Raw genomic sequence first — 57,671 nt, 5'->3', positions numbered from 1 at the left:
GCGGAAGATCACGCCTGCGGCGCCCTCGGCGCCCATCACGGCGATCTCGTTGGAGGGCCAGGCCAGCGCGATGTCGGCGCCGATCGAGCGGGAGTCCATCACGATGTACGCGCCGCCGTAGGCCTTGCGCAGGACGAGGGAGATGCGGGGCACGGTGGCGTTGCAGTAGGCGTAGAGGAGTTTGGCGCCGTGGCGGATGACTCCGCCGTGTTCCTGGTCGACGCCCGGGAGGAAGCCGGGCACGTCGACGAGGGTCACCAGCGGCACGCTGAAGGCGTCGCAGAACTGGACGAAGCGTGCGGCTTTCTCGGAGGCGTGGATGTCGAGGACGCCGGCGAGGGCGGCGGGCTGGTTGGCGACGATGCCGACGACCTGCCCGTCGAGGCGGGAGAACGCGCAGACGACGTTCTGCGCCCAGCCGGCGTGGACTTCGAAGTACTCGCCGTGGTCGACGACTTCGGCGATCACCTCGCGCATGTCGTACGACTGGTTGGGCTGGGCGGGGACGAGGTCGAGGAGGCGGTCGCAGCGGCGGTCCGCGGGGTCGTCGGCGTCGGCCGGCGGGGGCAGTTCGCGGTTGTTGGACGGCAGGTACGACAGCAGGTAGCGGACGTCCTCGAGGCAGCTCTCCTCGGTGTCGTAGGCGAAGCCGGCGACGCCGGAGACGGCGGCGTGGCTGTCGGCGCCGCCGAGTCGTTCCTGGGTGACGTGTTCGCCGGTCACGGCCTGCACCACGTCCGGTCCGGTGATGAACATCTGTGAGGTGCCGCGGACCATGAACACGAAGTCGGTGAGGGCGGGCGAGTAGGCGGCGCCTCCGGCGCAGGGGCCGAGCACGACGGAGATCTGGGGGATGACTCCGGAGTTGCGGACGTTGCGGGTGAAGATGCCGCCGTATCCGGCGAGTGCGGTGACGCCTTCCTGGATGCGGGCGCCGGCGCCGTCGCACAGGCCGACGACGGGGGCGCCGGCGGCCTCGGCGAGGTCCATCACCTTGTGGATCTTCGCTGCGTGGGCTTCGCCGAGTGCGCCGCCGAAGATGCGGAAGTCGTGGGCGTAGGCGAAGACGGTGCGCTCGTGCACCCGGCCCCAGCCGATGACCACGCCGTCGCTGTGCGGTTTTTTGAACTCCAGGCCGAATCCGGTGGCCCGGTGCCGGCGCAGTCCTTCGATCTCGACGAACGTCCCTTCGTCGAAGAGGAGCCGCAGGCGTTCGTGGGCGGTCAGTTTGCCTTTGTCGTGCTGGGCCCGGGTGGCCTGCTCGCTGGGTCCGCGGGCCACCTGCTCGCGCAGGGCGACGAGTTCGGCGGTGCGCTCGCGCAGCGAGGTGGGGCGGGTCGTCGCGGGTTTCGGCGGCGCCTGCGCACCCCTCACCGGCCTTTCGTCGGTCATGCTCAATGGAAGGCCCCTCTTCGACACGGGTGCGCCGGCTCGGGTGGGTGGCGCGGCACCGAGCGTCGATCCGCCGCCTAAAGCCGGGGTTGTGCGAGCTCGCCGGTCGTCTGCGCGATGGTCGGGGCGGGTGTGCCGGGGCGCCGGTCGCGCAGGAGGAGCAGTGCGGCGGCGGTGAGCAGGGCCGGGAGCAGTGACATCGCGGCCAGGACGCCCCATTGGGCGGTGGCGCTCTGGTGGGCCGCCTGCCCGGTGGTGGAGGGGGTGTAGCCGAAGGGCTGGAGCGCTACGAGGGCGACCAGGAAGGGTCCGGCGGCGATGCCGAGGGCCTCGGCTGCGCTGAACAGTCCGGACAGCGCGCCGACGCGGTTGCGGCCGGTGTGCGCGCTGTCGTGGGCCGTGGTCTCGGCCAGCATCGCGTAGAGGAAGAGGAGTTGGCCGGCGTGTGCCGTGCCGATGATGAGCAGCACGGCGGGTGCGTACGGTGCGGGCAGGGCGGGCGCGGCGGCCAGCAGCAGGCAGCCGCCGGCGAAGAGGGCGCAGGCCGTGCGGAGTCCCGCGCGGTGTCCGTGGCGGGCGGCGAAGCGGGTCCACAGGGGGACGACGAGCAGGTTGGGCAGGACGAACGCGGCGACGAGCAGGGGTGTCAGGTCGGGGTCGTGCAGGATGTGTTCGGCGAAGTACGGTCCCGCGGCGAGCAGGCAGCCGGTGGCGGCCATCTGGAGGGCCGTGGTGCGCAGCAGGGCGGCGAAGGCGGGGATCTCGCGCAGCAGGGCGAGCCGGCGTGCGGGGTGGGCGCCGTCCGCCGTGCGGGGTGGGGCGGGGGGTGCGGGCGGGGCCGCGGGGCGTGTGTGGGCGGGGCGGGTGTGGGCGGGGCGGGTGTGGGCGGGGCCGAAGGCGACGGCCAGGGCTCCGGCGGCCATGACGGCGGCGCCGAACAGGCCGGCCCAGCGGTGTCCGGCGAGGCTGCCGCCGTCCGCGTCGGCGATGGCGGGTCCGGCCGAGCCGATGGTCAGGGCGGCCACGGCGATGCCCGCCACCCGGCCGCCGACCAGCCGGGTCCGTTCGCGCGGGCTGTCCGCGAGGTCGGCGGGGAGCGCGGCGTAGGCGGCCTGGAAGAAGGCGAAGGCTGTCGCGGTGAGGAGGAATCCGAGGCCTGTCCAGGCCGCGCCCGCGGCGCCGTCGGTGACGCCCGCGAGCATCGCGGCGAATCCGGCGGCGGCGCCGAGGCCGCCGGTCAGGATGTGGCGTCGTCTGCTGCCTCGTCTGGCGTGGGTGCGGTCGCCGGCGCGGCCGGCGAGGGGGGTGAGCAGCACCGCCCACGCTTTGGGGATCAGGACGACGCATCCGGCGAGGGCCGCGCCCACGCCGAGGGTGTCGGTGAGGTAGGGGAGCAGCAGGAGCCCTGGGAGCGTCGTGAACGCGCCAGTCACCAGGGCCCCGCAGGCATAGCCGATTCGCAGCCGGACGCTGCTGGGGGTGGGCACTTTCACTCTCCGCGGGATAAGGAATCGGGCACGCAAGAACGCGACCGAGGGTGTGCGCGGGGCGGCCGGTGCGCCAGTCGGGGTTTCCCCTGAGAGGAACTCCAGGAGCGCGGGTGGGGCGGAGAGCGTGAAAGGTTCAGGTAAAGCATGCCCGCATCTGTTCGCATCTGTTCTCCCTTCAGATGTCAAAGCATTCGGGAGACCTTCGCTGTCCGTGTCGTGGGGCCGTTCAGGGTTCTCCCCGACATTTCGGCAGGGCTCCGCGCCCGGGGCGGACTTTCTGCCAGGCAAGGTGTGGACAGCGGCCGCGACTTGGCCGGCTCCTCGGGGCGGGGCACTCTTTCCTGGCGGATATTCGCGCAAGGAGGTTGTCGTGCCGGAAGCGGCGCCAGTGCCTGGAGCAGCGGCCCGGCTCGGGGGTCCGGTGTTCCTGCGGGATGCCGAACTGGGCCTGTTGCGTGGGTGGTTGACCCTGTCGGGGCAGAGCCCGCAGGTGGTGCGGGTCAGCGGTGAGCCGGGGGTCGGCAAGTCCCATCTGCTGCGTCGCCTGGTCCGCTCGGCCCGGCGGGACGGCTGGACGGTCGCGGCGGGCCGGATCCCGCGCGGCGGCGGAACGCGTCCGCTGGAGGTGGTCGTGGACGCGCTGGACGACGTCCTGGCCCGGGCCGACGGCTCGCTGTTCGAGCAGCTCGGCGCGGCGGCCACCGGGCGGCTGGCGGCGGTCTTCCCCTCGCTGCACGGCCCGCAGGCGGCCGACGGGACGGCCCACGCGATGACCGGCGGGATGGCCGACGGGGCGGCCGGCCACTACGGCCTGTTGCGGGCGCTGCGCGCCGCCGTCGCCCAACTGGCCTCGGGCCGGGGCCTGTTGCTGGTCCTGGACGACGCGCACCGGGCCTGCGCGCTCACCACGGACTTCATCGAGTACCTGGTGCGCTGTCCGCCGAGGGCTCCGGTGCTGACCGTCTTCGCGCACCGTGCGGTCCCCGCGGACCGGCATCTGACGGCCCTGGCCTACGAGGCCCCGAACCTGCACCATCTGCGTCTCGCGCCGCTGTCCGACGACCGGATGCGGGCGCTGCTGCCCGCGGGGCCGGGCCCGGTGGCGGTGGCCGTGGCGCTGCGTGACGCGGGCGGGGTGCCGGGGCTGCTCGGCGGGGCGGGCGCGGGCGGGCCGTCGTGCGGAACGGGCGGCGGCGCGGGTGCCGGCGGGGCGGGCGGCGGCGTGTACGGCGTGCTCGAAGTGGCCACCGGTGTACCGCCGTCGGCCGCCGCGGCGCGGGGGCTCGATCTGCACTGCCTGTCGTCGCTGGGCTGGCGCACCGCGTGTGCGGCCGCCGTGGTCGGCGACTCGTTCCTGCCGTCGGTGGTCGCCGCGACGGCCCAGCTTCCCGAGTCCGACGTGCTGTGCGCTCTGGACGCGCTGCACGCCGAGAGTCTGGTGGTGCCGGACGCGCACGGGCGGCGTTTCCGCTTCGTCCGGCCGGCCGTCCGGGCCCGGATCCACCATGCGTCGGGGGCGGGCTGGCGGCACGCGGCCCGCCTGCGGGCGGTCGCGGCGCTGCGCGCGGCCGGGGAGACGCTCGCGCTGGCGGCGCATCTCGTCGACTGCGACGCGCTGACGGCGGACGACGCGGGGGTGCTGGCCCAGGCGGCGCGCGAGACGCTGTGGCGCCAGCCGGCCCGGGCGGCCCGGGCGCTGGCCCGGGCCGGTGCGGTGCTGGGCGATCCGGTGGAGCCGGCGCTGTGGCGGGCCGAGGCGCTGGTGCTGGCCGGGCAGCCGGGTGCGGCCGAGCGGCTGTACGCCGCGACGTGGCACCGGCTGCCGGCCGCCGCGGACGCGACCGCCGCGGACGCGGTGCTGTGGCGGGTGCGCGGGCTGCGCGGGCTCGGCAGGTACGCGCAGGCGGGGGCGCTGCTCGACGCGCCCCCGCGCGGCATGGAGGCGGGCGACGGAGGGCGGGGGGTGCGGGCCGAACGGCTGGCGCTGGCCGTGGAGATGGCTCAGCTCGGCGTGAGCGCCGGGGCGGGAACGGTGGAGCGCGCCGTGCGGGCGGTGTCCGAGGACGTCGAGGCGGGGCCGGGGCTCGCGGTGGCCGCCCTGCTCGGCGCCGCGCACGTGCTGGGCGGCGCGACCGCCGCGGCGCGCGATGCGGCCGATCGCGTGGACCGGGCGCTGGGCGCGGGCGCGGCGGGAGCGGACGCGGGCGCAGGGCCCGCCGGGGGGACGCCGGGCGGCGCGGCGGAGGGCGCGCACTGGGTCGACCGTCTGGAGGCCTGCCGGTGGCTGGGCGAGACGGAACTGCGTCTGGGCATGCCCGGGCGGGCCGCTCCTCGATTCGAGCGGGGACTGCGCGCGGCTCTTTTCCTCGGCCACGGGCATGCCATTGCCCCGTTGGCTCTCGGGCTCGCGCGCACCCGCAGGGAATGCGGAGACCAGGACGCCGCACAATTCCCGGGCGAACTCGCGGCCGCCGTCTCGGCCGGCCACGGGAATTCATGGATGCTTTCCTTCGCGAACGGGATCGCCGAGGAAAAGAAAGGCCGCTCTTCCGGTCGGCCCGCCAATTCTCCGCTCGCGGCGGCGAGTGCCCGGGAGACGGAGATCGCCCATCTGGTTTCCGCCGGATACACGAACCAGCGCATTGCCGCTCACCTCGGCATCAGCACGAAAACCGTCGAAACGCACATGAGCCGCATATTCAAGAAACTCGGAGTAAATTCTCGGGCAGAAGTCGCTCATGCGGTCGGCCGCAGCGGGACCGGGCCGGGCGCCCCGTAGGCGGCCGGGAACGGCCGGATACCGCCGCCGCCGCGGGCCGGCGGCGGCAGAGGCAGCGCCCCGCCGCACGGCACACAGGTGCCGCACAGCGGGGCGTCATGAGCGGCGTCGCGCGGAGGGGGGTCCGGGAGCCGGCCTCGGACTCCACCGTCTCCCCCATGCCCGGCGGCCGCCTGGAGCCACGCCGTTCAGGGTGTCGTGCACCGGACCGCGCCGGTCACGGGCAAGCGGAACCCCACTGGTCGTCTTCCGGGCACATCGAGGTGTCCCCCGTCAGCACCACGATGAGAGGCGAGAGACCGACCGACACATCCGGAGTTGACGCCTCCGCCAAACCTGAACCAAGACTTCCCAAAATCACAAACGACGCGCACACGGCCGCTGCCGTTTTGGCGAACATGCCCTTGTTCATCGTTGCCCCCTATTTATGCTTGGCTTCTCCACGCAGAAGACTGCCCTGCCGCTCCAGCCGCTTCCAAGCGATTCTCGATGACGTAAAGTTGCATGACAGCTTTTCTCTTTGCGTACGGGGGTGCGACAACGTAATGCAAGAAGGTTCTCTTTCCGGGCCGAACTCCAACGAACTCGACGGCATATGCGCGACCGCTTACCAGAAGGCGGTCACACTCGGGCGGTTCGACCGCGAGCAGATCGCCCGTGCGCTGGGCACGTCGCTCGAGGTGGCCGTGCGGGTCGAGCAGACCCTGACGGAGTTCAGCCTGCTGCATCCGATGCCGGGCGAGCCCGAGACCCTCATGCCGGTCAGCCCCGAGGCCGCCGCGGCCGATCTGGTGGGGCCGACCGAGCAGCAGATCCACGAGCTGCAGCAGGCGGTCACCGACGTGCGCACCCGGATGCGCTCGCTGCAGCCCGCCTACTTCGAGAGCCGCAGACGCCGCAACCAGGCCGAGGCGTTCGACGTGATCAGCGACATCCGGGTCCTGCAGGCCATGCTCGACGACTGGGGGGCGCGCTGCCGCACGGAGATCCTCACCGCGCAGCCGGGCGGCCCCCGCCCGCCCCGGTATCTGGAGAACGCGCGCCCGCTCACCCTGGCCCGGCTGGCGCGCGGCGTGCGGGTGCGGCATCTCTACCAGCACACCGTGCGCAGCGACCTGACCACGACGTCGTACATCCGCGCGGTGGCCGCGGCGGGCGCCGAGGTGCGCACCACGGACGAGCTGATCGACCGCATCATCATCTACGACCGCGAGGCGGTGTTCCTGCCCGAGCACGTCGAGGACCGGCCGCCGGGCGCCGTCGTCGTGCGGGAGCCGACCCTCGTGGCGTTCCTGTGCAAGGTGTACGAGCATCTGTGGGACACCGGCACGGCGTTCACCCCGGGCTCCACGGCGCAGACCCCCGTCGCCGACGACCTGAAGCGGTCGATCATCAAGCTGATGGCCCAGGGCCACAAGGACGAGCTGGTCGCGCGCCGGCTGGGCATGTCGGTGCGCACCTGCCGGCGGTACATCTCGGAGATCATGGAGCAGGTGGAGTCCTCCAGCCGGTTCCAGGCGGGCGTCAACGTGGCGCTGGCCGGGCTCCTCGACGAGGGCGGGCCCGGCCTGCCGGCGGAGTAGGTGCCGCGCAGCAAGCTGTCAGCGGGCGGGGCTGGCCGGGCGTGGCCGAATCCGTGCACCCTCGACGCATCGTGTTGCGAGCACGGTCCGTACAGAAGGGGGAAGTATGGAGCGCGCGCCCGGCGCAGGCCGGCGGCGGACGGCGGGGACCGTCCGGCACCTCGTCCACCGCCCGCGGTCCTGGCTGCATCCCGTCGCCGCGGCGCCGGACGTCGAGGAGGAGTTCGTCCTGGCCGGCGAGCTGGCCGACGGGCTGGGGCCGTTCGGCGAGCGGGCCGGCCGTCACCACGATCTGCGGGCGGCCGCCGAGATGGTCCGCGAGGCGGGCGAGTTCATCGGGCACACGCACTTCGGTGTGCCCGCGGCCCGCGTCGGCGTCTTCTACCGCTTCGACCTGCGCGCCGACGACGTCACGCCCTGGCGGGTGCGGTCCTCCCCCGCCCCCCTGGACCTGCATCTGCGCGTGCGCCCCGACAAGGTGGTCGACGGCGTGCCCCGGGTCCTGGAGTTCGCCATCGCCCCGCGCATCGACGACGTGCCGTGCGGCAGCGGGAGCGCGAGCGTGGTGTTCCTGGCGCCGACGGTGCACCGCGGCCACCGGGAGCGCTCCCGGGCGGCCCTGGCCGCCGCGGCGGACGCCGCCTCGGCCACGCCGGCCGCGCCCGGGCCGGGCGCCCGCGTCGCCCCGGCCGACGTGGGGCGCCACCTCGTCGGCGACGTCCTGCTGCGCCGGCCGGTGACGCCGTGCCCGGGACAGCTGGCCGTGGACGTGGCGCTGCCGCCCAGCACAGTCCCCGCGCACGCGCTGCTCCTGGAGGCGGTCCGCCAGACGGCGCTGCTGACCGCCTGGCGGGCGTACGCCCTCAAGCCGGCGCACAGCACTCTGGGCGCCCTGCGCGTGCACTTCCGCGGCTACGCGGACCCGGAGCTGCCGATGCGCTGCACGGCCGTGTGGGACCGGCTCGGCAAGGACGCCGACGGGCGGCGTCTGACGCCGGTCACGCTGAGCCTCGTCCAGGCCGGCAGCGCCGTCCTGGAGGCCACGGCGTCGGTGGTGGAGGACCTGTGACCGGGAGTCAGCCGTGCGGGCGCACCCCGCTGAGCGCCTCGTTGAGGGCGGCGACGGCGTCGGCGTCGAGCATGGTGGTGATCTCGGCGTCCAGGGTGCGGCCGAGCCCCGCGTCGTAGACGGCGGTGCTGACGCAGAACTCGAGGCCGTCGCTGCCGAGCACATAGGTGCAGAACGTCCACTCGTCGCCGGTGCCCGGGGTGCCGTCGGGGCGGTGCACCTGGGTCGGCCGGCCGTCGGCGCCGAACCCGAACTCCGTGAACCGGAACTGCAGCCCCTGGCCGATCGCCTTGCTGTACGCCTCCTTCAGGGTCCACAGCCGCACCAGGCTCGGGTCGCGCTCGGCCAGCGGCAGCCGCGACACGGTGAGGCGTTCGTGCGGGGTGCAGATCTGCCGGTCCAGGCCGCGGCTGTAGATACGACGGTCCGAGCGCTCCGCGTCGACGCCGATCAGGCCCCGTGTCGTCAGCCCGACCAGCAGCAGGTCGTCGGTGTGGCTGAGGCTGATGTCGATCTGGTCGCAGCCGCGCAGATAGGGCCGGCCGGTCGGCCCGTACATGAGTTCCAGGTCGCGGGCGTCGGCGCGCAGCGCGGCGGCGGCGGCGTACTTCAGCAGGCGGCGGGAGGCGGCGTACCGGCCGCGCATGTCCTCGTGCGTGATGTCGCGGTAGCGGGCCCAGTCCCGGCCGAGCACGGCGCGCAGTTCGGGGCCGTCGGGGTCCTTGGGCCGCCAGTCGGCGAGGCGCCCGTGGACCAGCGCGGTGCCGTGCGTGCGCAGGTCCGCGCGTACGTCGGACCAGTCGGTGTGCACCGTGGTCGACGCGATGGGCTCGCCCAGCGACCGCGTGGCGGGGCCTGTCGGGGCGGTCATGGCCGGTCCTCGCGGTCGGGGCGGGTGAGGGCGTGGACCTCGCGCAGTCCACGGGCCTGCAGCACGCGGGCGACGGGCACCCGCCGGCCGGTCTCGCGCTCGATGAGCGTGACGAGGCGCAGCAGGTGGACGGAGTCCCAGGAGGGCAGGGCGTCGAAGTCGGCCGCCGCCTGCTGTTCGCTCAGGTCGAGGCCGAGCTCGTCGCGGAGCAGGGAGACGAAGCCGGCGAACTCATCCCAGGGGCGTGTGGTGCTCATCGGCCGTTCCTCCCAGTCGGACCTCGAGGGTCAGGTGGCCCGGCCGGTCCGGGAGCCGGCCGAGGTCGTGCCGGAACCATCGCTCGCGGCCGGCGCCCGGCTCCTCGGTGAAGCCCAGCGAGGGGTAGAAGCCGCGGGCCGCGGCGTTGGCGGGCGTGGCCCGGTAGCGGGCCCTGACCCGGGGCAGGCCGCGGGAGCGGGCGTGTTCGAGGACGGCGGCCAGGCAGCCGTCCTCGACGCCGCGGGCCAGGGCCCGGCAGCTGAGCATCATGTTGTCGATGTACAGGCCGTCGTCCTCGTCGCGGGTGAGCAGCGCGCCGACCAGGCCGCTGTCGCCGAAGCGGTCGCGTACCCGTACGGCGAGGACCCGGCGGGCCGGGTCGGCGGCCATCTCGGCGAGTTCGGCGGCCCGGAGCCGCTCGCCGGTGAGGTTGAACCGGTTGGTGCGCAGGGAGAGCTGGCACACGCGGGCGGTGTCGGCCGGGCCCGGCGGCGCGACGTGCACGACGATGCCGAGGTCGTGCAGGTATTCCTCGTACGTGCCCGCGCCCTGGCGCAGTTCGTCGCGGGCGGCGGCCTGGCGGTAGCGGGCGGTGCGGCGCCGGTCGTCGTCGGTGACGTGCGGGGTGTCGAACCAGGCGTCGCGCAGCAGTGCCTCGGTGTGCAGTGCGGGTTCGCGGCCGAGGGCGACGACGGGGGTGGCGGGCAGGCTGCGGCGGATCAGGGCGCGTTCCTGGGGCGAGTCGTCGGCGAAGACGAGGGCGTCGGTGGCGATGCCGAGGTGGTGGGCGATGTCGCGGAGGTTGGCGTCCTTGGGTTCCCAGTTGGCGTTGATCCGTGCGAAGTCGTCGGGGCGCAGCGTCATGTCCGGGTGGTCGCGCAGTGCCTGTACGGCCGGTTCGGCGTCGTTCTTGCTGCTGACGGCGAGCAGGACGCCCTGGGCGGCGAGTTGCCGGGCGGTGCGCTGCATCTGGCGGTAGGGCTCGCCGAGCAGGTCGTCGCCGACGCCGAGGCCGTCGGCGCCGACTTCTTCCAGGACGCCGCCCCACAGGGTGTCGTCGAGGTCGAGGACGAGGCACTTCTTGGTCAGGCCGCTGCGGGCCCGCAGGATGTGGGCCGCCTCGCGGGCGTAGGCGCCTAGGAGCTGTTCGGTGAAGGGCGAGCGGGTGTAGAGGGCCAGTCGTGGGTCGCTGGCCGGGCCGAGGTCGGCGATCAGGGGGTCGAGGTCGACGACCGTGACGGCGGGGTGGTCGGCTGTCAGGCGCAGCAGGCGGGCGTTGAACTCGCGCCACAGGGCGCCGAGCAGGGCGCGCCGGCGCTGGTCGATGATCTGCTGGGTGTGGCGGCGCAGCAGCGGCAGGGTGTTGAGGACGAGGGTGCCGGTTCCGGTCGCGGTGTGGGCGGCGGCGATGGCGGCGACGCGTTCGCCGAGCCGGGCGCAGGCCGTTTCGGCGTCGTCGGTGGTCCAGGGTGTGCCGAGTCGGTCGAAGACGGCGTCCGCGTCCAGCAGGCACAGTGTCAGGTCCGGTTGTGGGGCGCGCAGTTCGCTGTCGGGGTCGGTGAGGTCGCGCAGGTAGGCGCCGTGTGTGCCGACGAGGAGGCGGGCGAGGAGTCCGTGCCGGGCGAGTTCGGCGGTGAGGGCGTCGGGGAGCTGGGCGAGGGTGGAGTGCCCGGTGACGGCGACGGTGACGAGGGGGGTGTCGGGGTGGTGGGCGAGGACGTCGGGGGCGGCGAGGCCGCGCAGCAGGTGGCCGCAGCGCGCCAGTTCGGCGAGGACGGCGGCGGGCTCGCGGTCGCCGGCGTCGGTGATCTCCGCGAGGAGCGGGGCCACCTGCGGGTGGGCGCGGGCCAGCTGTCCGGAGGCGGACAGTTCGCGCAGGCGCTGGAAGGGTGTCGTCATGGGCGGGGCTCCGCGGCGTGCGTGCGCTCCAGGACGAGGCCGGCCCTGATCCATTTGCTGGACTCCACGACGAGGGCGAGGGCCCGCCCGGTGTCCGGCAGCCGGTCCAGGAGCCTGTCGAGCTGGAGCAGGGGCAGTGCGTTGCCGGTGTTGCCGGTGTCCACGACGCAGGACACCTCGTGCGCGGTGGACGCCCCCAGGCTCTCGGTGATGCGCCGGGTCATCCGGGCGGACAGCTGCGGCGGCAGCAGGAAGTCGACGTCGGCGGGGGTCCAGCCGACGGAGTCGAGCAGTTCCCAGTAGATCTCGCCCGCGAGGACGGGCACGCCCTCCTCGACGGCCTTGTAGTCCTCGGACAGCATCTGCCGGCCGGCGTCGCGGCGCACCGGGCCGTCCCAGTCGATGATCTGGCCCGGTGTCCGGCCCCGGCCGCTGAAGCGGTGCAGCAGTGTGCGGACGGCGAGGGCCTCGCCGAGGGGTTCGGCGCTGACGACGGCGGCGCCCGCGCCGTCGCCGAACAGGACGTAGTTGACGAGTTCCTGGGTGGGCAGGTCGGTGGGGGTGCGGCTCGGGTCGAGGAAGCGGGCGGTGGTGTCGCCGCCGATGACGAGTCCGCTGCGGTGCCCGGCGGCGAGCAGGGCCCGGGCCAGGTCGAGGGCCTGGACGGCGCCCGAGCAGCCTGCCTGGATCTGGTAGGTGGGCAGGTGGTCCAGGCCCAGCCGGTCGGCGACCTCGTTGGCGGTGGTGGGCAGCAGCCGGTCCGGTGTGGTGGTGGCCAGGACGAGGAAGTCCAGGTCCTGCAGGCGGGCGCCGGCCGCGTCGGCGGCGCGGGCGGCCGCCTCGGCGCACAGGTCGGTGAGGCTGTGCCGGATCTCGCCGGTGGCGAGGTCCCAGCCGAAGTGGCGGGTGCGGGTGCCGACGAAGAGGTCGATCCACTCCTCGTCGATCCCGAAGGTCTTGCCCAGGCGCGCGTTGTCGACCGGGTCGCCGGGCAGGGCGGTGCCGGTGCCGGCGATGTGCAGGGGTGCGCCGGGCGCGTCGTGAGGGGTCATGTCCTGGCTCCTACGCTGTTCCAGTCGCTGAGGAAGTCGGCGAGGGAGCCCACCGAGCGCAGGGCGGGCAGCAGTTGCTGCACGGTGACTCCTTCCGTCTGCGGCAGCCGGGCTTCGAGGCGGTCCTTGAGCTGCATGATCATCACTGAGTCGAATCCGAGGTCCGCGTAGAGCCGGGTCTGGCGTCCGACGCGCTGCGGGTCGTACTCCCCCACCTCCACCACCGTCTCGATCACCGCGGCGAGCACGGGGTCCGTCTCCTCGTCGGTGTGCGGGCCGGTGTGCGCGCCGGCCGGTGGGGGGGCGGTGGCGGGCGGCGGGGCGGCGGGTGGTTCGGGCCGGTCGGTGCGGCGCGGCGCGGGCTGCCAGAAGGTGTGTTCGGTGGAGAAGGCGTAGGGGGCGAGCTGTTCGGTGGTGCGCTGGGCGGGCTCGTACAGTTCGCGCCACCTGGGTTCGAGTCCCGAGCGGTAGAGGGCGGCGACGGTCTCGGCGAGGTCCCTCACGCTCGCCTCGCGGCCGGGGACGGGGTGCAGCAGCCGGACCCCGCAGGGCAGTCCGGCGCGTCCTGCGAGCTGTACGAGGTGGGGGCTGGGCCCGATCTCGATGAGGCAGGCGGGCATGGTCTCCGTCATGAGGGCGTTCAGGGCGTCGGCGAAGAGCACGGGGCCCGCGGCCTGCTCGCGCCAGTACGCGGCGTCCAGGGGGCGGTCGTCGAGCATGGCGCCGTAGCGTGTGGAGGCCATGGGCAGGGCGGGCGGCGTCGTTCGCAGGCCGGCGGCGGCTTCGGCGAGGCCGTCCAGGGCCGGCGCCATCTGCGGGGAGTGGAAGGCGTGCGAGACGCGCAGGCGGTCGGTGCGCACCCCCTGTCCGTGCAGGGCGGCGGCGATCCGGTCGAGTGCGGTGCGCTGTCCCGAGAGCACGGTGCGGTCGGGGCCGTTGACGGCGCCGACGCACACGTCGGGTTCGTCGGCGAGGAGCGCGGCCAGGTCGGCGCGGGCCGCGCGGACGCCGAGCATGCCGCCGCCGTCCGGGAGGCGCTCCATGAGCGCGGCCCGCGCCGACACCAGCCGGGCCGCGTCGTCGAGGGTGAGCGCGCCCGCCGCGACGGCGGCGGCGAACTCGCCCACGCTGTGCCCGAGGACGGCGTCGGGCTCGATGCCGAGGTCCCCCAGGGTGCGGAAGAGGGCGTACTCGACGGCGAACAGGGCGGGCTGGGCCCAGCCGGTGCGGTGCACGGCCGGGTCCTCGTCCAGGATCATGTCCCGTACGGAGGCGCCGAGATGGGGCCGCAGCACGTCGTCGGCGGTGTCGAGGTGGCGGCGGTAGGAGGCGCTGTCGCGGTAGAGGGCGCCGGTCATGCCGGGTTCCTGGGCGCCCTGGCCGCTGAAGAGGAAGCCGATGGCCGGCGGGTGCAGGGCCCGGTCGGCGATGCCGGCGCGCAGTTGTTCGTCGTCGGCGGCGGCGCTCAGCGCGGCGGCGAGTTCGACGGTGTCGCGGGCGGTGAAGGCGGCCCGGTAGGACTGGCCGGTCTTGACCAGGTTGCTGCTCCAGCACAGGGGGGCCGCGGCGCCGCGCGGGCGGCGGGCGACGGCGTCGGCCTGCACGGCGAGGTTGCGGCGCAGCGCCTCGGGGGTGTTGGCGGAGACGGTGAACACGCCCACGGCGCGGGCGGCGGGGCGCGGGGCGCGTGCGGTCGGGGTGCGGCGGGGGCGCGGGGCGCCGGCGAGGACGGCGTGGGCGTTGGTGCCGCCCATGCCGAAGCTGCTGACGCCGGCCCAGACGTCGTCGGCGGGCAGTCGTATGGGCGCCTTGATGAGCCGCAGTCCGCGTTCGGCGAGCCGTAGTTGGGGGTTCTCGCGGTCGGCGAAGCGGCTGGCGGGCACGATGCGGTGGTGCAGCGCGAGCGCGACCTTGATGAGGCCCGCGATGCCGGCGGCGCCCTCGGTGTGGCCGAGGTTGCCTTTCACGGATCCGATGGCGCAGGGCTCGTCCCGTTGCACGGCGTGCAGTTCGCCGAGGGCGGCGCACTCGATGATGTCGCCGAGCGCGGTCCCGGTGCCGTGCGCCTCGATGAACCTCACCTGTGCGGGGGTGATGCGGGCGCGCCGGCAGGCGGCGGCGACGACTTCGCGCTGCGACCACCGGTTGGGGGCGGTGAGGCCGTTGCTGCGGCCGTCCTGGTTGACGGCGGTGCCGTGGACGACCGCGTAGATCCGCTGGCCGTCGGCCAGGGCGTCGGTCAGGCGCCGCAGTACCACGACGCCCACGCCGTCGCTGCGGCCGATGCCGTCGGCGTCGGTGCTGAAGGGCTTGCAGCGGCCGTCCCGGGCGGCCAGGCCCATCCGTTCGTAGACGAGTCCGGGTGCGGGGGTGAGGACGAGGTTGACGCCGCCCGCGACGGCGGTGGAGGACTCGCCGGCCAGCAGTGAGTTGACTGCGAGGTGCACGGCCACCAGGGAGGACGAGCAGGCGGTGTCGACGGCGAGGCTCGGGCCCTTGAGGTCGAGGTGGTAGGAGATGCGGTTGGCGGTCATCGCCGCGCTGCTGCCCGCCCCGAGCTGGGGGGTGACCCGTGTGGGGTCGGTGAGGTGGAGCTGGGCCCATTCGCTGCCCATGACGCCGACGAAGACGCCGGTGTCGCCGCCCGCCAGTGCGGCCGGCGACTGCCCGGCGTCCTCCAGGGCCCGCCAGGCGCACTGCAGGAGCAGTCGCTGCTGGGGGTCCATGGCGGCGGCCTCGCGCGGCGCGACGGTGAAGAAGTCGTTGTCGAAGGTGGCGATGTCGTCGATGAAGCCGCCGCGCACCGTGTCGTCGAAGCCGTGCCCGTCGCGGCGTTGCGCGGGCAGTTCGCCGATCGCGTCACCGGCGCGCATCAGCAGGTTCCAGTAGGCGTCGGCGTCGGGCGCGCCGGGCAGGACGCAGTCCAGGCCGACGATGGCGACGGCGTCCGCGCTCACCGCTGCGGCCCGCTGTCGGGGAGCCGGACGCCGCGGGCGGTGAGATGCCCGGCGAGCGCCGCGACCGTGGGGTGGTCCCAGGCCAGTGTGGGCTCCACGGCGATCCCGAGCTCGTCCTCGACGTCGCCGCACAGGCTCAGCGCGCACACGGAGTCCATGCCGTATGCGGCGAGCGGCACCGTGGGGTCGATGCTCTCCGGCGCCCGGTCCATATAGACCGCGAGGCGGTCGGTGAGCCAGCGGTACAGGGGGGCTGCCGCCTTCGGCGGCGCGGAGAGGGTCATGGCCGGGTCTCCTCGGGAGTAGGGGCCGTTGCGGGAGAAGGGGGGTGGTGGCTCGGTCGGCGGTCAGCCGGGGAGCGGCGTGTTGTACAGGTCGTAGCTGCGGCGGTCGCCGAAGCGGGCCAGCACCTCCTGGTGCACGCGGGCCATGCACTGGGGGGGCAGGTCCGCGGCGGGGGCGCCGAGGCGGCGGGCGATGCGGTGCAGGGCGGCCGTCGCCCAGGCCGGGTCGGCGAGGAAGGGGTCGCGGTCGTCGCGGCTGTGCCGCCACACGCCGAGGACGGCGGCGGCGGCCAGGACGAGGACGTAGCGGTCGGTCAGGGCGAACCAGGCGGGGCGCACCGGCGTGTGCTCGTTCACCGGGGGCAGCGCGAGGATTCTGGCGCGCAGGTCGTCGAGTTCGTCGACGAACTGTCCGGCCAGGGCGCGCAGGGCGCGTTCGACGGGGTTGCGGGCGGGGAGGGTGGCGGCCGTGTCGATCAGGGTGGCGCTGAGGCTGTCGCGTCCGCCGGCGAGGACCAGGGCGGTGTAGTCGAAGGGGGGCAGCGGTGCGGCCGGGCGGAACAGGCCGGGGCCTGCGCCTTCGCCGGAGAACCAGCTGCGGGCCAGGCTCGGGAGCTGGGGGATGATGGTGGCCTGGCAGGCGACGGTCCCGGCGTGGCCGAGGCTGATGACCGGCACGTCCCTGATGTGTTTCTGGAACACGCCGATCGTGCCGGCGCGGGTGTAGATCTGCGAGCCGAGGACGGTCGCCAGGTCGTACATCGTCTCGCTCAGGACGCGGGGCAGCAGTGCCTTGACGGCGGCCGAGTAGACGCTGGTCTCGGCCGGGTACAGGTGCAGGGCGCGGGTGGCGACGACGGCGAGGCAGTCGTAGAAGAGCAGGTTGACGAAGGAGTTGGCGAGGGTGGCGGCGGTGGCCTCGGGGTCCATGGGTGACAGGCCGCCGTCGCCCGGGCCCTGGATGCGGTCGACGAGGACCGCGGTGCGCAGGCTGGTGTCGACGGCCGCGGCCACCATGGCGGCGGTGAGGGTGCGGCTGACCTGGAAGGAGCGCAGTGCGGTGGGGACGCCGCTGCCGGCCGGCCCGAGCAGGGCGTCCTCGGGCAGCGGGCAGTCGTCGAACTCGATGCTGTCCAGGTGGGCGCCGCGCAGTCCGACGGAGGGGCGGCGCGAGCCGGCCCGGTAGCGGTCGGCGGGCAGGGTGCGGGGGTCGAGCAGGAGTGCCGAGTGGCTGGCGCTGCCGACGCGGTCGTCGGTGCGGCAGAACAGCACCAGGGCGTCGGCGCGGCGCGCGTTGTTGACGATGGTCTTGGCGCCGGTGACGTGGAGCCGGCCGTCCGCGTGCACGGCGCGGACCTGGCTGCGGACGAAGTCGTTGGTGTGGGCCGTCTCGTGCTGGGCGATGGCGGCCTTGGACCGCCCGATGAGCAGCCGGGCCAGCCAGTCCTGCTGGTGGCGGCTGCCGGCCAGCCACACGTCGGATGCGGCCATGAAGGTGCTCATGCCGTAGCCCATGCCGAGGCTGACGTCGCGGCGGAAGACCGGACGCATCACGCGCAGCAGCGTCTCCGCGCAGGTGAAGCGGCCGCCCAGGGCGCGGGGCACGTACTCCAGGTGCATGCCGAAGTCGTCGAGGAGGTCCTCGGCGTCGGCGGACAGCGCGGCCCGCCGGTCGGCGGACAGCAGTGCGGCGTAGCCGACGGGGTTGCCGGGGGCGGCGGGGTCCCCGAACCGTTTCTCCAGTTCGGCCGCCCGGTCCTCGGGCGCGGCGGGCCGGACGGGGGGCCGCGGCGCGGTGGTGAGCCCGTTCACCACGACAGGTCCCGCGGTCCGCCGGCGACGGCGGACAGGGCGTCCTCGTCCGCGGGCCGGGGCCGCACCAGGTTCTCGACCTGCGGGTCGAGGACCTCGAACAGGGGGGACAGCCGGTCCTCCAGGAACAGTCTGCGCATCAGGGTGCGTTGTGTCTTGCCGCTGGTGGTGCGGCGCAGGGTGCCGGGGCGCACCAGCACCACGTTGCCGACGGGCACGTCGAAGTCCCGGCCGATCAGGGCCTGCATCCGGCAGGCCAGGGCGTGCAGGCGGCTCTGGTCGGCGTGCGGGGCGCGCACCTCCTGGACGACGACGAGCTGTTCGCGGTCGGCGCCGACGGTGAACACGGCGCCGTGGCAGGCGCCGAGGGCGGGGCTGACCTCGCGCAGGGCCCATTCGACGTCCTGCGGGTAGATGTTGCGGCCGTTGAGGATGATGACTTCCTTCAGCCGTCCGGTGACGTAGAGTTCGCCGCCGTCGAGGGCGCCGAGGTCGCCGGTGCGCAGATAGCCGCCGTCGCCGCCGGCGCCGGCGAGGACGGCGTGGAAGGTCTCGGCCGTCTCCAGGGGTTTGCGCCAGTAGCCCTGGGCCACGCTGTCGCCGCGCAGCCAGATCTCGCCGACGCGGCCCGCGGGCAGTTCGCGGCCGTCGACGGGGTCGACGATGCGTACGTCGAAGCCGTCGGCGCGGCCGCTGCTGACGAGGATGCGGGCGGCGGCTCGGGGGGCGGGGGCGCGCAGCGCGTCGTGTTCGAGGCCCGGCTGGTCGACGGTGAGCCGGCCGTAGGGGCGGCCGGGGGCGCCGCCGGACACCATGAGGGTGGCTTCGGCGAGTCCGTAGGCGGGGTAGACGGCGGCGGCGTCGAGGCCGGCGGCGGCGAAGCGGCGGGTGAACGCCTCGAGGGTCTGGGCGCGTACCGGTTCGGCGCCGTTGAGGGCCAGCCGCCAGCGGGACAGGTCCAGGCCGGCGACCTGTTCGTCGGTGATCCGGCGCAGGCACAGGTCGTAGCAGAAGTTGGGGCCGCCGCCGATCGTCACCCCGTGTTCCTCGATCATCCGCAGCCAGCGGACGGGGCGTTTGATGAAGGCGCTCGGGGCCATCTGCACGGACGCGCTGCCCAGCCACAGGGGGTGCAGGAGATGGGCGATGAGGCCCATGTCGTGGTAGTGGGGCAGCCAGCCGCCGAACCGGTCGGCCGCTGTGGTGCCGAGGGCGCGGCGCATCACCTCCTGGTTGGCGAGGAGGTTGCGGTGGCTGACCATGACGCCGCGCGGCTGTGAGGTGGATCCGGAGGTGTACTGCAGGAACGCCAGGTCGTCGGGGCCGGTGGTGGGCGGGCGCCAGTCGTCGGGGCCGTCGTCCTCGTCGACGTCGGTGGCCAGGCACACGACGTCGCCGCGGCCCGCGGTGGCGAGCCACAGCGACACGTCGGGGGCGTGGGCGATGTCGGTGAGGACGAGCTGGGCGCCGGTGTCCTTGATGATGCCGGTCAGGCGGTGCAGCCGCTCGCCGCGGTCGCCGGGCAGCGGGGCCGGGACGGCGATGGCTCCGGCGTACAGGCAGCCGGCGAACGCCTTGAGGAAGTCGGGGCCGGGCGGGTGCAGCAGCAGGACGGGCCGGCCCTGGGCGCCGCGTTCGTGCAGCCGCAGCGCCAGGGTCCGGGCCGTCCGGTCGAGTTCGCCGTAGGTGAGGTGTTCCGCGGCGGTCGCGGCGCCGGTGTCGCGTACGAAGACGTGCGCGGTGGTGTCGCCAAGGGCCTGCGCCCGGTCGAGCAGCAGCCGGGTGAACGTGCCGTACTCGTCGTTTCGCGTGATGTCAGCGGCGGTCTCGCCAGTCACTTCGCCCCCTCGTGGTGCCCTCGGGACCGGAGCGGGACGCGCCGTGCCCCCTTGTGGCCAAGGCCTCCGCATGGTCATCGCCGGTGCTAAAGCAGGGCTTGCAGAGCTCTCATGCGCGGACCGGCTCGGGGTGGGAGGACCGTCGCGGATAGGGGGGTGCCTGTCCGAAAACAGGGGTGGGGCCCGGCCTATCGTGGCTCGTCTAGGACAGGGGGCGCCATGCGATTCAGGATTCTGGGTCCGCTGGAGGTACGGGGAGCGCCGGGCACGTCCGAGGCTCTGACGCCGCGCGCGGCGAAGATACGGGTCGTCCTCGCCACGCTGCTGGTGCGGGCGAACGAGATCGTGTCGGTGGACAGCCTGATCGACGAGCTGTGGGGCGAGGACCCGCCGCGCACCGCGACGACGACGCTCCAGGTGTACATCTCGCAGCTGCGCAAGCTGCTGCACGAGGTGGACGCCGAGCTGGGCCGCGACGCGCTGGTGACGCGGCCGCCGGGGTACGAACTGCGGCTGGACCCGGCGCAGTTGGACCTGGCGGTGCTGGAGGAGCTGCACGGCCGGGGCCGGGAGCTGATGGACCGGCAGGACTACCGGGGCGCGGCAGATCTGCAGCGCCGGGCCCTCGGTCTGTGGCGCGGGCCGCTCCTGTCGGACACCCCGCACGGACCGCTGCTGGACGCCACGGCGGTGCGGCTGTCGGAGATGCGCACGTCGGCGCTGGAACAGTGCATCAGGGCCGAGCTGCATCTGGGCCGTCATCGGGGGCTGATCGGCGAGCTGCAGGCGGTGACCGCGGAGCTGCCGCTGCGCGAGGAGTTCCACGCGCATCTGATGGTGGCGCTGTACCGGTCGGGGCGGCAGGCCGACGCGCTGCAGGTGTTCGCGCGGCTGCGCCGGGGGCTCGTGGAGGAGCTGGCCATAGAGCCCGGCCGGGCGTTGCAGGCGCTGCACCAGCGCATCCTGGTGGGCGATCCCCTGCTGCTTCGGCCTGCGGGGCGGGCCGAGCGGACCGAGCCGTCGCCGCCGGCCGCCGTGACGCGGCCCGCCGGCGGCGGGGCTGCGTGGGCGGTGAGCGGTGGACTTCCCTCCGGCGACCTGCTGTTCACCGGCCGCGAGGAGGAACTGGCGGTTCTGGGTGAGGCGTTGGGGCCGCCCGGCGGCGGGCTCGTCGTCCTTTCGGGCCCGGCGGGCGTCGGCAAGAGCGCGCTGGCCCTGGCCGCGGCGCACCGCGCGGGCGACGGCTTCGACGGTTCGGCGCTCGTGCGGCTGCGCACCGGGGGCGGGCGTCCGCTGGACGCGGCGCAGGTGCTGGCGCAGCTGCTGCGCCGGTTCGCGGCGCACGGTGCGGCGCCGGCGGGCGGCGGGGAACCGGCCGCCGTGCTGCGGCAGTCGACGGCCGGCCGGCGGTGTCTGCTGGTCCTGGACGACGCGGTCTCGGCCGACCAGGTCCGTCCGGTGCTCGCGGCCATGCCGGACAGCACGGTGCTGGTCACCTGCCGGGGCGTGCCCGAGGGGCTCGAGGGGCGGGTCGTCGCGCTCGGCGTGCCCTCGGCGCGGGACGCCCGGGCGCTGCTGCTGGCCGCGGCGGGCGGGACGGCGCCGGACGCGGGCGCGGGGACGGGGGCGGCGGACGTCGTGGCGCTGTGCGGTGCTCTGCCGCTGGCGCTGCGGGCGGCGGGAAGCCTGCTGGCGGGCCGGCCGCGGCAGACGTGCGCGGCGCTCGCCGCGCGGCTGCGTGAGGAGCGCACCCGGCTCGCGGAGCTGGGCGCGGCGGACCCCGCACTGCGCCCGCGGCTGCGGCAGGCCGCGGACGAGCTGAGCGATCCGCGGCGGCGGGCCTTCCTGCTGTGGGGGCTGCTGCCCGCCGGGCCGTTCGGGCTGCGTGCGGCGGCGGCCCTGCTGGAGACGGACCTGCAGGCGGCGCGGGAGACGGCGGACGCGCTGGTGCGGGCGCAGGTCCTGCAGACGGAGCCGGCCCGGGCCGGTGGCACGGTCGGGTACCGCATGCCGGAGCTGTTGCGGCTGCTGGCCGGGGAGCTGCTCGCCGCCGAGGTGGACGCCGACGTCCGGCGGGCCGCGCTGAACCGGCTGTGCGGCGCGGCGGCCGACGAGGTCGAGGCGGTGGGCGTGTTCGCCGGGGAGCCGGTCGAGGGGCGCCATCCGCTGGACTGGTTCCGGGGGCGGCGGCCGGTGCTGCTGGCGCTGGTGCGGCAGGCGCACGCGGCGGGGCTGTGGTCGGCGACGCTGCGCCTGGTGGACGGCATGGCGGGGTTCCTGGAGTCGCTGGCGGCGTGGGAGGAGCGTTCCGTCTGCCACGATCTGGCGCTGGACGCGGCGCAGCGCACGGGCGATCTGGCGGCGCAGGCGCGGCTGTTGCGGGCCATGGGCGATCTCGCCTGGCAGCGGCGGCGGGTCGCCGTGGCGGAGGACCTGTTCGAGCGTGCCCTGCTGACGGCCGACGCGGCGGGCGCCGACGAGGAGCGCGTGCGGGCGTTGACGGGCCTGGCCGATCTGCGGCTGGACAGCGGCGCGACGGACGCGGCGGCGGCGCTGGTGCCGGGCGCGCCGGACGCGCCGGCGCCCGACCGCCGCGGCCGCTTCGAGAGCCACCGTCTGCGGGGCCTGCTGGCGCTGGAGTCGCACGACCGGGACGCGGCCCGGGCCCACTTCGTGCGGTGCCTGACCCAGGCGACGGAGCTGGCGGACGCCCGTCTGGAGGCCTACGCCCGCCGCCGCCTCGCCGACCTCGTCGGCCCCCGGGTGCCGGCGTCGGGCTGGTCGGAGGTGCGGCCCGGGGTGTGGAGGAAGGAAGCGGTGGCCTGAGCGGGGCCTTCCCTGAACGGGGCTTTCGCGGGCGGGGCTTCGGCGGCGGCTCGAAGCGCGGGCTCGTCCCAGCAGGCGCGCAGCCCCCGCTTTAGCCGGGGGCGGATCGTGGCTGCGACCAGTCACGCGGGACCGGGGCTGCCGTCCGGGTCCCCCGCATCGTGCAGGAGGTTCCATGTCCGATTCGGCCAACGGGCCCGTCGACGGCGTCGAGACCGTCGAATACGTCAACGTCGACGGCGGAGGCGACGGCGGAGGCGGAGGCGGGGCTGCGGCTCTCGCCCCGCGTCTGCAGTCCGCGATCCCGACCGACCTGGAGCAGCTCGTCGCGGACATCAGCGACGGAACAGGGCCCGCCGACTGAGGGAGGCGGGCCGGGGACGCGCCCGCCCCCTCGGGCGCGTCCCCGGCCGTCCGCGTCGGTCGGGCCGTACGGCATCTCCCCGGAAGGACACAGCCATGTCCCTGCACACTCCCGACACGACGCTGGTGCGGCACATCAGGGTCGTGGCCGTCGACGCCGGCGCGCAGCAGGTCACGCGGGCCGCGCTGACGCAGCTGCGGGCGGCCGCGCTGGTGCTGCATCCGCTCCGTCCCGCCCTCGACGTAGGGCGGTTGACCGCCGGCCCGGCCGAGTCGCTGGCCTTGCCGGGCCCGGACGGCGCCGACGCCCAAGGCGCCTGCGCCCGGGTGCTGGAACAGATCCTGTACCGGGTCGGCGCGGTGGGCGACGTGGCGGTGCTGCTGCCCGGCGGCCCGCCGTGGGCCGGCCCGCTCGTGCGCGAGCTCCAGGAGCTCGCGGACCGCTGGGAGATCAGCCTCCACATCGAGCCCGGCGTGCCCGCCGCGCAGCCGGCGGCCCGGTGAGCGTGCATGCCGGACACCATCGACACCGCCCTGCTGCGCGGGTACGGGCCCGGCATCGCCGCCTACCGCGACCAGCTGCGGCGCCTGCAGCGCGAGGCGCTGCTGGGCGGCGGAGAGGTGCTGGAGCGGCTGCTGGCGGGCCGCGCGGCCGCCCTCGCCCGCCTGCGGTCGGCGCCCTGGCTGCGGGCCCTGTCCGACGCGACCCTGCGTCAGATGCGCACGGTGGTGCGGTCCGGCGCCTACGCCTGTGCCCTGCCGCTGCGCGCCGGCGACCTGGCGCGGCTGATGGAACTGGCGCTGCCGGGGCTCGCGGACGACACGGTGCTGCACCACCCCACCCACGCCCGCGCCGCCGAGATCATCCCGGAGCTCCCCCTGCTGCGCGGCCGCGCCGACGCCGTCCGCCAGGTGCTGGCCCAGTCCTCGCTCGACGAGCCGACCACGTTCCGCACGGTCGACGACGAGCACAGCCGCCCCGTCGTGCACGGGCAGGACGGGCCGACGCTCGGGGCGTTGGCCGGCGTGGCCCACGAGCTGGGCCACTGCCTGTACGAGCGGGCCCGGCCGGTGCGCACGGCGCGCGGCCAGCTCGCCTCGGAACGGCTCGCGCACCGCTGGGAGGAGCAGGTCGTCGCCGCGTATCTGGCGGCCCGCGGCGGCGCTGAGGAGCGGCGCCTGTGGTGGCTCAGACAGCGTCGCGTGGACGCCCTCAACCTTCACTTCTTCCTGGCCGAACGGGCCGAACTGTACGGCCCGCACGACGGGTTCGAGGCTCTGGTGTCCCCGCGGGCGGGCGTCTTCCGGGAGTCCCTGTTCACCGTGCCCGGCTACCAGGTGGTGTACGCGCGGGCGTCGCTGGCCCGGCTGCACACCGGTGACAACCCCTGACCCGACGCGAGAGGACACCCGATGAGCACCGTCGTCGCACGGGAGCGGACGCGCACGGAACCGCGCGGCCTCACCGTCGTCCGGCAGCGGTACGCCGCCCTGCTCACGAGCGCCGCCGCCGGCCCCGCCCCCTGGTCCGGCCCCGGGCCGGTGGATCCGCTGCCGCCGCATCTGTGCCGCCGGCTCAACCTCGGCCGGGCCCCGGAGTGCGGGCCGCGGTCGCGGACCGCGTACACCGGGCGCGAGGACTGCGAACTGGTGGAGTTCGGCAGCGGCGCGCTGCGGCTGCGGTACGCGACGGCGCTGGGGCCTGCGACCCTGGCGGACGTGGGCCTGTCCGGGTACCGCACGGTGCGGCCGGGGCCGCGTACGACGGCCTGGATGACGGAGGCGGTGGACACGCTGGCGGGCCTGTGTCCTGAGGCCGCGCGGGCCGTGGAGGCGTTCATCAGCGTGCTCGTCCTGCTCAAGCCGCGCCGCGAACAGGCGCCGCTGGGCGAGACCATGGCGTCCTGCTCGTTCCGGGAGCTGCCCTTCACCGCCTTCCTGACGGGGCTCGGTCTGCATCATCTGCCGCCCGGCTTCATGTTCACCGAGCCGTCCGTGTACAGCCTGCAGGAGTCGCTGTACCACGAGGCGCTGCACCTGTGGCTCAACGAGATACAGCGCACCGACGACCACTTCGCCCCCGCGCGCGGGGACGGGCCGCACGGACGCGACGTGAAGATCTTCGTGTGCTGGCAGGGCACGTGGTGGACCGCGGCCCGCTGTCTGCACACGCTGTTCGGCTATGTCCACCTCCTCAGGCTGCGCACCGCGGCCCTGGAACGGGCCAAGGGCGCGCAGGCGGCGCTCCTGGAGGAGGCGGTGCGCTCGGCGCGGGCCTGCTCGAGCGAGCTGCACCACTCGCTCCTGGACCGGCCGGGTCTGCTCAGCGCCGCCGGGCACGAACTCCTGGACTGGATCGGCGAGTCGGTGCCGGGCCGCCGGACCGCCGCCCGGCGGTAGCCAAGCCAGACCCGCACCCGGCGGCAGCCGGGGCCGGCACGCGGCGGGGCCGGGGGGCGGCACGCGGCCGGGCCGGGGCGTGGCAGGGGGCGGGGCCGTCCGGTCCCGCCCCCCTGCCACGGCCTTGGGGGGTCAGTGGCCCTGGTTCCTGAGGATCTTGCGCAGGCGTGCCGCGAAGGCCCTGGGGTGGGTCTTGAGGCCGACGTGCCCGCCGGGCAGCTCCTCGGTCTCCTTGCCGAGCCGCTGCGCGAGAGCGACGGTGCAGCGGTAGGACCAGTTGCCCTCGGAGGGGGCGCCGGTGGCGAGGACGAGCCGGCCGGCCTCGGCGCGCAGCACGTCGAAGCCGGCGTCGTCGAGGTGGACTTCGGTGTAGGCGGGCATCTCGTGCGTGATGAAGAAGTCGATGTTGGCCTTCTGCTCGTCCGTCATCGGCGACAGCCGGGCCCCGGGCTCGAACTGCAGGTTGCCGTAGTCGATGTCGTTGAACGCCGCCCAGCTGACCATGCCGGGGCCGAACCCCTGCTGCCGGTAGGTGTCGCACGCCGTGCGCACCACCTGTCCGGCGAGCTCGCGCTCGGCTCCGGTCAGGAAGTAGAACTCCGAGGGCTCGTGCGCCACGAGCGTGGCCACCAGCTGCGGGTGGCGGGCCAGCAGATGCAGGCCCACGTGCGCTCCGAGACTCGTGCCGAAGAGCAGCGCGGGCTCGTCGGTGAGCGACTTCAGCAGCAGGGCCAGGTCGTCCGCGTGGGTGCGCGGCGTCAGGGGCGGCATCGGGTCGCCGGCCGCGCTGCGCGACATGCCGCGCCGGTCGTAGGTGAGGACCGTGTAGTGGTCGGCGAGGCGGTCGACCAGGCCGGGGATGCGCCGGGCGTCGCCGCCCGCACCGTCCATGGCGACCAGGAGAGGGCCCGTGCCCCGTGTCTCGTAGTAGAGCTCGGTGCCGGCGACGGGCACCGCGGCGGATGTCACCATGACGGAACTTCCTTGATCGTCACGACTCCGGCGGAGCTGATCCAGCCGGGTCCCTGGGAGAGCAGCAGGACGTGGTCTCCTGGCGCCACCTCGCCGGTGCGCACCAGGTGGTCGAGCGAGATGAGCAGGTCGGCCGCCCCGACATGGCCGACGGTGCGGCCGAAGTCCCAGCTGGAACGGGACATGGGCAGGCCCAGCGGGCCCATGACCGCGTACTCGATCATGCGGCCGTCCTGGTTGATCGGGACGACCTTGGCGATGTCGCAGGCGTTGAGGCCGGCCTCCACCAGGGAGCGCTGGACGATGGACAGGTCGAACTCGCCGATGCGCTCGACCGTTTCGGCGAGCGACATCTCCCGCTCGTTGAACAGCGCGGCCCGCTCGGCGACGGCGACCTCTCGCCCCGTGCCGTCCTGGGGCGGCAGCAGCGACTCGTCCCCGCGGTGCCACTGCTCCAGTTCGGCCAGCGTCCCGGAGTTGAGGGAGCGCACCTCGGCGAAGCCGCTCTCGGTGCTGACCACGGCGGCCGCGGCGCCGTCGGCGAGGATGTAGGAGTCGCCGAAGCCGCGCCAGCGGTCGATGAGCGGCGTCTGGAAGTTCTGCGCCGTGGTCAGCAGCGCCGTCTCCACCTGGGCGGCGCCGGTCATCTGCCCGATCACGACCTCGAGGGCGGCCAGCATGCCGTTGCAGCCCTGCCGGATGTGCAGCGAGGGAATGGGCCCCGTGCCGAGTTCCCGCAGGATGTACGCGGGCGGGTAGGAGCCGTCGGGCCCCTGGTGGTAGACGCCGCCGTGGACGTGGGACTCGATGTCCTCGACGTCCCGTCCCCAGCGTTGCACCGCGCGTCGCGCCGCGGCGACCGCCATGTCGAGCGCGGGGACACCGTGCGCGACATGGGTGCCGGTCAGGCCGCTCGCCTTGTGGACGTCCTCGTCGTAGCGGCCGTCGGCCACGGCGTCCTGCGCGCTCACCGGATCGGGCAGGAACACCCCGACCGAGCTGAGGAACACTCCTTGCGTTCTCACAACCACGCCTCCCTTCTTGTGTGTTGGCTGGTCCTGTCGGGGGCTGCCCGTGTTCGGGCGGCTCGGCTTGTGTGTGTGGGGGCTGCCCGTGTGCGGGCGGCCGGCTCCGGGGCCTGCCGCCCGCCCCGGGCCTACCGTGCGAGGAGCCGGTCCGCGAGGTGCGCCGCGAGTTCGGCGGAGGTGGGGTGGTCGAACACGACGCCGGGCGGCATCCGCAGCGCGGTGACGTCGTTGAGCGAGTTGCGCAGGGCGAGGGCGCTCAGCGAGTCGAAGCCGAGTTCGCGGAACTTGCGGTCCGGGTCGACGGCGCCCGCCGAGCCGTGGCCGAGCGCGGTGGCGGCGTGGTCGAGGACCAGTTCCAGCAGGAGCCGTTCGCGGCCGGGTCCGTCCAGCGCGACCAGACGCTGCTTGAACGTGGCGCCCTGACCGTCGCCGGCCCGCTGGACGGTGCGCCGGGCGGGGACGCGCACCAGGCCCCGCCACAGGGCCGGCAGGGCGCCGGACGCGGCGCGCGCGGCGAGCGCCTCGACGTCCGGTTCGGCGACGAGCAGCGCCGCCTCGCCCGCGTCCCACAGCCCGTCGTACACCTGCGGGCCGGTGGCCTCGGGCGTGACCCGGAGCGCGACCGCGGGCGCTCCGGCCGACCGCCGCTGCCGCGCCCAGGAGGCCAGCAGCGCGCCGGCCGCCGCGTCGACGGCGTCCCCCGGGCCCTCGGCGCCGGCCGCGGCGGACAGCAGGACGAGCGCGGGGGGCTCCGCGAGGGCGTCGATCGCCTCGCGCAGCGCCCGGATCCGCAGCGCCTCGGCGTGCAGGGCGGCGCCGATCCGGCCCGGCGCACTGCCGGCGACCGTCGCTCCCCCGGCCGCCCCGGCCCCGCTCTCCTCGGCCTGCCCCGGCGTCCCGTCCGTGCCGTGGGGGTGTGCCGCGGTGTGGACGACGGTGCGCAGGGGGCGGTCGGCGGGCAGGTCGCGCAGGAGCGCCGTCAGGGCGTGCGGGTCGGCCGGGTCGCAGGTCGCGGTGTCGACGCGGACGCCGAGTTCCCTCCACGCGGCTGCCGTCGCCCCGTCGACGCCCGGGTCCTCGCCCGGCTGCCCGAGCAGCAGCAGGTCGCGCACGCCGTGCCGCGTGACCAGGTGCTGGGCGAAGGAGGCGCTGAGCTGTCCGGCCGCGCCGCTGATCAACGCCGTGCCGCCGGCGGCCGTGTCGAGGGGACAGGCCGGGTCCGTCGTGCCGGCCGTCAGGTCGGCGCGGGCCAGCCGTGGCACGCGTACGACGCTGCGGCGCAGCATGACGTGGTCCTCGTCGGTGGTCAGCGCCTTCGTCAGGGCCCGCCAGGACGCCTTGGTGCCGTCGGTGTCGACCAGCACGAACCGGCCGGGCGCCTCGTCCTGGGCCGCGCGGATCAGTGCGCCGACCGCCGCCGTGGCGGGGTCGTCGCCTTCGTGCGCGGTGGCGCCGCGGGTGAGGACGACCAGCCGGGAGGCGGCGAGCCTGCGGTCGGCGAGCCAGGTCCGGGCGAGGCCGAGCACGTCCTCGGCGGACCGGCGGACGGCGCCGGCCGTCCCGTCGGCGGCCGGTGGGCTCGTGACCAGGACGACGTCGGGCGCCGCGACGCCGTCCGTCTCGATCCTGACCGCGAGCGTCTGCAGGTCGGGATACTCCTCGGCATACGTGCCCGCGGCCATGAGTCCGAGGCGCGCCTCGAACGGGTCGTCGCCGACGACGGCCCAGCTCCGGGGTGCGGGGGCGCCGCGCCCCCGGGTCCGCGCCTCGACCCACGTGAGCGTGTGGAGGGCGCCGCGCTGTGCGGCGGACGCCTGCCGCAGGTCGTGCGCGGCGACGGATCGCCACGTCAGGGCGTCGATCGTCGCCACCGGGGCTCCGGTGTCGTCCGCGACGGCCAGCGTGAGCCCGGGGCCGTCCGCGTCCTGGCGGGTCAGGCGTACGCGCACGACGGACGCCCCGACGGCATGGAGCGTGACGCCGTGCCACCGGTTGGGCAGCCGTGCGTCGGGGGCGTGGAGGGGCTGCGCCGTGCCGGCCGGGTCCGCGAGGCGCAGGGCCGTGCCGAGCAGAGCGGGGTGGACGCCGAAGCCGTCGGCGGACGTCCGCTCCTGCGGCTCCCCCGGGTCGAGGGCGATCTCCGCGTACAGTTCGCCGTCCCGCCGCCAGGCCGCACGCACCGCGCCCGGCCCGTCCGGGCCGCCGAGGCTGTCCAGAGCGGTGACGTCGACCGGGTCGGCGTCGAGCGGGGGCCACACCTCGAGGTTCCAGGACGGCGGTGTGCCGGCGTCCTCCTCGGCGGCGAGTACGGCGCGGGCGTGGCTGGTCCATGGCGTGCCCTGCGGCCGGTTCTCCCTGCGGGAGTGGAGGGTCATGACGCGCAGCCCCTCCGCGTCGGGCTCGCCGACCTCGACGCGGAGCTGGACGCCGCCGCGCTCGGGCATCACCAGGGGCTCGTGGAAGGCGAGTTCGTCGATCCGCTCGCAGCCGATCTCGCCGGCCGCGTGCAGCAGGGCGTCGGCGAGTGCGGCGGCGGGCAGCACGGTGACTCCGGCGCCGGTGTGTTCGACCAGCCGTCCGTGCGTGTTCGGGGAGAGCCGTCCGGTGAACAGGAGCGACTGCGCGCCCGGGAGTTCGACGGCCGGTCCCAGGAGCGGGTGGGCCGCGCCGGTTCCGAGGTCGGAGGGTGCGGTGGGCTGGTGGTGCGTGGAGTCGAGCCAGTAGCGGGTGCGTTGGAAGGCGTAGGTGGGCAGACCGACCGGCGGCACTCCGGTCGTCGCGGCCGGGAGGAGGGGCGTCCAGTCGACGGGAACGCCGTGCGCCCACGCCTGCCCCAACGAACGGGCGAAGCGCTCCATCCCGCCCTCGTCACGCCGCAACGACCCCACCGCCACCGCCACATCCGCACCCAGCGCGTCGAACGTCTCCCCCAGCCCCACCGTCAGCACCGGATGCGCACTGCACTCCACGAACGCCGTGAACCCGTCCGCCAGCAACCGCCGCGCCGCACCCTCGAACTCCACCGTCCCCCGCAGATTCCGATACCAATACCCCCCGTCCAACGACGCGTCCGCCACCACCTCACCCGACACCGTCGAATACAACGGCACCACCGGAACCCGCGGCGCCACCGGCTCCAACACCCGCGCCAACTCCTCCTCCAACACCTCCACATGAGGCGAATGCGAGGCATAATCCACCGGCACCCGACGCCACCGCACCCCTCCCCCTCCCACAACCCCGCCAACTCCTCCAACACCTCACACGAACCCGACACCACCGTCGACGACGGACCGTTCACCACCGCCACCGACACCCGACCCGGCCACCGCCCCACCACCGCACGCACCCGCTCCACCGGCAACGCCACCGACACCATCCCCCCACGCCCCGCCAACGCCACGATCGCCCGACTGCGCAACGCCACCACCCGCGCACCGTCCCCCAGCGACAACGCACCCGCCACCACCGCCGCCGCGATCTCCCCCTGCGAATGCCCCACCACCGCATCCGGCGCCACCCCGAACGAACGCCACAACTCAGCCAGCGACACCATCACCGCCCACAACGCCGGCTGCACCACATCCACCCGCTCCAACAGAGCGCCGTCGCCCTCCCCCAGCAGCACCTGAAGCAGATCCCACTCCACGAACTCGGACAACGCCCGCGCACACTCCTCCAACCGGGCCCGGAACACCGGCGCCTGCGCATACAACCCCGCCGCCATCCCCAACCACTGCGACCCCTGCCCCGGAAACACGAACACCGTCCGACCCGAAACGACCGGGTGGGAGGAGGTGTTGTCGGTGACGGTCCTGACGCCGTCCAGCAGGGTCGCCCGGTCGGTGCCGACGACGACTGCGCGGTGGTCGAAGGGGGTGCGGTGGTGGACGAGGGCGGATCCGATCGCGGCGATGTCCGTGTCGGGGTGGGCGGTCGCGAACTCGGCGAGACGCGCGGCCTGTTCACGCAGCGCGGCGGCCGACTTGGCCGACAGCGCCCACGGCACGACGGCGCCCGGGGCGTCCGCGCCGGGCCCGGCCACGCTCTCGGGCGTCTCCTGCCCGGGCGCCTGTTCCAGGATGAGGTGGGCGTTGGTGCCCGAGATGCCGAACGCGGAGACGGCGGCGCGGCGCGGGCGGCCCGTGCTGGGCCAGGGCTGTTCCTCGGTCAGCAGCTCGACGGCTCCCAGGTCCCAGTCGACGTGTGGTGTCGGCTGGTCGACGTGGAGGGTGCGCGGCAGGGTGCCCCGGTTCATCGAGACCACCATCTTGATCACGCCCGCGACGCCGGCGGCCGCCATGGTGTGGCCGATGTTGGACTTCAGCGAGCCCAGCCACAGCGGCTGTTCGGGGGTGTGGTCCTGCCCGTAGGTGGCCAGCAGGGCCTGTGCCTCGATCGGGTCGCCGAGCTTCGTGCCCGTGCCGTGCGCCTCCACCGCGTCCACGTCCGCGCCCGTCAGGCCGGCGTTCGCCAGCGCCTGGCGGATCACCCGCTGCTGCGAGGGCCCGTTGGGGGCGGTGAGGCCGTTGCTGGCGCCGTCCTGGTTGACGGCGCTGCCGCGGACGACGGCCAGGACCTCGTGGCCGTTGCGGCGGGCGTCGGAGAGCCGCTCGAGGAGGAGCACGCCGACGGCCTCGCCCCAGCCGGTGCCGTCGGCGCCGGCGGCGAACGCCTTGATGCGGCCGTCCTTGGCCAGTCCGCGCTGGCGGGAGAACTCCGTGAAGAAGCCGGGGGTCGGCATCACCGACACGCCGCCGGCCACGGCGAGGGAGCATTCGCCGCCGCGCAGTGCCTGTGCGGCCTGGTGGAGCGCGACCAGCGACGAGGAGCAGGCGGTGTCGATGGTGAGGGCGGGTCCTTCCAGGCCCAGGAAGTAGGCGAGGCGGCCGGACAGGACGCTGGTCGTCTTGCCGGTCAGCATCAGGCCGTCGACGCCGTCCGACGCCTCGTGCATGGGTGAGCCGTACTCCTGGGACAGGGCGCCGACGAAGACACCGGCCTGGCTGCCCTGGAGCGACTCGGGACGGATGCCCGCGCGTTCGAAGGCCTCCCAGGCGGTCTCCATGAGCAGCCGCTGCTGGGGGTCCATGGCGAGGGCCTCGCGCGGGCTGATCCCGAAGAAGTCCGCGTCGAAGCCGGCGGCGTCGTAGAGGAACGACCCCTTGCTGACGTAGCTCTTGTTGGACCGGTCCGGGTCGGCGTCGTGCAGGGTGTCGAGGTCCCAGCCGCGGTCGGTGGGCAGGTCGCCGACGGTGTCCCGGCCGGAGGTGAGGAGGTCCCACAGTGCCTGCGGGGTGGACACGCCGCCGGGCAGGCGCAGGCCGAGGCCGACGATGACGACCGGGTCGTCGCCGCTGTGCAGCGCGGCCACGGGCGCCGCCGGCGCGGCAGCGGAGCCGGAGCCGGCGGGGTCGTCGCCGAGTTCGCCGCGCAGGTAGGCGACCATGGCCGCCGGGGTCGGGTGGTCGAAGACGGCGGTGGCCGACAGGCGCAGATTCGTGGCCTCGTTGAGGCGGTTGCGCAGTTCGACCGAGGACAGCGAGTCGAAGCCGAGCGTCTTGAACTTGCTGTCGGCGCGGATCGCGCCGGGCGACCCGTGTCCGAGGACGGCGGCGGCGTGGCCGCACACGCTCTCCAGGAGCGTCCGCTCCAGTTCGGCTCCGGTGAGGCCGGCGAACGGGTGGGAGGCTGCGCTGCCGCCGGCGGCCGGGGCGGCGGCCACGGTGCGGCGGGTCCGGGCGCGGACCAGGCCGCTGAGGACGCCGGGCAGGGAGCCGGAGTCGGCCTGGGCGCGCAGTCGCGACAGGTCGAGCCGGGCGGGCACGAGGGCGGCGTCGGGCGAGGAGAGCGCCGCGTCGAACAGCGCGAGGCCTTCGTGGGAGGCCAGCGGCACCAGACCGGCGCGCGCCATGCGCGCGATGTCCACCTCGTCGAGTTCGCCGGTGAGTTCGCTGCGCTGGTCCCAGAAGCCCCAGGCGAGCGACGTCGCCTCGGCGCCCTGGGCGCGGCGGTGCTCGGCGAGTGCGTCCAGGTAGACGTTGGCGGCGCTGTAGTTGGCCTGGCCCGCGCCGCCGATCGTGCCCATCACGGAGGAGAACAGGACGAACGCGGCGAGGTCCAGGTCCGCCGTCAGCTCGTGCAGATGCCAGGCCGCGTCCGCCTTGGGCCGCAGCACCCGCTCAAGACGCTGCGGCGTCAGCGCCGTCACCGTGCCGTCGTCCAGCACCCCGGCCGTGTGCACCACCGCCGTCAGCGGATGCTCCGCCTCCACCGACGCCAGCAGGCCCGCCAGCGCCTGACGGTCGGCCACGTCGCACGCGGCGATCCGCACCGCCGCGCCCAGCGCGCCCAGTTCCGCTGCGAGGTCGGCCGCCCCGGGAGCGTCCGCGCCCCGGCGGCTCACCAGCAGCAGGCGCCGCACCCCGTACCCGGTCACCAGATGCCGGGCGAACAGCGCGCCCAGCGTCCCCGTGCCGCCGGTGACCAGCACCGTGCCGTGCGGGTTCCACATCGGCGGCATGGTCAGGACGATCTTTCCGGTGTTGCGTGCCTGGCTCAGGTGGCGGAACGCCTCGGGCGCCCTGCGGACGTCCCAGGTGCGGATCGGTGAGGGCCGCAGCGCGCCCCGCTCGAACAGTTCGATGACTTCCTCGAGCATCCGCCGGAACAGGTCGGGGTCCTCCTGGGCGACGGTCACCAGGTCGAACGCCTCGTAGGCGATTCCGGGGTGGGCCGCCGCGACCTCCTCGGGGTCGCGGATGTCGGTCTTGCCCATCTCGATGAAGCGCCCGCCGTGCGGCTGCAGGCGCAGCGAGGCGTCCACGAACTCCCGTGCCAGGCAGTCGAGTACGACGTCGACGCCGCGGCCGTCGGTCGCGGCGAGGAAGCTCTGCTCGAAGTCGAGGTCCCGGGAGGAGGCGATGTGGGTGTCGTCGAGGCCCGCGGCGCGCAGGGTGTCCCATTTGCCGGGGCTGGCGGTGCCGTACACCTCGGCGCCCAGGTGGCGGGCGAGCTGGAGGGCGGCCAGGCCCACGCCGCCGGCGGCGGCGTGCAGCAGCAGGCTCTCGCCGGGCTGGATGCGGGCCAGTTCCACCAGGGCGTAGTACGCGGTGCCGTAGACGATGGGGACGGCGGCGGCCTCCTCGAACGTCCAGTGGTCGGGGAAGCGCACGACCAGACGGTGGTCGACCACGGTCAGCGGGCCGAAGGCGTCGGGCAGCATGCCCATGACGCGGTCGCCGACGTCCAGACCGGTGACGGCCGGGCCGACCTCGGTGATCACGCCGGCGCCCTCGATGCCCAGGGAGGCGTCACCGGGGAGCAGCCCGAGCGTGTACACGACGTCCCGGAAGTTGAGCCCGGCCGCGCGGATCGCCACCCGGATCTCGTCGGGGCCCAGCGGCGCCGACGCCGCTTCGGCGGGGGCGAGGGTCAGCGCCTCCAGGGTGCCTCGGGTGCTCACGTCGAGGTGCCAGGGAGTGCCCGGGGCGCCGGCCGGCGGTGTCAGGGTGTCGGGCTGATGCGCCGCTCGGACCAGCCGCGGGACGAGCAACTCTCCTTCTCTCAGGGCGAGTTGTGGCTCGCCGGAGGCGAGGGCGGTCGCCAGTGCGCGGCCGGAGCGCTCGTCGTCGTCCAGGTCGATCAGGGCGAAGCGGCCGGGATTCTCCGTCTGCGCCGTGCGCAGCAGTCCCCAGACCGGGGCGTGGGCGGGGTCCGCGGGTCCCTCGCCCGGGGTGGTGCAGACCGCGCCACGGGTGACGACGGTGAGTCTGGCGGTGCCGAACCGCTCGTCGGCCAGCCAGCACTGCACGGCGTCCAGGGCCCGCTGGAGCGCCCGGTGCGCGGCGTCCGCGCCGAGGCGGTCGTCGCCCGGCCGGGCGCACAGGACGAGGAGCGCGTCGGGCGGGCCGGCGGTGTCGAGGGCCGTCGCGTCGGCGAAGGCGTCGAGGTCCGCGTACGGCTGTGTCGGCACGTGGTCCGGGGCGGCGCCGGTCCCGATCAGTGCCGGGAGCCGTGCGGGGGCGGGGTCCGGGACGGTGCTCGGGGCGGGCAGGATCGTCCAGTTCAGCCGGAAGAGGGCGTCGTCGACGATGGTGGAAGGGGTGCCGCCCAGTTGGGCGGGGTCGACGGGGCGCAGGGCGAGCGAGGCGACGGAGGCGACCGGACGCCCCGCCTCGTCGAACAGCTCCAGGCCCAGCCCGTTCTCGCCGGCCGGCACGATCCGCACCCGCACCGCCGCCGCACCCGTCGCGTGCAGACGCACACCCGACCACACGAACGGCAGCCGCGGCCCGCCCGCGCCCTCCCCCGCCGCCTCTCCCGCCGGCAGCAGCCCGGCATGCAGCGACGCGTCCAGCAACGCCGGATGCACCCCGAACCCCGCCACCGCCTCCCGCTCCCCCTCCCCCAGAGCGACCTCGGCGAACACCTCCGCACCCCGGCGCCACACCGCGCCCACACCCTGGAACACCGGCCCGTACTCATAGCCGGCCCCCGCCAACGCCCCGTACAGACCGCCCACATCCACCGCCCGCGCACCCTCCGGCGGCCACACCAGCCCCTCACCCGCAGGTGCGGCCGGTGGTGCGATGCCGAGTTCGCCGGTGGCGTGGCAGGTCCAGGCGGAGCCTTCGGCGTCGGTCCGGGAGTGGATCGCGACGGCCCTGCGGCCGGCTTCGTCGGGCTCGCCGACCTCGACCCGCAGGCGGACGGCGGTGCCTTCGGGCAGGAGCAGCGGCGCTTGGAGGGTGAGTTCGTCCAGGACGTCGCAGCCCGCCTCGTCGCCGGCGCGCAGCGCCATCTCCACGAACGCCGTCCCGGGCAGCAGCACCGTCCCGGCCACCGCGTGATCGGCCAGCCAGCCGTGCGACTTCAGCGACAGCCGCCCCGACAGCACCACGCTCTGCGTGCCGGCGAGCTCGACCACCGCGCCGAGCAGGGGGTGTGCGGCGGCGGTGAGGCCGGCGGCGGAGACGTCGGCACTCGTGGGCCCGACCGGGTCGAGCCAGTAGCGGGTGCGCTGGAAGGCGTAGGTGGGCAGACCGACCGGCGGCACTCCGGTCGTCGCGGCCGGGAGGAGGGGCGTCCAGTCGACGGGAACGCCGTGCGCCCACGCCTGCCCCAACGAACGGGCGAAGCGCTCCATCCCGCCCTCGTCACGCCGCAACGACCCCACCGCCACCGCCACATCCGCACCCAGCGCGTCGAACGTCTCCCCCAGCCCCACCGTCAGCACCGGATGCGCACTGCACTCCACGAACGCCGTGAACCCGTCCGCCAGCAACCGCCGCGCCGCACCCTCGAACTCCACCGTCCCCCGCAGATTCCGATACCAATACCCCCCGTCCAACGACGCGTCCGCCACCACCTCACCCGACACCGTCGAATACAACGGCACCACCGGAACCCGCGGCGCCACCGGCTCCAACACCCGCGCCAACTCCTCCTCCAACACCTCCACATGAGGCGAATGCGAGGCATAATCCACCGGCACCCGACGCCACCGCACCCCTCCCCCTCCCACAACCCCGCCAACTCCTCCAACACCTCACACGAACCCGACACCACCGTCGACGACGGACCGTTCACCACCGCCACCGACACCCGACCCGGCCACCGCCCCACCACCGCACGCACCCGCTCCACCGGCAACGCCACCGACACCATCCCCCCACGCCCCGCCAACGCCACGATCGCCCGACTGCGCAACGCCACCACCCGCGCACCGTCCCCCAGCGACAACGCACCCGCCACCACCGCCGCCGCGATCTCCCCCTGCGAATGCCCCACCACCGCATCCGGCGCCACCCCGAACGAACGCCACAACTCAGCCAGCGACACCATCACCGCCCACAACGCCGGCTGCACCACATCCACCCGCTCCAACAGAGCGCCGTCGCCCTCCCCCAGCAGCACCTGAAGCAGATCCCACTCCACGAACTCGGACAACGCCCGCGCACACTCCTCCAACCGGGCCCGGAACACCGGCGCCTGCGCATACAACCCCGCCGCCATCCCCAACCACTGCGACCCCTGCCCCGGAAACACGAACACCGTCCGACCCGAAACGACCGGGGGCAGAGCTGAGTCGGTGCGGGCCAGTTCCTGGGCGGCCGCGATCAGGCCTTCTCGGTCCGTGGCCGTGAGGACGGTGCGGTGGTCGAACCGGGTCCGTGACCTCGCGAGTGCCGATGCGACGGCCAGCGGTGAGATGTCCGGCCTGGCGGTGGTGAACTCGGCGAGGCGGGCGGCCTGTTCACGCAGCGCGGCGGGGGTCTTGGCCGACAGCACCCACGGCACCACAGCCGCAGCCGCCTGCGCAGCGGCCGCATCCTCGGCGGCAGCGGACTCGGCCGCGGACGCGGGTCCTGTCGCGTCCGTCGCCTCGGGCGTCCCCTGCCCGGGCGCCTGTTCCAGGATGAGGTGGGCGTTGGTGCCGGAGATCCCGAAGGACGAGACGGCCGCCCGGCGCGGCCGCCCGGCCTCGGGCCACGGCCGCTCCCGCGCGAGCAGCGACACCGCTCCCGCCGCCCAGTCCACCCGGGCCGTCGGCTCCTCGACGTGCAGCGTGCGCGGCAGGACCCCGTGCCGCAGCGCCATCACCATCTTGATCACACCGCCGACCCCGGCCGCCGCCATCGTGTGACCGATGTTCGACTTCAACGACCCCAGCCACAACGGCTGTTCAGGCGTGTGCTCCTGCCCGTAGGTGGCCAGCAGGGCCTGCGCCTCGATCGGGTCGCCGAGCCTGGTGCCCGTGCCGTGCGCCTCCACCGCGTCCACGTCCGCGCCCGACAGACCCGCGTTCGCCAGCGCCTGGCGGATCACCCGCTGCTGCGACGGCCCGTTCGGAGCCGTCAGCCCGTTGCTGGCGCCGTCCTGGTTGACCGCGCTGCCGCGGACGACGGCCAGAACCTCGTGGCCGTTGCGGCGCGCGTCGGACAGCCGCTCCAGCACCACCACCCCCACACCCTCGCCCCAGCCGGTGCCGTCCGCGTCCTGCGAGAACGCCTTGCAGCGGCCGTCCGCCGACAGGCCCTGCTGCCGCGAGAACTCCACGAACATCCCCGGCGACGCCATCACCGTCGCCCCGCCCGCCAACGCCAGCGCGCACTCCCCCGCACGCAACGACTGCGCCGCCAGATGCAACGCCACCAACGACGCCGAACACGCCGTGTCCACCGTCACCGCCGGACCCTCAAGCCCCAACGTGTACGCGATACGCCCCGACGCCACACTCGCCGTCGTCCCCGTCAGCAGATAGCCCCCGGCGTCCTTCGCGGGTTCGTACAGGCGCGGCCCGTACTCCTGCGTCATCGCCCCGACGAAGACACCCGTGCGGCTGCCCTTGAGGGTGTGCGGGAGGATGCCGGCCGTTTCGAGGGACTCCCACGCGGTCTCCAGCAGCAGGCGCTGCTGGGGTTCCATGGCCTGGGCCTCGCGGGGGCTGATGCCGAAGAAGGCGGCGTCGAACATGTCGGCGTCGTAGAGGAAGCCCCCGTGCCGGGTGTAGGTCTTGTCGGCGCTGCCGCGCTCGGGGTCGTAGAGGTCGTCCTGGTCCCAGCCCCGGCCGTCGGGCAGCGGGCCGATGGCGTCAGTGCCCGTGCTGATCAGACGCCACAGGTCGTCCGGCGATGCCACTCCGCCGGGGTAGCGGCAGGCCATGCCGACGACGGCCAGCGGCTCGTCCGACAGGGCGGACTTCTCGACGTGCTCGGGCGCGTCGGCGACACCGAGCAGGGTCGTCACGATGTGCCGGGCCAGGATCTCGGGGGTCGGGTAGTCGTAGACGAGGGACGGGGGCAGCGCGACGCCGAGGTCGGCGGACAGGCTGGAGCGCAGGTCGACGGAGGTCAGGGAGTTGTAGCCGAGCTCCTTGAACGGCAGCGCCGGGTCGACCTCGTTCTCGGCGCCGTACTCCAGGATCTCGGCGGTGTGCCTGCTGATCAGTTCGGCGATCAGCGCGATGCGCTGCGAGTCGCTCAGACCGTGCAGCCGCTCGGCCCAGTCGTGACCGTCCGCCTCCGTGTCGTTCTCGGCTTCGGAGTCGAGGCCGGCGTCGGGGGCGGCGTCGGGGGCGGCGTCGGCCGAGGCCGGAGCCGGAGCCGTGCGGCCGGGGGTGTCGATCCAGTACCGCTTGTGCTGGAAGGCGTAGGTGGGCAGGGTGATACGCCGGCCGGCGCCCAGGAGGGGGGTCCAGTCGGCGGGGGTGGCGGTGGTGGAGACTGCGGCCAGGGCGCGCAGGGCGGTGCGGGTCTCGTCCTTGTCCTTGTGCAGGACCGCGACCGCGGTGACGCTGCCTGTGGTGCCGGTGTCGGTGTCGGTGTGGGTGTCGAGGGTGTTCTTGACGAGGGCGGTCAGGACGGGGTCGGGGCCGAGTTCGAGGTAGGCGGTGATCCCGCGCGCGTGCAGGGCCTGGACGCCGTCGTGGAAGCGGACCGCCGCCCGGATGTGCCCCGCCCAGTACCCCGGGTCGGTCAGCTCGCCTTCGCCGGCTGGGGCGCCGGTGACGTTGGAGATCACCGCGAGCCGCGGCTCACGGAACACGATCCCGGCGACGGCCTCCTCGAACCGGGCGACCGCGGTGTCCATGTGCGGGGAATGGAAGGCGTGCGAGACCGCCAGACGCTTGACGCGCACCCCCTCCTGCCGGAAACGCTCCGCGAGCTCCCCGGCGGCGTCGGCGTCGCCGGAGACGACGACCGCCGAAGGCCCGTTGACCGCCGCCAGCGCCAGCCGCCCCCCGAACGACGCCACCACCGGCGCCACGTCTGCCGCGGGCGCGGCGACGGCGATCATCGCGCCGCCCGCCCGGGCGGCCTGCATCAGCCGGCCCCGCACCGCCACCAGCCGGCACGCGTCCGCCAGCGAGAACACCCCCGCCGCATACGCCGCCGCAACCTCGCCGACCGAATGCCCGATCACCGCGTCCGGGCGCACCCCCCACGACGACACCAGAGCGAACAACGCCGACTCCACCGCGAACAGGGCCGCCTGCGTGAACTGGGTTTCCTCCAGCAACGCCGCCTCGGCGCTGCCCTCCTCCGCGAACACCAGCGCCTTCAACGACCGGCCCAGCTCCCCATCCAGGTGGGCGCACGCCGCGTCGAAGGCCTGCGCGAACACCGGGAACGCCGCATACAACTCCCGCCCCATCCCGGCACGCTGGCTGCCCTGCCCGGAGAACATCACCGCAAGCCCGCCCGCGCCGGTGGCGCGGCCCCGCACCACATCCGCGCCGCTCTTGCCGGCCGCCAGCGCGTCCAGGCCCGCCAGGAGCTGTTCACGACCCTCGCCCAGCACCACCGCCCGGTGCTCGAACACCGACCGCGTCACCGCCAGCGACCACCCCACATCCACCGGATCCGAACCGGCACCTCGCACGAACTCCGCCAGTCGTGCGGCCTGTTCGCGCAGCGCGGCAGGCGTCTTCGCGGACAGCGTCCACGGCACCACGCCACCACCGACCGCGGGATCCTCAAGCGCGGTCTCGGCCGGCGGCCGCTCGGGTCCGGCGGTGAGGACGAGGTGGCAGTTGGTGCCGCCCATCCCGAACGAGGACACACCCGCCACCGGGGCCGCGTCGTCGTGCTGCGGCCAGGGCTCCGTCTGGGTCTGCACCCGCAGGTTCAGCTCCTGCAGGTCGATGCCCGCAGCCGGCGAGCGGAAGTGCAGGCTCGCCGGAATGAGCCGATGCCGCACCGCGAGCGCCGCCTTGATCAGGCCGACGATGCCCGCCGCGCCCTCCAGATGCCCCACGTTCGTCTTGGCCGACCCCACCCGCAACGGCTCCCCGCGGCCCTCGGCCCGGCCCAGCACCGCGCCCAGCGCCCGCGCCTCCACCGGATCGCCCGCCCGCGTCCCCGTCCCGTGCAACTCCACATAACCCACCGCCGTAGGCGAGACGCCCGCATCCGCATACGCCAGACGCAGCACCTCCTCCTGACCCGCCGCGGAAGGAACCGTCAGCCCCGCACCGCCGCCGTCGTTGGTCACCGCGCCGCCCGCGATCACACACACCACGTCGTCGCCGTCCGCCACCGCGTCCGAGAGCCGCTTCAGCACCACGAGGCCACCGCCCTCGCCCCGCACATAACCCTCCGCCCGCTCATCGAAGACATAGGCGCGGCCCTGCGGCGACATTCCGCCGAACTTGGAGACGGTGACCTGCGACTCCGGGGCGAGGATCAGGTTCACGCCGCCGGCCAGGGCCCACTCCACGTCTCCGCGGGCCAGTGCCTGGCAGGCCTGGTGGACGGCGACCAGCGCGGACGACTGGCCCGAGTCCACTGTCAGCGAGGGGCCGGTGAGGCCCAGCAGGTAGGAGACGCGGTTGGCGATGACGCTGCGGGCCAGGCCGGTGGAGGTGAAGGTGCCGACGGCCTCCACACCGGCCTGGCGTACGAGGGTCGCGTAGTCGTCGGCCATCGCGCCGACGAACACGCCGGCGCGGCTGCCCCGCAGACGGTCCGGGACCGTCCCGGCGTTCTCGAGGGCTTCCCAGGCCAGTTCCAGGACGAGGCGCTGCTGGGGGTCCATCGCGGTGGCCTCCCGCGGCGAGATCCCGAAGAAACGCGCGTCGAACCCGTCGACCCGGTCGAGGAACCCGCCGCGCCGCGCCACGGCGCGGCCCGGCGCGGAAGGGTCCTCGCTGAAGAACGCGTCGGCGTTCCAGCGGTCGGCGGGGACCTCCCGGACGGCGTCGCGGCCCTCGGCCAGCAGCTCCCAGAACTGCCCCGGCCCGTGCGCTCCTCCTGGCAGGCGGCAGGAGATGCCGACCACGGCGACGGCGTTTTCCCCGAACGACTGGTGCGACGTGTTCGACATGAAAGGCAGCCTCAATCCGTACTCATCAGCGCGTGCGCGTGGCTCGCTATCGCTTCGAATGTGGGGTGGTCGTAGACGACCGTGGGGGGCAGGTCGACTCCGGTCGCCTGGGTCACCTTGTTGCGCAGGTCGACCGCCATGAGGGAGGTGAATCCCAGGTCGAGCAGCGGTGTTCCGAGCGGGACGGTGTCGGGCGAGTCGGCGCCCATGACCTCCGCGGCGGCTTCCACGACGCAGGTGAGGATCAGCGCGTGCCGGTCGGCGGGCGCCGCCGCCGCGAGGCGCGCGGCCCATGTCTCGTCGCCGTCCGGGTCCTGGTCGGTCGTGGGGGCCTGGGGTGCGGGGCCGTGCGCGGTTCGGGGCGTGGCCGGGGTGACCTCGTCGAGCCAGTAGCGGCGGCGCTGGAAGGGGTAGGTCGGCAGTTCGGCGCGGGCGGCCGTCTGGCCGTCGTGCTGCGCGGCCCAGTCGACGGCCGCGCCGCGCACGTGGAGGCGTGCGAGCGCTGCCAGGAACGCCTCGGGTTCCCTCTGGTCGCGGCGGGACAGGGCGACGGCGTCGCCGGGCGCGCCGTCGAGGCATTCGGCGACCATCGGCGTCAGGACGCTGTCGGGGCCGGCTTCGACGAAGGTGGTGACGCCGTGGGCGGTGAGCCGGCGGACGCCGGTGGCGAAGCGGACGGGTTCGCGGACGTGGCGTACCCAGTATTCGGGGGTGAGGAGCGCTTCGGGGGACGTCTCGCCGGTGAGGTGGGAGATGATGGGCAGTTGCGGCCGGTGGTAGGTCAGTTCTTTGGCGACGCGGTGGAAGTCGTCGAGCATGGCGTCCATGTGCGGTGAGTGGAAGGCGTGGCTGACCTGGAGCCGTTTGGTCCGCCTGCCGTGTTCGCGCCAGTGGGTGTCCAGTTCCTGTACGGCGGCGGTGTCGCCGGAGACGACGACGGAGGCGGGGCCGTTCTCGGCGGCCAGCGCGATCTCGTGTTCGCGGCCGGCCAGCAGGGGTTGCAGTTCGGCTGCGGTGGCCTGCACGGCGAGCATGGCGCCGCCTTCGGGCAGGGCCTGCATGAGCCGTCCTCTGGCGGCGACCAGCCGGGCGGCGTCCGGCAGTGTCCAGACGCCCGCGACGTGCGCGGCGGTGAGTTCGCCGATGGAGTGTCCGGCGACGAAGCCGGGGGTGACGCCGAAGCGTTCGAGGAGGCGGTACAGGGCGACTTCGACGGCGAAGACGCCGGCCTGGGTGTAGGCGGTGCGGTTGATCAGGTCCTGGGGTTGCGCGGTGCCGAACAGGACGTCGTGCAGGGGTAGTTCGAAGTGGGGGTCCAGTGCGGCGCAGGCCGTGTCGAGGGCGTCGGCGAAGGCGGGGAAGCGCTGGTACAGGTCGCGGCCCATGCCGGGGCGTTGCGATCCCTGTCCGGAGAAGAGCACCGCGCAGGGGGATTTGGCGGCTGGGTCGGGGGCGCCGCGCACGGTGTGCGGGGCGCCGGTGCCGCGGGCGAGTTTGTCCAGGCCCTGGAGCAGGGCGTCGCGGCCGGGTGCGACGAGTACGGCCCGGTGGTCGAAGAGGGTGCGGCTGGTGACGAGGGCGTGGGCGACGTCGCCGGTCGCAAGGCCGGGGCGGGCCGTGAGGTGTGCGCCGAGCCGTGCCGCTTGTGTGCGCAGGGCCTTGGGGGTGTGTGCGGACAGGGGGACGGCGAAGGCCGTCGCGGGGGTCGCCGTGCCGGGCGCCGTCGTCTCGGGGGCTGTCGCCTGGGGGGGTGTCGCCTGGGGGGCTTCTTCGACGATGACGTGTGCGTTGGTGCCGCTGATGCCGAACGAGGAGACGCCCGCGCGTCGGGGGCGGTCGGTGCGCGGCCAGTCGACGGGTTCCTGCAGCAGCCTCACGGGGGTGGCCGTCCAGTCGATGTGCGGTGTCGGCCGTTCGGCGTGCAGGGTCTTGGGCAGGACGCCGTGGCGCAGTGCCAGCACCATCTTGATGACGCCGCCGATGCCGGCGGCGGCCTGGCTGTGGCCGATGTTGGATTTCAGCGAGCCCAGGTACAGGGGCCGTTGGGGGTCGCGTCCGGTTCCGTAGACGCTTTGGATGGCGTGGCCTTCGATGGGGTCGCCGAGGGTGGTGGCGGTGCCGTGGGCCTCCACGGCGTCGATGTCGTGGGGTGTGAGGCGGGCGTCGGCGAGCGCGTCGCGGATGACGCGTTCCTGGGAGGGTCCGTGGGGGGCGGTGAGGCCGTTGCTGGCGCCGTCCTGGTTGACGGCGCTGCCCCGCAGGACGGCCAGGACGGGTCGTCCGGCGCGGACCGCGTCGCTGAGGCGTTCCAGGTAGAGCATGCCGACGCCCTCGGCCCAGCCGGTGCCGTCGGCGTCGGCGGAGAAGGAGCGGCAGCGGCCGTCGGCGCTGAGGCCGCGTTGGCGGGCGAACTCGGTGAAGACGGTGGGGGTGGCCATCACGGTGACGCCGCCGGCGAGGGCGGCGGTGCATTCGCCGCGGCGCAGCGCCTGGCAGGCCAGGTGGAGGGCGACCAGCGACGACGAGCAGGCGGTGTCGACGGTGAGGGCGGGGCCCTGCAGGCCCAGGGAGTACGAGATGCGTCCGGAGGCGACGCTGGCCGCGCTGCCGCTGCCGATGTAGCCCTCGTAGCCGTCGGGGACGGGGCGCAGGCGTGCGCCGTAGTCGTTGTACATGACGCCGACGAAGACGCCGGTGCGGCTGCCGTGCAGGGTGCGCGGGTCGAGGCCGGCGCGTTCCACGGCTTCCCAGCTGTGCTCCAGCAGGAGCCGTTGCTGGGGGTCGATGGTGAGGGCTTCTTTGGGGGTGATGCCGAACAGGGGGGCGTCGAAGGAGGCTGCGTCGGGCAGGAATGCGCCGTTGCGGGTGTAGCAGGTGCCCGGGGTGTCGGGGTGGGGGTGGTAGAGCGCGTCGAGGTCCCAGCCGCGGTCGGTGGGGAAGTCTCCGACGGCGTCGGCGCCGGTGTCGAGGAGGCGCCACAGGTCGTCGGGGGAGGCGACCGCGCCGGGGTAGGCGCAGCCGATGCCGACGACGGCGATCGGTTCGTGCGCGGCGTCGTCGAGTTCCTGGACGCGGCGGCGTGCCTCGCGCAGGTCGACGGTCATCCGCTTGAGGTAGTCGAGGAGTTTGGCCTCGTCGCCGGTGGGTGCGGCCGTCGTCACGGGGTCGGTTCCTCTCCGCGGGCCCGGCGCACGCGTGCGGCCAGGCGGGCCGGGGTGGGGTCCGCGTACAGGTCGGTCATGGCGAGGGGGGTGGCGAGGCTGTCCTCGACGCGTTGGACGAGTTGGGCGCCGAGCAGGGAGTGGCCGCCGTGGGCGAAGAAGTTGGCGTCGGCGTCGACGTCCGTGCGTTGCAGCAGTTCCCGCCACAGGGCGACGAGTTCGGCGACGAGGGTGTCGCCGCCGTACGGGTCGGCGCCGGCGGTTTCGGCGCGCCGGGTGCGGTGTTGGCGGGCGAGGCGTTCGAGGGCGAGGTAGTCGGTCTTGTGGCTGACGGTGGAGGGGAAGGAGTCGACGACGACGAACTCCTGTGGGACGCAGGAGCCGGGCAGGGTGGCCCGGGCGTGCTCCCAGAGTCGGTCGGCGACGGTGTCGGGGGCGGCGGCGGTCTGCACGAAGGCGACCAGGAGGGGTCCGGCGCCGGCTTCGTCGACGACGACGGCGGCGCCCTGGACGTCGGGGTGTTCGAGGAGGACGGCTTCGACCTCGCCGAGTTCGATGCGGTTGCCGCGCAGTTTCACCTGGCGGTCGATGCGGCCGTGCAGGGCGACGGTGCCGTCGGGCCGCCAGCAGGCGAGGTCGCCGGTGCGGTAGAACAGGCCGAGTTTGAGGTGGCTGCCGAAGCGGTCCATGGTCAGTTCGGGCCGGTTGTGGTAGCCGAGGGCGACGCCGCTGCCGGCGATGCAGAGTTCGCCGCGTACGCCCAGGGGCAGTTCGCGGCCTTCGGTGTCGGTGATGAACAGGTGGGTGTTGGCCATGGGGGCGCCGATGTCGACGGTCGCGGCGCCGGGCGGGATGTCGCCGCAGGTCGAGTAGATCGTCGTCTCGGTCGGCCCGTACATGTTGATCAGGCGGCAGCCGGTGGCGGTGATCCTGCGGGCCAGTGCGGGCGGCATGGGTTCGCCGCCGGTGATGGCGCGCAGGGGGGCGAGGAGGTCGCCGGCTTCGTCGGCGATGAGGTTCCAGGTGGTGGGGGTGGCCTGGATGATGCCGACGCGGTGGCGTCGCAGGACGTCGAGCAGGACGCGGCCGTCTCGGCGGGCGGCGTCGGGCGCCACGGCGACGCGGGCGCCCGCGATGAGCGGCACGAACAGTTCCAGGGCGGAGATGTCGAAGGTGAAGGTGGTCAGCCAGAGCATGACGTCGTCGGCGGTGGGGGCGATCTCCCGCTCGAAGTGGGCGATGGCGTTGGCCAGTCCGCGGTGGGTGAGGATGGTGCCCTTGGGCTTGCCGGTCGATCCGGAGGTGTAGATCAGGTAGGCGGTGTCGCCGGGGGCGGGGGCGGTGGCGAGGTCGTCGTCGCGGGGAATCGAGCTGTCGTGGGGTCCGGCGAGGGCCGCCATGGGGTGGACGCGGACGCTGTCGTCGGCGGCGTGGGCGGTGTCGAAGTCGGGGGCGGCGAGGACGGTGCGGGTGCCGGAGTCCTGGAGGAGGTAGGCGGTGCGCTGGGCGGGGTGGTCGGGGTCGAGCGGCAGGTAGGCGGCGCCGGCGAGCCAGGTGCCCAGGACGGCCGCGGCCAGTTCGGGGCTGCGGCGTCCGCCGAGGGCCACGATGTCGCCGGGCCGGGTGCCGGCCGTTCGCAGCACGTCGCGGTCGGCGAGGGCGGTGTGCCACAACTGGCTGTAGGTGACGGTGCGTTCGCCGTCCTCGAAGGCGACGGCGTGCGGGGTGCGGCGGGCGGCTTCGGCGATTGCCTCGACGACGGTGGCGGGCACGACCTCGGTGGAGGTGTCGTTGGCGGCGTCGATGACGGCGTGGTCGCGTGCGCCGAAGAGGGACAGTTCCCCCATGGGCCGGTCGGGGTTGTCGCCGACGGCGACGAGGAGGGCGTCGAAGCGCTCCAGGAGGAGTTCGGTGTCGGTGCGGCTGAGGATCTCGGTGTAGTGGACGCCGCGGATGGTGAGCTGTTCGGGTGAGGAGAGGAAGAAGAACTCCAGGTCGAACTTGCTGTACCCGTTCTCGACGAGGAGGCGGCGGGCGGTGGCGCCGTCGAGTTCGAAGGTCGTCGGCCCCACGTTCGGGACGTAGTTGAACAGGTGCCGGAAGAGGGTGTTGCGCCAGGTGCTGCCGGTGTGCTGGATTTCGGGGAGGAGGACGTCCACGGGTACGTCGGCGTGGCTGATGGCGCCGAAGAACGCTTCGCGGGCCTGGCCGGCGAGGTCCCGGAACCCGGCGTCGAGGTCGACGCGGGCCCGCAGCGGGAGGGTGTTGACGTGGTAGCCGACGGCGTCGGCGGCGGTGGCGGGGCGCACGTTGGCGGGTGATCCGACGACGAGGTCGGGGCCGGCGCCGTGGCGGGCGAGCAGCAGGTAGTAGGCGGCCAGCAGGATGACCGCCTCCGGGGCGCGCAGTTCTTTCTGGAGGCGGCCCACCGCGTCCCGGGCGGCGTCGGAGAGCGTGTGCAGGACGCAGCCGCCGGTGAGGGTCGGGTCGGGGCGGTCGTCCGTGCCGCAGTTCAGGCCGAGCGCGGTGGGGTCGAAGTCGCGCAGGTGGTGGCGCCAGTAGGCGAGGCTCTGCGGGGTGCAGGGCGAGGAGTTGAGGGCGGGCCGGGGCTGCCCCAGGTCGTCGGGTACGGCGAGGCCGGCGGCGACGGCCTCGTAGACGCGGGTGAACTCGCTCAGGAGGATCTCGGCGGACACGGTGTCGAAGACGATGTGGTGGACGACGAGGCAGAAGACGTCGCCGTCGGGGCCCTGGAAGTGGCCGGCCCGCACCAGGGGCCGGCCGTCGAAGGCGAAGGGGCGGGCGACGAGCTGGGCGACGGCGGCTTCGGCGCCGCCGTCACCGGTGGGCCGGGTGTCGACGGGGACGGCGAACCGGCCGGCGGCGACGGTCTGCTTGACCAGGGCGCCGTCGGCGTCGTGGAACACGGTGCGCAGGCTCTCGTGCCGGGCGAGCAGGGCGTCGAGGGTCTGCTGGAGTTCCCACTCCCCCAGTGGCTCGTCGGTGGAGAACACCACGGACAGGTTGTTGACGGCTCCGGACGGGACGAGCTTCTCCAGCAGCCACAGCGCCTGCTCCTTGCGGGTGGCCGCGGTCAGGGCGGCACGGGCCGGGCCGTTCGCTTGCGTACGCGTGGTGGTGGTCATGTCCGGATTCCTTCTGTGACCTGGAACAGGGAGGGGGCGCGGGTGGCCGTTGCGGGCGCTGCGGCGGGGGTCAGGCGGCGAGGAGCCGGGAGACCGTCCGGGCGATCTCGGGCGTCGAGAGGATCTCCACGTGCGGCACCGTGAAGAAGATCTCCTCGGCCACGAGGTCGTCGCCGTGGTCGGGGTTGAGCATGCGGAAGCCGTTGAGGCCGCTGGTGGGTGTGGCGGAGGTGATGGCGGTGCACTTCTTCCAGACGGCGGTCGGGTCGATCTGCTCGGCGGTGGACAGGTAGCTGAGGAAGCCGCCGGCCGTCTCGACCATCTCGGCGCGGCGCCGCTCGTCCAGGCCGAGCTTGGCGCAGGCCTTCTGGGCGATGCCGTGGTAGAGGAGCAGCAGCCGGCGGGCCAGGTCGGTGAGGCTGGTGCACTCCTCCTGGGCGCGCTGGGCGGCGTCCTGGACGGGGCCGACCTCGGCCGCGCCGAGGGTCGACTCCATCTGGCCGACGGCCTTGTGGAACTGCCAGTACATGGGTGCGGCGGCGGCCCGCTCCGGGTCGAAGAGGACGGTTTGCGGGAAGTGGCCCTGGAGCCGCTCGATCTCCTCGGCCAGGGCGGCGGCGTAGGTGCCGCCCGCGCAGAACGCGAGGATCGCCCTGACGTGTTTGCCGCTGGTGGCGACCTCGTCGACCCACTGCTTGATGTAGGCGTCGGCGGGCAGGTCGGGGCGGGAGGCGACGGCCTGCGGCAGCGTCTCCCACACGGTGTGGCCCGGCTCGAGCAGCGGCACGAAGTCGCTGAAGCGGGCCTCGCCGCGGCCGGTGGCGTCGAAGTCGACGGCGAGGACGACCTCGTCGGCGGCGCCGCTGCTGAGCTGCTTCCATGTGGTGAGCGTGTTCATGGGATCTTCCGTTCTGTCGGTGTGTTCGGTTCCTGCCGGTGTCTTCGGTTCCTGCCGGTGCCGGAGGGGGTCGGGGTGGGGCGGCCCGCGGTCAGCGCGACAGCCCGCCGAACTCCTGGTCGATCAGTTCGAAGAGGTCGGCGGCGGAGGCGGACTCGATGCGGCCGGCGCCTTCGGCGGTGTCGTCAGGGCCGCCGTCGCGGGCCGGCGCCGACCACAGGGCGAGCAGGTTCGCCATCCGGTCGGCGACGGCGCGGCGCAGGTCCTCGTCGTCGGCGGGGCTCGCCAGGGCGGCCTCGAGGCGGTCGAGTTCGGCGAGCACGGGCGGCTGCGCGGCGGCCGGTTCGAGCTTGCGGAGCAGATGCCGGGCGAGGGCGTTGGGGGTGGGGTGGTCGAAGGCGAGGGTGACGGGCAGCGCGAGGCCGGTGAGCGCGCAGAGCCGTTTGCGTAGTTCGCCTCCGGTGAGGGAGTCGAATCCCGCGGTCTTGAAGGCGAGGTCGTCGTCGACGCGGGAGGCGTCGTCGTGTCCCAGGACGGCGGCGACGGTGGTGCGGATCAGGTCGAGGACGGCCTTCTCCTGCTGGGGCCGTTCCAGGCCGGCGAGGCGCCGGGCCAGTTCCGTGGCGTCGGCCGCGGGTGGGGCGGCGCGGCGTGCGGTGTGCGGCGCCAGGCCGCGCAGCCGGTGGGCGAGGGTGCCGTCGGCGGCGCGGGCGTGCAGCGCCGCCGGGTCGAAGCGGGCGGCGACCAGCAGGGGTTCGTCGGTGGCGAGCGCGGCGTCGAGGAGCGCGAGCCCGTCGGCGGCGGACAGCGGCAGCAGGCCGCCGTGGGCGGCGCGGGCCAGGGCCGCCGCGTCGAGGCGGGTGGCGAGGCCGGCGCCCGCCCTCTCCTGGCTGTCGCCCCACAGGCCCCAGGCGAGGGAGGTGGCGGGCAGGCCCTGGGCGTGGCGGTGGTGGGCGAGGGCGTCGAGGAAGGTGTTGGCGGCGGCGTAGTTGGCCTGTCCCGCGTTGCCCGCCTGTCCGGCGAGGGAGGAGAACAGGACGAACGCGGCCAGGTCCTGGTGTGCGGTCAGCTCGTGCAGGTACCAGGCGCCGTCGGCCTTGGGGCGCCACACCGTGTCGAAGCGCTCGCGGTCGAGGGAGGTGATGATGCCGTCGTCGAGGACGCCCGCGGCGTGCACGACGGCGGTCAGCGGGTGTCGGGCGGGCACGCCGTCGACCAGCCGGGCGAGGGCGTCGCGGTCGCTGGTGTCGCAGGCGGTGACGGTGACCGTGGCTCCCAGGCCGGTGAGTTCGGCGGTGAGGTCGGCGGCGCCGGGGGCGTCGGGGCCGCGGCGGCCGGTGAGCAGCAGGCGCCGGACGCCGTGGTGGGTGACCAGGTGCCGGGCGACCAGCGCGCCGAGGGCGCCGGTGCCGCCGGTGATCAGGACGGTGCCGTCCGGGTCGAGGCCGGCGGCCCGTGTGCGCGGCCCGGCGGGGCGGGCGTGCAGCCGCGGCACGTGTGCGGTGCCCCGCCGCAGGAGCAGCTCGGGCTCGCCGGCGGCGAGGGCGGCGGGCAGGGCTCGCAGCGAGGCGGTGTCGTCGTCGGTGTCGAGGACGGCCGTGCGCCCGGGGTGCTCGGAGCCGGCGGCCCGCAGCAGCCCCCACAGCGGCGCCGCGGCGAGGTCCGCCGGGTGCGGGTCGCGGCCGGGCGCGGGTTCCGCGCCGTGCGCGAGGACGGCCAGGGCGCTGTCCGCGAGGAGTTCGTCGGCCAGCAGATCCTGGACGAGGGTGAGGGTCCGGTAGGTCTCGGCGGCTGCCCGGGTCGGGTCGCTCACGCCGTGCGGGCTCGTCAGGACGGTGCGCGGAGCGGGCCGTCCCGCGGCCACCGATGCGCTGAGCGCCGCGATGTCGGGGTAGGGCTCGTCGCACAGCCCCAGGGCGGCGGCGAGGCCTTCCGGGTCGTCGCCGACCCAGACGGTGGTGAGGGGGAATTCGCCGTCGGGGGAAGGGAGTTGGAACTCGTTCCAGGTCAGGGTGTGCAGCGGGAGCCGGTCGGTGCGCAGCGCTGCGATCCTGGCCGGGTCGATCTCGCGGACGGTGAGGGTGTCGACGGCGCCCAGCGGGGTTCCGTCGGCGGCGGCCAGGACGAGACGCACGGTGTCCTCGCCGGTGGGCGTCAGCGCGACCCGCAGCCGCGTAGCGGCGGCGGCGGTGGCGGTGGGGGGCGGTAGGGACACGCCGTCCCAGGAGTAGGGGATGCGCAGGGCGAGGCCGCCGTCGGGGGCGGTGTCGAGCGCGGCGACGATCAGGGGGTGCAGGGCGGCGTCGAGGAGCGCCGGGTGCAGGGTGTGCCCCGCGGGGTCGGTTCCGGGCGCCAGCTCGACGTCCGCGCAGAGCCGTTCGCCGTCCTGCCAGAGAGCGGTCAGTCCCTGGAAGGCGGGCCCGTACAGGTAGCCGTGGGCGGCGAGCCGGTCGTAGACGGCTGTGAGGTCGACGGGTGTGGCGCCCGGCGGCGGCCAGGCGGCGAGGACGTCGACGGCGGAGGTGCCGGCGGTGAGTGTGGCGGCGGTGAGTGTGGCGGTCGCGTGCAGCGTCCATGGCGTGTCGCGGTCCGCGGGGGGCTCGGCGCCGGCCGGCTCGGGTCGTGTGTGGACGGTGAGTTCGCGGTGTCCGTCGGCGTCGGCCGGCCCGACGGTCGCCTGCAGGAGCACGGCGCCGTCGGGCGGGAGGGCGAGCGGGGCGTGCAGTACGAGGTCGTCGGCGCGGGCCGCGGCGACGGTGTGCGCGGCGTGCAGGGCGAGGTCGACGAACGCGGCGCCGGGCAGGAGCACGGTCCCGGCGACGGTGTGGTCGGCGAGCCAGGGGTGGTCGGCCAGGGACAGCCGTCCGGTGAACACCGTGCCGTCGGCGCCGGCGAGTTCCATCACCGCGCCGAGCAGGGGGTGTGCGGCGGCGGTGAGGCCCGCGGCGGAGACGTCGCCGGCCTGGGCGGCGGACTCGAGCCAGTAGCGGGTGCGTTGGAAGGCGTAGGTGGGCAGGCCGACCGGCGGCACTCCGGTCGTCGCGGCCGGGAGGAGGGGCGTCCAGTCGACGGGAACGCCGTGCGCCCACGCCTGCCCCAACGAACGGGCGAAGCGCTCCATCCCGCCCTCGTCACGCCGCAACGACCCCACCGCCACCGCCACATCCGCACCCAGCGCGTCGAACGTCTCCCCCAGCCCCACCGTCAGCACCGGATGCGCACTGCACTCCACGAACGCCGTGAACCCGTCCGCCAGCAACCGCCGCGCCGCACCCTCGAACTCCACCGTCCCCCGCAGATTCCGATACCAATACCCCCCGTCCAACGACGCGTCCGCCACCACCTCACCCGACACCGTCGAATACAACGGCACCACCGGAACCCGCGGCGCCACCGGCTCCAACACCCGCGCCAACTCCTCCTCCAACACCTCCACATGAGGCGAATGCGAGGCATAATCCACCGGCACCCGACGCCACCGCACCCCTCCCCCTCCCACAACCCCGCCAACTCCTCCAACACCTCACACGAACCCGACACCACCGTCGACGACGGACCGTTCACCACCGCCACCGACACCCGACCCGGCCACCGCCCCACCACCGCACGCACCCGCTCCACCGGCAACGCCACCGACACCATCCCCCCACGCCCCGCCAACGCCACGATCGCCCGACTGCGCAACGCCACCACCCGCGCACCGTCCCCCAGCGACAACGCACCCGCCACCACCGCCGCCGCGATCTCCCCCTGCGAATGCCCCACCACCGCATCCGGCGCCACCCCGAACGAACGCCACAACTCAGCCAGCGACACCATCACCGCCCACAACGCCGGCTGCACCACATCCACCCGCTCCAACAGAGCGCCGTCGCCCTCCCCCAGCAGCACCTGAAGCAGATCCCACTCCACGAACTCGGACAACGCCCGCGCACACTCCTCCAACCGGGCCCGGAACACCGGCGCCTGCGCATACAACCCCGCCGCCATCCCCAACCACTGCGACCCCTGCCCCGGAAACACGAACACCGTCCGACCCGAGGCGGCTTCACCGGTGACGGCCGGGGCGGGGACGTCGCCTGCGGCGAGGCCGCACAGTGCGCTCGCGAGTTCCTCGCGCTCGCTCGCGACCACCACGGCGCGGTGCGCGAACGCGGCACGGGTGGTGATCAGCGACGAGCCGATCGCGGCGATGTCCACGTCGGGGCGATCGGCGGTGAACCCGGCGAGGCGGGCGGCCTGTTCACGCAGCGCGGCGGGGGTCTTGGCCGACAGCACCCACGGCACCACAGCCGCAGCCGCCTGCGCAGCGGCCGCATCCTCGGCGGCAGCGGACTCGGCCGCGGACGCGGGTCCTGTCGCGTCCGTCGCCTCGGGCGTCCCCTGCCCGGGCGCCTGTTCCAGGATCAGGTGCGCGTTCGTGCCGGAGAACCCGAAGGAGGAGACGGCCGCGCGGCGCGGGCGGCCCGTGCTGGGCCAGGGCCGTTCCTCGGTCAGCAGCTCGACGGCTCCGCCGTCCCAGTCGACGTGTTCGGTCGGGCGCCCGACGTGGAGGGTGCGCGGCAGCGTCTCGTGCCCCATCGCCAGCACCATCTTGATGACGGCGGCGACGCCGGCGGCGGCCAGGGTGTGGCCGATGTTCGACTTCAGCGAGCCCAGCCACAGCGGCTGTTCGGGGGTGTGCTCCTGCCCGTAGGTGGCCAGCAGGGCCTGTGCCTCGATGGGGTCGCCGAGCCTGGTGCCCGTGCCGTGCGCGTCGACGGCGTCCACGTCGGCGGCGGTCAGACCCGCGTTCGCCAGCGCCTGGCGGATCACGCGTTCCTGCGAGGGCCCGTTGGGGGCGGTCAGGCCGTTGCTGGCGCCGTCCTGGTTGACGGCGCTGCCGCGGATGACGGCCAGGACGGGGTGGCCGTTGCGGCGGGCGTCGGACAGCCGCTCCAGGAGCACCAGGCCGACGCCCTCGCCCCAGCCGGTGCCGTCCGCGTCCTGTGAGAACGCCTTGCAGCGGCCGTCGGCGGACAGGGCGCGCTGGCGGCTGAACTCGACGAAGTTCACCGGCCCGGCCATGACGGTCGCGCCGCCGGCCAGGGCCAGTGCGCACTCGCCGTTGCGCAGCGCCTGCGCCGCCAGGTGCAGCGCGACCAGCGACGACGAGCAGGCCGTGTCGACGGTGAGCGCGGGGCCTTCCAGGCCCAGGGTGTAGGCGATGCGTCCGGAGGCGACGCTGGTCGTCGTGCCGGTGGAGACGTATCCCTCCAGCTCCTCGGGGAGCCGGCCGAGACGGGTGACGTAGTCGCCGGTGATGACGCCGGCGAAGACACCGGTGTCGCTGCCGCGGAGCGTGCCCGGGTCGATCCCGGCCCGCTCCAGCGCCTCCCACGACGTCTCCAGCAGCAGGCGCTGCTGGGGGTCCATGGCGAGGGCCTCGCGCGGGCTGATCGCGAAGAACTCCGCGTCGAAGCCGGCCGGGTCGCGCAGGAAGCCGCCCTGGCGGGTGTACGAGGTGCCGGTCGACTCCGGGTCGGGGTCGTAGAGGGCGTCGAGGTCCCAGCCCCGGTCGGCCGGGAAGTCGCCGATGGTGTCGACGCCGTCCTGCAGGAGCCGCCAGAGGTCCTCGGGCGAGGCCACGCCGCCCGGGAAACGGCAGGCCGTCGAGACGATGGCGATGGCGTCGTCGTCGGCTGGGGCCGGGGCCTGCCGTGTGGTGCGCACCGGGGCGGCGGGGCGGTTGCCGAGCAGGGCGTCGCGCAGATGCGTGGCGAGAGCGGCGGGGGTGGGGTGGTCGAAGACGAGGGTCGGCGAGAGCCGGCGGCCGGTCGCCGCGCCGAGCCGGTTGCGCAGTTCGACGGCGGACAGCGAGTCGAATCCGAGCGTCTTGAAGGTGCGGCCGGCTTCGAGGTCCCCGCCCGACCTGCCGAGCACCGCCGCCACCTCGTCGGTGACGAGGTCGAGCAGCAGCTGCTCCTGTTCGGCGCCGGGCAGGGCCGCCAGGCGGTCGGCGAGCGTGGCCGCGCCCGGACCGCCGGCGGCGCCCGCCGCGGCGCGGCGGCGTACCGGGGTGCGGACCAGGCCGCTCAGGATCGGCGCCAGCGTTCCGCGTCCGGCGCGCGCCCGCAGCGCGGCGGGGTTCATCGGCAGGACGGCGAGCATCGGCCGGGCGTGGCCGAGGGCGGCGTCGAAGGCGGCGAGGCCCTGCTCTGCGGTGAACGCGCAGGTGCCGGTCTCCGCGAGCCTGTCCCGTTCCGCTGCGCTCAACGCGGAGCCCATGCCGCCTGCCTGGTCCCACAGTCCCCAGGCGAGGGAGGTGGCGGGCAGGCCCTGGGTGTGGCGGTGGTGGGCGAGGGCGTCGAGGAAGGTGTTGGCGGCGGCGTAGTTGGCCTGTCCGGGGTTGCCGAGGAGGCCGGCGGCGGAGGAGTAGAGGACGAAGGCGGTGAGGTCGTGGTGGCGGGTGAGGCGGTGCAGGTGCCAGGCGGCGTCGGCTTTGGGCGCCAGGACGGTGTCGAGGCGGTGGGGGGTGAGGGTGTCGACGGTGCCGTCGTCGAGGAGGCCGGCGGTGTGGACGACGGCGGTGAGGGGGTGGCGGGGGTCGACGGTGTCGAGGAGGCGGGCGAGTGCGGCGGGGTCGCCGAGGTCGCAGGCGGTGAGGGTGACGGTGGCGCCGAGCCGGGTGAGGTCGTCGGTGAGCTGGGCGGCGCCGGGTGCGTCGCCTCCGGTGCGGCTGGTGAGGTTCAGGTGGCGGATGCGGTGGTGGGTGACGAGGTGGCGGGCCAGCAGGCCGCCGAGGGCGCCGGTGGCTCCGGTGATCAGGACGGTGCCCTCGACGTCCAGCGCACGCGGCACGGTGAGGGCGACCTTGCCGATGTGCCGCGCCTGGCTCAGGTGACGCAGGGCCGCGCGGGCGTCGCGGATGTCCCAGGCCGCCACCGGCAGGGGCCGCAGCACACCGCTGCCGAACAGCGCGGCCAGCTCCACCAGCATCGCCTGGATCCGGTCCGCACCCGCCTCCATCAGGTCGAACGCCCGGTAGGCCACGCCCGGATGCGTGGCGGCGACCTGCTCGGGGTCCCGCACGTCCGCCTTGCCCATCTCCAGGAAGCGGCCGCCGCGGGGCAGCAGGCGCAGGGAGGCGTCGACGAACTCCTTGGCGAGGCAGTCCAGGACGACGTCCACGCCGTGGCCGCCGGTGGCGGCGAGGAAGCCCTGCTCGAAGCCGGTGGTGCGGGAGTCGGCGAGGTGGGCGTCGTCCAGGCCCAGGCCGCGCAGCGCGTCCCACTTGCCCAGGCCGGCGGTGCCGTACACCTCGGCGCCCAGGTGCCGGGCTATCTGCAGGGCGGCCATGCCCACACCGCCGGCCGCCGAATGCACCAGCAGCCGCTCACCGCGCCGCAGCCCCGCCAGATCCACCAGAGCGTAGTACGCCGTGAGGAAGACGATCGGTGTCGCGGCGGCCTCGGTGAAGGACCATCCCTCGGGGATGCGGACCAGGGTGCGGTGGTCGGTGGCGGCGAGCGGCCCGGCGCCGTCGGAGAACAGGCCCATGACGCGGTCGCCGACGGCGACCGAGGTCACCCCGGGCCCCACCTCGACGACCACGCCCGCGCCCTCGCTGCCCATCGGGGCCTCGCCCGGGTAGCTGCCGAGCGCGATCAGCACGTCACGGAAGTTCATGCCCACCGCCCGCACGGCGACCCGCACCCGGCCCGCGGCGAGCGGCTCGACGGCCTGCGGTGCGGGGGTCAGCGCGACGTTTTCCAGGGTGCCCTTGCCGGTGCTGCCCAGCCGCCAGGCCGGCGCCGCGCGCGGCGGCGCGAGAAGGTCGTCGACGGTGTCCTTGACCAGCCGGTTCGCGTACACGGCGCCCTGTCGGACGGCCATCTGCGGCTCGCCCGAGTCCAGGGCGGTGCGCAGGACGCCGCGGGCGTCGTCCAGGTACGAGGAGAGGTCCGCGTCGCGGTCGAGGTCGAGGTCGAGCAGGACGAAGCAGCCCGGGTACTCGCTCTGCGCGGCGCGCACCAGGCCCCAGACGGCGGCGGCCGGCAGGTCGTGGACGCCCTCTCCGAAACCGGCCGCCACGGCGTCGCGCGTGACGACGACCAGCCGCGATGCGGCGAAACGGTCGTCGGCCGACCATCGCTGAACTGCGCGCAGCACGTGCGCGGTCGTCAGGTGCGCGGCCCGGGCCGGATCGACGGCTGCCGTCCCGGCCGTCGACGGGTCGGGGATCGACGGGTCGGGGATCGACGGGTCGGAGGTCGACGGACACGGCAGGAAGACGGTGTCGGGGACGCCGCCGTCGCTGTCCAGGAGGGCGTCCAGGCCGTCCGTGCCGTCGAGCACGGCCCATCGCCGGGCGGTGTCCGCCGCCGCGTCGCGCCCCGCGGTCGCCTGTCCCCCGGCATCGGCGTCGGCGTCGTCTCCGACGGCGATCCAGTCGAGCCGGTGCAGCACGTTCGGCTCGCCACCGGACACCGCCGCCTGCAGCTGCTGCGCCGACACCGGCCTGAGCGTCAACTCCCCGACGGTCAGGACGGGTTGTCCGGTGGGGTCGGTGGCGGTGATGCGGAGGGTGTCGGGGGTGGTTCGGGTGAGGTGGGCGTGGAGGGTGGTGGGGTGGGTGGCGTGGAGGGTGATGTCGTTCCAGGCGAAGGGGATGCGGATCCCGGCGTCGGCGTCGGTGTCTGTGCTGGTGTCGGTGCTGGTGTCGGTGTGTGTGTCGGTGTGGGGGGCGGTGGCGAGGAGGGCGTGGAGGGTGGCGTCGAGGAGT

At 74.5% G+C, this 57,671-nt stretch carries 25 protein-coding genes and 5 pseudogenes (2 of these 30 only partly in view); 8 read left to right on the top strand and 22 right to left on the bottom strand.

The annotated features are described in order from the left end of the window. Nucleotides 1–1,392 carry the 5' portion of an acyl-CoA carboxylase subunit beta gene (locus OHS82_RS43105; protein ID WP_057578411.1) on the bottom strand. It extends 222 nt beyond the left edge of the window, so only the first 1,392 of its 1,614 coding nucleotides appear in the window; it begins with the start codon at nt 1,390–1,392; its stop codon lies beyond the left edge, outside the window. 77 nt (nt 1,393–1,469) lie between these two features. Beyond that, complete coding sequence (locus tag OHS82_RS43100; protein WP_328432900.1) at nt 1,470–2,879, bottom strand: MFS transporter; 1,410 nt, start codon at nt 2,877–2,879, stop codon at nt 1,470–1,472. A 373-nt stretch (nt 2,880–3,252) separates the two neighbouring features. Between OHS82_RS43100 and OHS82_RS43095 the strand changes: the two genes are divergently transcribed. Next, a complete protein-coding gene (locus OHS82_RS43095) occupies nt 3,253–5,661 on the top strand; it encodes a helix-turn-helix transcriptional regulator (protein WP_328432901.1) in 2,409 nt (802 codons plus the stop codon). Nucleotides 5,662–5,878: 217 nt separating this feature from the next. On the opposite strand, the gene OHS82_RS43090 is transcribed toward OHS82_RS43095, so the two are convergent. Then, the gene (locus OHS82_RS43090) at nt 5,879–6,073 is read right to left on the bottom strand and encodes a hypothetical protein (RefSeq protein ID WP_157876361.1); all 195 of its coding nucleotides are present in this window, start codon (nt 6,071–6,073) and stop codon (nt 5,879–5,881) included. Between the two features lie 133 nt (nt 6,074–6,206). Here OHS82_RS43090 and OHS82_RS43085 point away from each other — a divergent pair, with 133 nt between their 5' ends. Beyond that, on the top strand, nt 6,207–7,244 hold the full coding sequence (locus tag OHS82_RS43085; protein WP_057578418.1) for a hypothetical protein: 1,038 nt from the start codon (nt 6,207–6,209) through the stop codon (nt 7,242–7,244). A gap of 106 nt (nt 7,245–7,350) precedes the next feature. Then, nucleotides 7,351–8,313, top strand: a complete 963-nt coding sequence (locus OHS82_RS43080; RefSeq protein WP_328432902.1) for a hypothetical protein — start codon at nt 7,351–7,353, stop codon at nt 8,311–8,313. A 7-nt stretch (nt 8,314–8,320) separates the two neighbouring features. Here OHS82_RS43080 and OHS82_RS43075 read toward each other — a convergent pair whose 3' ends face one another. The 8 genes from OHS82_RS43075 to OHS82_RS43040 form a co-directional block, all read right to left on the bottom strand. Then, on the bottom strand, nt 8,321–9,184 hold the full coding sequence (locus tag OHS82_RS43075; RefSeq protein ID WP_057578422.1) for a 4'-phosphopantetheinyl transferase family protein: 864 nt from the start codon (nt 9,182–9,184) through the stop codon (nt 8,321–8,323). Continuing rightward, nucleotides 9,181–9,441, bottom strand: a complete 261-nt coding sequence (locus tag OHS82_RS43070) for an acyl carrier protein (RefSeq protein ID WP_057578424.1) — start codon at nt 9,439–9,441, stop codon at nt 9,181–9,183. Before OHS82_RS43070 ends, OHS82_RS43075 begins: the two co-directional genes overlap by 4 nt. Then, on the bottom strand, nt 9,416–11,341 hold the full coding sequence (locus OHS82_RS43065) for an HAD-IIIC family phosphatase (protein WP_328432903.1): 1,926 nt from the start codon (nt 11,339–11,341) through the stop codon (nt 9,416–9,418). The genes OHS82_RS43070 and OHS82_RS43065 overlap by 26 nt, the downstream gene beginning before the upstream one ends. Beyond that, the gene (locus tag OHS82_RS43060) at nt 11,338–12,393 is read right to left on the bottom strand and encodes a 3-oxoacyl-[acyl-carrier-protein] synthase III C-terminal domain-containing protein (protein ID WP_057578428.1); all 1,056 of its coding nucleotides are present in this window, start codon (nt 12,391–12,393) and stop codon (nt 11,338–11,340) included. The genes OHS82_RS43065 and OHS82_RS43060 overlap by 4 nt, the downstream gene beginning before the upstream one ends. Beyond that, entirely contained in the window at nt 12,390–15,350 is a 2,961-nt protein-coding gene (locus OHS82_RS43055) for a type I polyketide synthase (RefSeq protein ID WP_057578430.1), read from the bottom strand. The genes OHS82_RS43060 and OHS82_RS43055 overlap by 4 nt, the downstream gene beginning before the upstream one ends. Beyond that, nucleotides 15,347–15,634 carry an acyl carrier protein gene (locus OHS82_RS43050; protein ID WP_057578432.1) on the bottom strand — a complete coding sequence of 96 codons (288 nt, stop codon included), beginning with the start codon at nt 15,632–15,634 and terminating at the stop codon, nt 15,347–15,349. The genes OHS82_RS43055 and OHS82_RS43050 overlap by 4 nt, the downstream gene beginning before the upstream one ends. Before the next feature lie 63 nt (nt 15,635–15,697). After that, nucleotides 15,698–17,449: an acyl-CoA dehydrogenase gene (locus tag OHS82_RS43045; RefSeq protein WP_057578434.1), complete on the bottom strand. Its 1,752-nt coding sequence runs from the start codon at nt 17,447–17,449 to the stop codon at nt 15,698–15,700. Then, complete coding sequence (locus OHS82_RS43040; protein WP_242433141.1) at nt 17,443–19,284, bottom strand: fatty acyl-AMP ligase; 1,842 nt, start codon at nt 19,282–19,284, stop codon at nt 17,443–17,445. The genes OHS82_RS43045 and OHS82_RS43040 overlap by 7 nt, the downstream gene beginning before the upstream one ends. A gap of 219 nt (nt 19,285–19,503) precedes the next feature. On the opposite strand from OHS82_RS43040, the gene OHS82_RS43035 reads away from it, so the two are divergent. From OHS82_RS43035 to OHS82_RS43015, 5 genes are all read left to right on the top strand, one after another. Then, a complete protein-coding gene (locus OHS82_RS43035) occupies nt 19,504–22,110 on the top strand; it encodes an AfsR/SARP family transcriptional regulator (RefSeq protein WP_057578435.1) in 2,607 nt (868 codons plus the stop codon). A 175-nt stretch (nt 22,111–22,285) separates the two neighbouring features. Beyond that, nucleotides 22,286–22,474: a hypothetical protein gene (locus tag OHS82_RS43030; protein ID WP_057578438.1), complete on the top strand. Its 189-nt coding sequence runs from the start codon at nt 22,286–22,288 to the stop codon at nt 22,472–22,474. A gap of 95 nt (nt 22,475–22,569) precedes the next feature. Beyond that, the gene (locus OHS82_RS43025) at nt 22,570–22,977 is read left to right on the top strand and encodes an SAM-dependent methyltransferase (protein WP_057578440.1); all 408 of its coding nucleotides are present in this window, start codon (nt 22,570–22,572) and stop codon (nt 22,975–22,977) included. Nucleotides 22,978–22,983: 6 nt separating this feature from the next. Then, complete coding sequence (locus OHS82_RS43020) at nt 22,984–23,865, top strand: hypothetical protein (RefSeq protein ID WP_057578442.1); 882 nt, start codon at nt 22,984–22,986, stop codon at nt 23,863–23,865. Between the two features lie 21 nt (nt 23,866–23,886). Beyond that, nucleotides 23,887–24,873 carry a hypothetical protein gene (locus OHS82_RS43015; RefSeq protein ID WP_328432904.1) on the top strand — a complete coding sequence of 329 codons (987 nt, stop codon included), beginning with the start codon at nt 23,887–23,889 and terminating at the stop codon, nt 24,871–24,873. Nucleotides 24,874–25,005: 132 nt separating this feature from the next. Here the strand turns inward: OHS82_RS43015 and OHS82_RS43010 are convergent, their stop codons facing one another. The 11 genes and pseudogenes from OHS82_RS43010 to OHS82_RS42970 form a co-directional block, all read right to left on the bottom strand. Then, complete coding sequence (locus OHS82_RS43010) at nt 25,006–25,845, bottom strand: alpha/beta fold hydrolase (RefSeq protein ID WP_057578446.1); 840 nt, start codon at nt 25,843–25,845, stop codon at nt 25,006–25,008. Continuing rightward, nucleotides 25,839–26,870: a ketoacyl-ACP synthase III family protein gene (locus tag OHS82_RS43005; RefSeq protein WP_057578448.1), complete on the bottom strand. Its 1,032-nt coding sequence runs from the start codon at nt 26,868–26,870 to the stop codon at nt 25,839–25,841. Before OHS82_RS43005 ends, OHS82_RS43010 begins: the two co-directional genes overlap by 7 nt. Nucleotides 26,871–27,001: 131 nt before the next feature. After that, nucleotides 27,002–30,579, bottom strand: a pseudogene (locus OHS82_RS43705) (acyltransferase domain-containing protein); the annotation flags it as partial. A gap of 144 nt (nt 30,580–30,723) precedes the next feature. Then, nucleotides 30,724–34,263: pseudogene (locus tag OHS82_RS43700) on the bottom strand (type I polyketide synthase); the annotation flags it as partial. 159 nt (nt 34,264–34,422) lie between these two features. Then, nucleotides 34,423–36,869 (bottom strand): annotated as a pseudogene (locus tag OHS82_RS43695) (acyltransferase domain-containing protein); the annotation flags it as partial. Nucleotides 36,870–37,034: 165 nt separating this feature from the next. Beyond that, a pseudogene (locus OHS82_RS43690) lies at nt 37,035–41,702 on the bottom strand (beta-ketoacyl synthase N-terminal-like domain-containing protein); the annotation flags it as partial. An 11-nt stretch (nt 41,703–41,713) separates the two neighbouring features. Continuing rightward, entirely contained in the window at nt 41,714–44,863 is a 3,150-nt protein-coding gene (locus tag OHS82_RS42990; protein ID WP_328432907.1) for a type I polyketide synthase, read from the bottom strand. Beyond that, a complete protein-coding gene (locus OHS82_RS42985; protein WP_328432908.1) occupies nt 44,860–48,009 on the bottom strand; it encodes a non-ribosomal peptide synthetase in 3,150 nt (1,049 codons plus the stop codon). Before OHS82_RS42985 ends, OHS82_RS42990 begins: the two co-directional genes overlap by 4 nt. Nucleotides 48,010–48,079: 70 nt before the next feature. Then, a complete protein-coding gene (locus tag OHS82_RS42980; RefSeq protein ID WP_057581822.1) occupies nt 48,080–48,907 on the bottom strand; it encodes a hypothetical protein in 828 nt (275 codons plus the stop codon). A 91-nt stretch (nt 48,908–48,998) separates the two neighbouring features. Then, nucleotides 48,999–50,720 carry a type I polyketide synthase gene (locus OHS82_RS43685; RefSeq protein ID WP_443061844.1) on the bottom strand — a complete coding sequence of 574 codons (1,722 nt, stop codon included), beginning with the start codon at nt 50,718–50,720 and terminating at the stop codon, nt 48,999–49,001. Nucleotides 50,721–51,026: 306 nt separating this feature from the next. Next, nucleotides 51,027–57,671 (bottom strand): annotated as a pseudogene (locus tag OHS82_RS42970) (acyltransferase domain-containing protein) (its annotated part continues 3,495 nt past the right edge of the window); the annotation flags it as partial.

It is taken from the genome of Streptomyces sp. NBC_00425, assembly GCF_036030735.1.
Classification (GTDB): domain Bacteria; phylum Actinomycetota; class Actinomycetes; order Streptomycetales; family Streptomycetaceae; genus Streptomyces.
Note: the sequence above shows the minus strand (reverse complement) of the source record. Positions and strands in the feature narration are given on the sequence as shown.

Excerpts from the sequence above, each read along its gene's own strand:
- OHS82_RS43035 (WP_057578435.1), top strand. The coding sequence starts at position 19,504 with ATGCGATTCAGGATTCTGGGTCCGCTGGAGGTACGGGGAGCGCCGGGC.
- OHS82_RS43075 (WP_057578422.1), bottom strand. The coding sequence starts at position 9,184 with ATGACCGCCCCGACAGGCCCCGCCACGCGGTCGCTGGGCGAGCCCATC.
- OHS82_RS43010 (WP_057578446.1), bottom strand. The coding sequence starts at position 25,845 with ATGGTGACATCCGCCGCGGTGCCCGTCGCCGGCACCGAGCTCTACTAC.
- OHS82_RS43070 (WP_057578424.1), bottom strand. The coding sequence starts at position 9,441 with ATGAGCACCACACGCCCCTGGGATGAGTTCGCCGGCTTCGTCTCCCTG.
- OHS82_RS43080 (WP_328432902.1), top strand. The coding sequence starts at position 7,351 with ATGGAGCGCGCGCCCGGCGCAGGCCGGCGGCGGACGGCGGGGACCGTC.
- OHS82_RS43065 (WP_328432903.1), bottom strand. The coding sequence starts at position 11,341 with ATGACGACACCCTTCCAGCGCCTGCGCGAACTGTCCGCCTCCGGACAG.
- OHS82_RS43085 (WP_057578418.1), top strand. The coding sequence starts at position 6,207 with ATGCAAGAAGGTTCTCTTTCCGGGCCGAACTCCAACGAACTCGACGGC.
- OHS82_RS42980 (WP_057581822.1), bottom strand. The coding sequence starts at position 48,907 with ATGAACACGCTCACCACATGGAAGCAGCTCAGCAGCGGCGCCGCCGAC.
- OHS82_RS43050 (WP_057578432.1), bottom strand. The coding sequence starts at position 15,634 with ATGACCCTCTCCGCGCCGCCGAAGGCGGCAGCCCCCCTGTACCGCTGG.
- OHS82_RS43025 (WP_057578440.1), top strand. The coding sequence starts at position 22,570 with ATGTCCCTGCACACTCCCGACACGACGCTGGTGCGGCACATCAGGGTC.
- OHS82_RS43090 (WP_157876361.1), bottom strand. The coding sequence starts at position 6,073 with ATGAACAAGGGCATGTTCGCCAAAACGGCAGCGGCCGTGTGCGCGTCG.
- OHS82_RS43060 (WP_057578428.1), bottom strand. The coding sequence starts at position 12,393 with ATGACCCCTCACGACGCGCCCGGCGCACCCCTGCACATCGCCGGCACC.
- OHS82_RS42985 (WP_328432908.1), bottom strand. The coding sequence starts at position 48,009 with ATGACCACCACCACGCGTACGCAAGCGAACGGCCCGGCCCGTGCCGCC.
- OHS82_RS43015 (WP_328432904.1), top strand. The coding sequence starts at position 23,887 with ATGAGCACCGTCGTCGCACGGGAGCGGACGCGCACGGAACCGCGCGGC.
- OHS82_RS43020 (WP_057578442.1), top strand. The coding sequence starts at position 22,984 with ATGCCGGACACCATCGACACCGCCCTGCTGCGCGGGTACGGGCCCGGC.
- OHS82_RS43030 (WP_057578438.1), top strand. The coding sequence starts at position 22,286 with ATGTCCGATTCGGCCAACGGGCCCGTCGACGGCGTCGAGACCGTCGAA.